This window comes from Agrobacterium sp. NPDC089420 (assembly GCF_044900305.1).
Lineage (GTDB): Bacteria > Pseudomonadota > Alphaproteobacteria > Rhizobiales > Rhizobiaceae > Agrobacterium.
This window is the reverse complement of the sequence record NZ_JBJDMY010000003.1, coordinates 288,358-346,028: the sequence shown is the minus strand read 5'-3', so window position 1 is coordinate 346,028 and position 57,671 is coordinate 288,358. Positions and strand designations below refer to the sequence as shown.

Here is a 57,671-nt window from a genome sequence, read left to right as displayed (position 1 = left end):
ATGAAACGCATCGGCCTGATCGGCGGCATGAGCTGGGAATCCACCGCCACCTATTACCGCATGATCAACGAGGCCGTGCGCGACAGCCGCGGCGGGCTGGTCTCGGCCGATATCGTCATGCATTCGCTCGATTTTTCCGAAGTCGTCGCCCTGCAGAAGGCTGATCGCTGGGATGAGGCCGGTGCGCTTCTGGGTGCCGCCGGTGCGCGCCTTGCCAATGCGGGCGCCGATTGCGTGCTGATCTGCACCAACACCATGCATCTCGTCGCTGACCAAGTGGCGACAATGTCGGGTGTGGCGCTGATCGACATCATCGACGAAACCGCCGCCGCCCTGAAGGCGGACGGACGCCGCAAGCCGCTGCTGCTCGCCACCCGCTACACCATGGAACATGGCTTTTATACCGACCGCATGCGCCGCCACGGTGTCGAGGTGGCCGTGCCGGATGCGGAAGACCGGGCAGCGATCCACGACATCATCTTCGGTGAACTGTGCCAGGGCGAGATCAAGTCCTGCTCGCGCGAGCGTTATCTTGCGGTCATCGAGAAGGCCCGCGCCCTCGGCGTCGATTCCGTCATTCTCGGCTGCACCGAAATTTCCCTGCTGATCGATCCCGACGCCCTGCCCCTGCCGGGATACGATTCGACCGCCATTCACGCGAAGGCCGCCGTCGGCTTCGCGCTCGGAAACAAGGCATTAGACAGAGCCGCATGAATGTGCCGCCTCTTCGCCTATTCTGGTAAACCGGTCTGGCTCGACAGCCTGCTGATCGAGCCGGAAGCGTCACTGGTCAGCCAGTCCATGGCTGCAAGGGAAGCAAAAACCGTCGTCAATGGCGATGGCTGCGGCCTTGGCTGGTATGGAGAGCGGGGAACACCCGGCGTTTTTCGCGATACCAGGCCCGCCTGGTCCGATGCCAATCTGGCGGCGCTTTGCCATCACCTCCGCTCGGGCATGTTCATGGCCCATGTCCGCTCCGCCACATCTGGCGAGGTTTCCCGCGCCAATTGCCACCCCTTTTCCCATCGGCACTATCTGTTCATGCATAACGGCCAGATCGGCGGTTACGAGCAGATCAGGCGCGATATCGATTCCCTCATTCCCGACGAGATTTATGCATCCCGGCGCGGCACCGGCGACAGCGAGGCGATCTTCCTCATCGCCGCCGGCCTCGGCCTCGATACCGATCCGGTGCGCGCCATTTCCACCGCGCTCCGCCTCTGTCAGGAAAAAATGATCGCAGCGGGGGTCTCCTCCGCGCTGCGGTTCAGCGCCGTATTGATGGATGGCGATTGCGTACACGCCTTCCGCTGGTCGAGCGACGACAAGCCGCCGACGCTCTACTGGCGCGGGCTGGACGATGGCATTGCTTTGAGTTCGGAACCTTTTTCCTTCGATTGCACCCCCTGGTGCGCCGTTCCGCCGAATACCAGCGTGACGATCCGCGCCGGGAAAATGACGACGCAGCCTTTTTTCCTGTCGTAAACATCCGCTGTCACCGCCGCATCTTCCCGTTTTCAGGTCGCCGCCGCCCGCGGGCGCCGCAGCCGCCGCGGCGCCCCGTTTATTTTCATTGAATTTTCGCAGCCGCGAAGGCTAGTGTGTGATCCACGGCATCGGATCGAAAATATCCACGATCTTTGTTTCGATGCGGAAAACAGAATATTGGAGCGAAACAGATTTCAGGACCGGTGAACCATTTAAAAGTGTTGCAGCCCCTTTCCCTTTTTTGAACGATGCCCGCCATCGCAACGACCATGCAGACCCGTTCCGGAACGACGCATAAAGGGCCGGCAATGCCTTCGGCGATCCTTGGAACGCGGAAGAAAAAGTCTTATTTTTCATAAACCTACGCTCTTCAACTTTCCGGAAAAATTGCTGTTGCCACGCCTCCATATCGATGCATAAACTGGCATCAGCAAAGGCAACACGGATCGACCTCATCAGACCCTCTCCTCCCACCAAGGTGCTGACCGACCAATGATCAATAATCTCAACGCCGCCGATCTTCCCCGCCCCGCCCCGCGCAGTTCCAACCCGGAAATCATGGCGTCGGAAATCATCGAACGCCTCACCTACCGCATCGGCAAGGACGTCAAGGTTGCAAAACCGCACGACTGGCTGACCGCAACCATCCTCGTCGTGCGTGACCGCATCATCGACAAGTGGATGGAATCCACCCGCAAGGCCTATCAGAACAATTCCAAGCGCGTTTATTACCTGTCGCTGGAATTCCTGATCGGCCGCCTGATGCGCGACGCCATCTCCAATATCGGCCTGATGCATGAAATCCGCGATGCTTTGTCCTCGCTCGGCGTCGATCTCGACGTCATCGCCGGGCTGGAGCCGGATGCCGCACTCGGCAATGGCGGCCTTGGCCGTCTCGCCGCCTGCTTCATGGAATCCATGGCGACCGTCGATATTCCCGCCTATGGCTACGGCATCCGTTACGTGCACGGCCTCTTCCGCCAGCAGATGGCGGACGGATGGCAGGTGGAACTGCCGGAAACCTGGCTGGCGCACGGCAACCCCTGGGAATTCGAGCGTCGCGAAAGCTCCTATGAAATCGGCTTCGGCGGATCGGTGGAAACGATTGGCGGTTACGAAGATCCGCAGCGTTTCGTCTGGAAACCGGCCGAACGCGTCATCGCCATGGCCTACGACACGCCGGTCGTCGGCTGGCGCGGCACCCGCGTCAACACGCTGCGGCTATGGTCGGCGCAGCCGATCGACCCCATTCTTCTGGCCGCCTTCAACGCCGGCGACCATATCGGCGCATTGCGCGAAAGCAACAAGGCGGAAAGCCTGACGCGCGTTCTATACCCCGCGGACGCGACGCCGGCCGGCCAGGAACTGCGCCTCAGACAGGAGTTCTTCTTCTCCTCCGCCTCGCTGCAGGACATTCTGCGCCGCCACCTACAGCAATATCCCGATTTCACCTCGCTGCCGGACAAGGTCTCGATCCAGCTCAACGACACACATCCGGCCATTTCCATCGCCGAAATGATGCGTCTTCTGTGCGATGTGCACGGGCTGGAATTCGAGGAAGCCTGGAAGATCACCCAGGGCACATTCTCCTACACCAACCACACGCTGCTGCCCGAGGCGCTGGAAAGCTGGCCGGTGCCGCTGCTCGAGCGTCTTCTGCCGAGGCATATGCAGATTGTCTACGCCATCAACGCCAATACGCTGGTCTATGCCCGCAAGGAAAAGAAGATGGCGGATCAGCAGATCCGCTCCATCTCGCTGATCGACGAAGGCGGCGAGCGGCGCGTGCGCATGGGCAATCTCGCTTTCATCGGTTCGCATTCCATCAACGGCGTCTCGGCACTTCATACCGACCTGATGAAGGAAACGGTCTTTGCCGACCTGCACAGCCTCTATCCCGAGCGCATCAACAACAAGACCAACGGCATCACCCCGCGGCGCTGGCTGATGCAGTGCAATCCCGGCCTGACAGGGTTGGTGCGCGAGGCAATCGGCGACGATTTCCTCGACGATGCGGAAAAGCTGACAGCGCTCGACCGTTTCGCCGACGACGCCGGTTTCCGCGAAAAATTCGCCGAGGTGAAGCGTCTGAACAAGGTGCGGCTGGCCAATACGGTGGCGCAGCGCATGGGCATCCGCGTCGATCCCTCGGCCATGTTCGACATCCAGATCAAGCGTATTCACGAATATAAGCGCCAGCTTCTGAACCTCGTGGAAACGGTCGCGCTTTACGACCAGATCCGTTCCCACCCGGAACTGGATTGGGTGCCGCGCGTTAAGTTCTTCGCAGGCAAGGCAGCGCCGAGTTATCACAACGCGAAGCTGATCATCAAGCTTGCCAACGATATTGCCCGGGTCATCAACAACGATCCGGCCGTGCGCGGGCTTCTGAAAGTGGTTTTTGTTCCGAACTATAATGTCTCGCTCGCGGAAATCATGGTTCCCGCCGCCGATCTTTCGGAACAGATTTCGACCGCCGGCATGGAAGCTTCCGGCACCGGCAACATGAAATTCGCGCTCAACGGCGCGCTGACCATCGGCACGCTCGATGGCGCCAATGTCGAAATGCTCGAACATGTCGGCGCTGAAAACATCGTCATCTTCGGCATGACGGCGGATGAAGTGGCCAAGGCGCGTGCCGAAGGCCACAATCCCCGCGCGATCATCGAAGGATCGGCCGAGCTGTCGCAGGCGCTGTCTTCCATCGCCTCCGGCGTCTTCTCGCCGGATGACCGCTCCCGTTTTTCGGGCCTGATCGACGGTATTTACAACAGCGATTGGTTCATGGTCGCCGCCGATTTCGACGCCTATGCCAATGCACAGCGCGAAGTGGACGCGATCTGGAGCCATCCGGATAGCTGGTATGCCAAGACAGTGCGCAACACGGCGCGTATGGGCTGGTTCTCATCCGACCGGACGATCCGCCAATATGCCACCGAGATCTGGAGAGCCTGATGAAAAAACCGCTCAATTCGGCCGAAGAGAAAAAGACTGGCGAGATCACGAAGGCTGAAATCGAGGCGATCAAGAGCGGTTTGCATTCCAATCCCTTTGCCCTTCTCGGCGTTCACGAAACGCCGGAAGGGTTTTCCGCGCGCTGTTTCATTCCCGGCGCCGAGGAGGTCTCCGTCCTGACGCTGGACGGAAATTTCGTGGGTGAATTGAAGCGGCTGGACCCCGACGGTTTTTTCGAAGGCGCGATAGATCTTTCAAAGCGCCAGCCGGTGCGTTACCGCGCGGCGCGCGATGATGCCGAATGGGCGGTGACCGACCCCTATAGCTTCGGCCCGGTTCTCGGCCCGATGGACGATTATTTCGTCCGCGAAGGATCGCATCTCAGGCTCTTCGACAGGATGGGTGCGCATCCCCTCAAGCTCGAAGGCGTCGAGGGTTTCCACTTCGCCGTCTGGGCGCCCAACGCCCGGCGTGTTTCCGTCGTCGGCGATTTCAACAATTGGGATGGCCGCCGGCATGTCATGCGGTTCCGCAAGGATACCGGCATCTGGGAAATCTTCGCGCCTGACGTCTATGCCGGCTGCGCTTATAAATTCGAAATCCTCGGTGCGAACGGCGAGCTTCTGCCGCTGAAGGCCGATCCCTATGCCCGCCGCGCCGAGTTGCGGCCGAAGAACGCTTCCGTTACCGCGCCGGAACTGACGCAGAAATGGGAAGACCAGGCCCACCGCGAACATTGGGCACAGGTGGACCAGCGTCGCCAGCCGATCAGCATTTACGAGGTGCATGCCGGTTCCTGGCAGCGCCGCGAGGACGGCACCTTCCTCAGCTGGGATGAACTGGCCGCCCAGCTCATTCCCTATTGTACCGACATGGGCTTCACCCATATCGAGTTCCTGCCGATCACCGAACATCCCTATGATCCCTCCTGGGGTTACCAGACGACCGGCCTTTACGCCCCGAGCGCCCGTTTCGGCGATCCGGAGGGCTTTGCCCGTTTTGTCAACGGCGCCCACAAGGTCGGCATCGGCGTTTTGCTGGACTGGGTTCCGGCGCATTTCCCCACTGACGAACACGGGCTGCGCTGGTTCGACGGCACCGCGCTTTACGAACATGCCGATCCGCGCCAGGGTTTTCATCCCGACTGGAACACGGCCATCTACAATTTCGGCCGCATCGAGGTGATGTCCTATCTCATCAACAATGCGCTTTATTGGGCCGAGAAGTTCCATCTCGACGGCCTGCGCGTCGATGCGGTCGCCTCGATGCTCTATCTCGATTATTCCCGCAAGGAAGGCGAGTGGATTCCCAACGAATATGGCGGGCGCGAAAATCTCGAATCCGTCCGTTTCCTGCAGAAGATGAATTCCCTCGTCTACGGCACCCATCCGGGCGTCATGACGATTGCCGAGGAATCCACCTCCTGGCCGAAAGTATCGCAGCCGGTCCATGAAGGCGGCCTCGGTTTCGGTTTCAAATGGAACATGGGTTTCATGCACGACACGCTGAGTTATTTCTCGCGCGAGCCGGTGCACAGGAAGTTCCACCATCAGGAGCTGACCTTCGGCCTGCTTTACGCCTTCAGCGAAAATTTCGTGCTGCCGCTCTCCCATGACGAGGTGGTGCACGGCAAGGGATCGCTGATCGCCAAGATGGCCGGCGACGACTGGCAGAAATTCGCCAATCTGCGCTCCTATTACGCCTTCATGTGGGGGTATCCCGGCAAGAAGCTGCTGTTCATGGGCCAGGAATTCGCGCAATGGAGCGAATGGAGCGAAAAGGGCGCGCTCGACTGGAACCTGCGACAATATCCGATGCATGAGGGCATGCGCCGCCTCGTGCGCGATCTCAACCTCACCTATCGCTCAAAACCCGCTTTGCACGCCCGTGACTGCGAACCCGAAGGTTTCCGCTGGCTGGTGGTCGATGACCACGACAACTCCGTCTTCGCCTGGCTGCGCATGGCGCCGGGTGAAAAACCGGTGGCGGTCATCTGCAACCTCACCCCGGTTTACAGGGAAAATTATTATGTGCCGCTTCCGCTTGCGGGGCGGTGGAGGGAGATTCTCAACACCGATGCCGAAATTTACGGCGGCAGCGGCAAGGGAAATGGCGGACGCGTTCAGGCAGTCGATGCCGGCGGCGATATCGGGGCGATGCTCGTCCTGCCACCGCTTGCCACGATCATGCTCGAACCGGAAAACTGACAGACAGAGAGGGAGGACACCATGTCGGAAAAAAGAGTTCAGCCTTTGGCACGTGATGCAATGGCTTATGTCCTCGCAGGCGGCAGAGGCAGCCGCCTGAAGGAACTGACGGACCGCCGGGCAAAACCCGCCGTCTATTTCGGCGGCAAGGCGCGCATCATCGATTTTGCGCTCTCCAACGCGCTCAATTCCGGCATCCGCCGCATCGGCGTCGCCACGCAATACAAGGCGCATTCGCTGATCCGCCACCTGCAGCGCGGCTGGGACTTCTTCCGCCCTGAACGTAACGAGAGCTTCGACATTCTGCCGGCCTCGCAGCGCGTGTCGGAAACCCAATGGTATGAGGGCACCGCGGACGCGGTTTACCAGAACATCGACATCATCGAGCCCTATGCGCCCGAATACATGGTCATCCTGGCCGGCGACCATATCTATAAAATGGACTACGAATACATGCTGCAGCAGCATGTCGATTCCGGCGCCGACGTGACGATCGGCTGCCTGGAAGTGCCACGCATGGAAGCGACCGGCTTCGGCGTGATGCATGTGAACGAAAAAGACGAGATCATCGATTTCATCGAAAAGCCGGCCGATCCGCCCGGCATTCCCGGCAATGAAGGTTTTGCGCTCGCCTCCATGGGCATCTATGTCTTCCACACGAAATTCCTGATGGAAGCCCTGCGCCGCGACGCCGCCGACCCGACCTCCAGCCGCGACTTCGGCAAGGACATCATTCCCTATATCGTCGAGCACGGTAAGGCCGTCGCCCACCGCTTCGCTGATAGCTGCGTGCGTTCGGATTTCGAGCATGGCCCCTACTGGCGCGACGTCGGCACCATCGACGCCTATTGGCAGGCCAATATTGACCTCACGGATGTGGTGCCGGACCTCGATATCTACGACAAGTCCTGGCCGATCTGGACCTATGCGGAAATCACCCCGCCGGCGAAATTCGTGCATGATGACGAGAACCGCCGCGGTTCGGCCGTGTCGTCGGTCGTCTCCGGCGACTGCATCATTTCCGGCGCCTCGCTCAATCGCAGCCTCTTGTTCACAGGCGTGCGCGCCAATTCATACTCCCGCCTTGAGAATGCCGTAGTACTGCCGAGTGTGAAGATCGGGCGTCATGCCCAGCTCAGCAATGTCGTCATCGACCATGGCGTGGTCATTCCGGAAGGACTGATTGTAGGAGAAGACCCAGAACTGGATGCCAAACGTTTCCGCCGCACTGAAAACGGCATCTGCCTTATCACCCAATCGATGATCGACAAGCTGGACCTGTAGAGCCCATGAATGTCCTTTCGGTTTCATCCGAAATCTATCCCCTGATCAAGACCGGAGGGCTCGCCGACGTTGTCGGCGCGCTCCCCATCGCGCTGGAAGCCCATGGCGTCACGACGCGCACGCTGATACCCGGATATCCGGCGGTGAAAGCCGCCGTGACGGATCCCGTCAAATGTTTCGAATTTACCGATCTGCTCGGCGAGAAAGCCGATGTGCTGGAAGTACGGCATGAGGGGCTTGACCTCCTCATTCTCGATGCGCCCGCTTATTACGAGCGCTCCGGCGGCCCCTATCTCGACCAGACCGGCAAGGACTATCCGGATAATTGGAAGCGTTTCGCGGCGCTGTCGCTGGCTGCGGCCCGCATCGCCGCCGGCGCGCTTCCCGGCTGGCGGCCGGACATGGTGCATGCCCACGACTGGCAGGCCGCCATGGCGCCGGTCTATATGCGTTATGCCGAGACGCCCGAGATTCCGAGCCTTCTCACCATCCACAACATTGCCTTCCAGGGCCAGTTCGGCGCGAATATTTTTAGCAAGCTTGCCCTGCCCGCCCATGCCTTCGGCATGGAAGGCATTGAATATTACAACGATGTCAGCTTCCTGAAGGGCGGCCTGCAGACGGCGACGGCGCTTAGCACCGTCAGCCCGTCCTATGCCGAGGAAATCCTCACGCCGCAATTCGGCATGGGCCTGCACGGCGTCATCGGCAGCCGCGCCCATGTGCTGCACGGCATCGTCAACGGCATCGACGCCGACGTCTGGAACCCGGCGACGGACCATCTGATCCACGACAATTATTCGGCCGCCAATCTCAGGAACCGCGCGCTGAACAAGAAGGCGGTCGCCGAACATTTCCGCATCGATGATGATGACAGCCCGCTTTTCTGCATCATCTCCCGTCTCACCTGGCAGAAGGGCATCGATCTCATGGCGGAGGCCGTGGACGAGATCGTGTCCCTCGGCGGCCGTCTGGTGGTGCTGGGCGCAGGAGAAGTGGCGCTGGAAGGCGCACTTCTGGCGGCCGCATCCCGCCACCATGGCCGCGTCGGCGTTGCCATTGGTTATAACGAACCGCTGTCGCATCTGATGCAGGCGGGTTGCGACGCGATCATCATCCCCTCGCGCTTCGAACCCTGCGGCCTCACCCAGCTTTACGCGCTGCGTTATGGCTGCATTCCGGTCGTCGCCCGCACCGGCGGCCTTGCCGACACGGTGATCGACGCCAACCATGCCGCCATCGCCAATAAATCGGCGACCGGCGTGCAATTCTCACCCGTCACGCTCGACGGTCTCAAACAGGCGATCCGCCGGACCGTGCGTTATTACCACGACCCGAAACTATGGACACAAATGCAGAAACTCGGGATGAAATCCGATGTTTCCTGGGAAAAGAGCGCCGGTCTTTACGCCGCGCTTTACAGCCAGCTTATTTCGAAAGGCCATTGAAACAATGATCAAGACCGTTCAGACCAAGCCCTATCAGGACCAGAAGCCGGGCACGTCCGGCCTGCGCAAGAAGGTGCCAGTCTTCGCCCAGGAAAATTACGCCGAGAACTTCATCCAGTCGATCTTCGACGCGCTCGAGGGCTTTCAGGGCCAGACGCTGGTGATCGGCGGCGATGGCCGTTATTACAACCGCGAAGTCATCCAGAAGGCGATCAAGATGGCCGCCGCTGCCGGTTTCGGCAAGGTGCTGGTCGGTCAGGGCGGCATTCTCTCCACGCCTGCCGCTTCCAACATCATCCGCAAATACAAGGCCTTCGGCGGCATCGTGCTCTCCGCCAGCCACAATCCCGGCGGCCCGAACGAAGATTTCGGCATCAAATACAATATCGGCAATGGCGGCCCGGCACCGGAAAAGATCACCGATGCGATCTATGCCCGCTCCAAGGTCATCGACAGCTATAAAATCTCCGACGCCGCCGATATCGATCTCGACAAGGTGGGCAGCTTCAAGGTGGATGAGCTGACGGTCGAGGTGATCGACCCGGTTGCCGATTACGCCGCCCTGATGGAAGAGCTGTTCGATTTCGACGCCATTCGTGCCCTCATCGCCGGCGGCTTCAAGGTCGTGGTCGACTCCATGAGCGCCGTCACCGGCCCCTATGCTGTCGAGATCATCGAGAAACGCCTCGGCGCTCCCAAGGGCTCTGTCCGCAACGCAACGCCGCTGCCGGATTTCGGCGGCCACCATCCCGACCCGAACCTTGTCCATGCCAAGGAGCTTTATGACGATGTCATGAGCCCGCAAGGCCCGGATTTCGGCGCGGCTTCCGATGGCGACGGCGACCGCAACATGGTCGTCGGCAAGGGCATGTTCGTCACGCCGTCCGACAGTCTCGCGATCATCGCCGCCAATGCGAAACTGGCACCCGGTTATGCCGCCGGCATTTCCGGCATCGCCCGCTCCATGCCGACAAGTGCGGCAGCAGATCGTGTCGCCGAAAAGCTCGGCCTTGGCATGTATGAAACGCCGACCGGCTGGAAATTCTTCGGCAATCTGCTCGATGCCGGCAAGGTCACGGTCTGCGGCGAAGAGAGCTTCGGCACCGGCTCGAACCACGTGCGCGAAAAGGACGGCCTCTGGGCCGTGCTGTTCTGGCTGAACATCGTCGCCGCGCGCAAGGAAAGCGTGAAAGACATCGTCACGAAGCACTGGGCCGAATATGGCCGCAACTATTATTCCCGCCACGACTACGAAGAGGTGGATTCGGACGCCGCCAACACGCTGGTCGCCACCCTGCGCGAAAAACTGGCCACGCTTCCCGGCACCAGCTACGGCAATCTGAAGGTCGCGAAGGCGGATGATTTTGCCTATCACGATCCGGTCGACCAGTCCGTCAGCAAGAATCAGGGTATCCGCATCCTGTTCGAAGGCGGCTCGCGCATCGTGCTGCGCCTTTCCGGCACGGGCACGGCGGGCGCCACGCTTCGCCTTTATGTCGAGCGTTACGAACCGGATGCGACCCGCCACGGCATCGAGACGCAGACGGCGCTCGCCGACCTGATCTCCGTTGCCGATACGATCGCCGGCATCAAGGCCCATACCGGCCGCAGCGAACCGAGCGTTATTACGTAAGGCGGCCGCACGTTGGTCTCGTTTGGAGAGACGCGACGCGCAACAATCGCTTTTGCAAGGTGCTTGTCGGGGTGACGCCCCCTTGCCACACCTGGCGTCATCCTCGGTCTTGACCCGAGGACGACGGAGGAGAGGTTTCAACCCTTTTTGACGTTTGGGGTGACCGGAACAGCATGCTCCAAGCCTGCCGATGCCTTTGAGAAGAAACAAGACCCTATCGGAGACAGACCATGCAGAACCCATCCATCTTCCCCAAAGGCGCAACCCGGACGGAAAATGGAACGGAATTCACGGTCTATTCCCGGCACGCCTCGCAGATCGATCTCTGCCTTTTCGATGAGACCGGTGAAGAAGAGACGGCGCGTCTGCCGATGGTCCGCGGCGAAGACGATGTTCATCGGCTCACACACGCCGAAGCAGGCCCCGGCACGCGATACGGCTTTCGCGCCCACGGCATTTACGCCCCCGAACACGGCCTCTGGTTCGATCCCGCAAAGCTGCTGCTCGACCCCTATGCCACCGAAATCGACCGCCCCTTCCGGCATGATCCGGCACTATATGTCTTCGGCGAAGAAACGGGGCACATCGTGCCGAAGACGATCCTTTCGCAGCAGGAGCCGGCCAGGCGGCAGCCGCCGCTTTTTGCCGAAGGCGGACTGATTTACGAGCTGGCGGTCAAATCCTTCACCCGGCTGCATCCCGATGTGCCGGAAGAGATCAGGGGCACCGTCGCCGCGCTTGCCCATCCCGCCATCCTCGCCCATCTGAAAAAAATCGGCGTCGACGCCGTGGAGTTGATGCCGATCACCGCCTGGATCGACGAGCGCCATCTGCCGCCGCTCGGCCTTTGCAATGCCTGGGGTTATAACCCCGTCGGCTTCATGGCGCTCGATCCGCGCCTTTGCCCCGGCGGCGTGCGGGAGTTGCGCGACGCGGTTGCGGCGCTGCATGCGCAAGGCATCGGCGTCATTCTCGACCTGGTCTTCAACCATACGGGTGAAAGCGATATCGAAGGATCGGTTTTGTCGCTGCGCGGCCTCGACAATCTTACCGCCTTTCGCCATCCGCCGGGACAGCCGGGCGTGCTGGTCAACGATACCGGCACCGGCAATACCGTCGCCTGCGATCATCCCTATATCCGCCAGCTCATCATCGATTCTCTCCGGCATTTTGTTCTTCATGCCGGCGTGGATGGATTTCGTTTCGATCTGGCCCCCGTGCTGGGCCGAACCGCCCACGGCTTCGACATGGCGAGCGAGACGCTTGCGGCCATGCATTCGGACCCCGCACTTTACGACCGAATCCTGATCGCCGAACCCTGGGATATCGGCCCCGGCGGATATCAGCTCGGCAATTTTCCCGAGAGCTTTCTGGAGTGGAACGACCGCGCCCGCGATGACATGCGCCGGTTCTGGCGCGGCGATGCGGGCACCACCGGGGCGCTGGCCAATGCGCTTTCCGGGTCCTCGCCGATCTTTTCCCGCCATGGCCGCTCGAAAAGCCGCAGCGTCAATTTTCTTGCCGCCCATGACGGCTTCACCCTGTTCGACCTCGTCAGCCACGAAAACAAGCACAATGAAAAAAACGGCGAGAACAATCGCGACGGCCATAATGAAAACCATTCCTGGAACAATGGTTTTGAAGGCCTGACCGACGATCCCGCCATTGTTGCCGCCCGCATCGCGGATGTGAAGGCGCTGCTTTCCACGCTGTTCGTCAGCCGCGGCACCTTGATGCTGACCGCCGGTGACGAGGGCGGCCGCAGCCAGCAGGGCAACAACAATGCCTATTGCCAGGACAATGGGATCAACTGGGTCGACTGGTCATCGCTTTCTGCCGAACTGATCGACCATACGGCGTTTCTTGCAGGGTTGCGCAAGCGTTTCGGCGTATTTTCTGAGAGTGGCTTCTTCTCCGGCAAGGGCGATGTGACATGGCTCGCCCCGGGCGGCGAACCCATGACGGTGGCAGACTGGGAAAGACCGGATGGACAGGCCTTCGCCATGCTGCTCTCCACACCGGACCAAGAGACCGGCAAGGATGCCGAGCTTGCCGGTCTCATCAACCGCAGCGGCGTGATCGTGCCCTTCACCCTGCCCGGCGATGGCTGGCGCGCCATCGGCACGGATTTCGGCAATCCCGCCTTCCTGCCCGCCCGGTCGGTGGTGTTTTATCTGCGCGGTTGATCCTCTTGCGTCGCCAGCCGTATAAGTCGCTGGAAACAATGCGGACGAGGTAACATGACAAAAGAAATTGCGCTGGCGGAAATGAAGGACCGCGTCGGCACGGACATGGGCGTTTCCGACTGGATCACCGTTGACCAGACGATGATCGACGCCTTCGCAAAAGCGACGCTGGATGATCAATTCATCCACACCGATCCGGAACGCGCGAAGGCGGAAAGCCCCTTTGGCGGCACCATCGCCCATGGGTTCCTGACGCTCTCGCTGCTTTCGGCGCTGAATTACGATGCCCTGCCCCGCATTCGCGAGCAGACCATGGGCATCAATTACGGTTTCGATGCCGTCCGCTTTGTCACGCCGGTCAAAAGCGGCGCGCGGGTACGCGGCCGTTTCACGCTGGCGGAAGCACGTTTTCGCGGTGCCGCCATGCTGATGACGACCTATGACGTGACGGTGGAAATCGAAAACGAGAAAAAACCGGCGCTCACCGCCCGCTGGACCACGATCAGCCAGTTCAACCCGGAGGACAGGCCGCCGGACGCCTGATTTCGCAAGCGCATCATGAAAAACGGAGATATTGATGAAATTCGCCTATCTGATTGAGCCTCCGTTTAACTATCGAAGCGAAAGCGGAGCCATAACCGGCTGCGACGTCGAATTGGCGAGGGTCATTCTCACCATGATCGGCATCTCCGACGTGGATTTCGTCGAAACCGAATTTTCGCAGCTTCTGCCCGGTCTGGAAGACAGGCGGTGGGACATGACCACAGGCCTGTTCGATACAGCCGAACGCAGAAAGATAGCGTCATTCAGCTGCCCCATCTGGACTTTGCCGGATGGATTATTGGTTCGGAAAGGCAACCCCAGACATTTAATCGGCTACGCATCAGCAGCCAAGGATCCGGGATGCACAATGGTCGCGGTCCGTAACCAGCTGCAACACCGGGCAATCACGGATAGCGGCGTGCCTGACGCGCAGGTGCTTGTGTGCGAGACTTACGAGGAGGCCGCACAGGCGGTTCTTGACGGCCACGCCGACGCCTATGCCAGCGTCGCAATGGCCCATGCGGGCTTTCTGCGGCAACGGCCGGATCTGGAACTGGAATTCGTCGCCATTTCCCCCGGCGAAAGGGCAGCAGCCGCAGGGGCATTCGCATATCGCAGATCGGATGTTGATTTTGGCAAGGCAATCGATGCCGCACTATCAGCCTATCTCGGATCGGACGAGCATAAAGCCCTGATGCGCCGTTTCGGGTTGGACGATTCCAGCCCCGCCGTCGCCGGAAACCAATCAGCGAAATAACAGGAGAGACCGCATGCATGATGAAGCCGTGAGGAATGCGTTTCTCGTGCAGGCAAGGGCCTGCGACAGTCTCGGTTCGCCCTTTACCGCAAGGCTTTGCCGCGCCGTCGCGGCAAGGCTCGACCGCCAGACGGAAGTGGGCCAGAAAATCCTGTCCTGGCCCGGCGATGTCGGCCCCTCGGGCGATTCCGTGCCGCTGCGGCTGGCCGGGGCGCTGCATGCGCTTGCCATTCAGGAAAGGATCGCGCCGCTTGTCGCGATTGCGCCGGAAGACGAGGACGCGCTGTGGCAGGCCTGCGCCGATGCCCTGCGCTTGCATTCGGCCTTCATCCTCGACCGGTTGAAATCACCGCCGCAGACCAACGAAGTCCGCCGTTCCGCCGTGCTGCTGCCGGGCTTTCTTTCGATTGTGGAGCAGACCGGCAAGCCGCTCGTGCTGTCCGAAGTGGGGGCAAGCGCCGGGCTCAACCTGCAATTCGACCGATACCGGTATCGTCTCGGCGATTTTGCCTGGGGCGAACAATCCGATGTCTTCCAGTCGCCGGAATGGCGCGGCGGCAACCCGCCCGATGGGCGGATCGAGGTCATCGAGCGCGCCGGCTGCGATCTCAACCCGCTCGATCCGTCATCGGCCGAGGACCGGCTGCGGCTGATGTCCTATATCTGGGCAGACCAGACCGACAGGCTGGAACGCACCGCCGCGGCGTTACGCATCGCGGTGGAAAACGGTCTGCGGGTGGAAAGGGCCGATGCCATCGACTGGCTGCGACGCCGGCTTGCCACGCAGCATCCGGGAGCCGCCCATGTCGTTTATCACTCCATCGCCTGGCAATATCTGCCGGATGATCTGAAACAGGCGGGCGAAGAGCTGATCGCCGAGGCCGGCGCCCGCGCCACGCCGCAGGCCCCGCTTGCGCGCCTGCAAATGGAAGCGGATGCGATGCCGGGCGGTGCCGCCATTACCCTGCAGATATGGCCGACCGGCGAAAAACAGGAGATCGGCCGGGCCGATTTCCATGGGCGATGGGTGGAATGGCGGGGATGGCGTCCGGGCCTCGATCACGTCACGGACTAGGAAAGGGCCGCGCGATGCTGGTCGCCTTCTCCCTGGCGGGAGAAGAACGACGCCGCGAAGCTGAGCCCAACAGGCCAGTGGCCAGACGTGATGGCGGCTTAAACCGCCACGTCTTCCGCCGCCTCCTGCAGCAGCCCGCCGACATAATCCGCGAAGGAACGCCAGCATTCCACCCGGAATGTATCGTCTGCCGTGCGCAACAGCACCACTTCCGCCTTGCCGAAAACCGTGCGCGAGCAGGCGCCCACCGGGAACCTCGCCGGAGACAGGTCCTGCGGGCAGCCGGCATTGAGTGCTGCTTCCGCACCGGGGCCGGAAACGATGACGGCCGTGTTGCGGTGGGACACATCGGTTGCGGAAAACAGCCCGGAGACGCCGGCAAGCGCCGCCATCAGGTCGCTTTCGCCCTGGTCGATCACCAGCCATTCATCCGGACCGAGCCACAGAGCCGAGCGCAGGCCCGACGTGACGGAGCTTTTCGGGCTGGTGGGCAAGGCAAGGCCGAGCGCTTCCGACAGCGCCGCGACCGCACTTTCCCGCGCCCGCAACGACAGCCGCGCGGCGGAGGCGGCGGGCTTCAGCGAAACGAAGGGCGAACCGCCGTGGAAATCCTCAAGCACGGATTTGCGTTTTGCGTGCAGCATGTCAGCCATTGAGACGGGCTCCTTCCTTGTCGAGGAAGACCATGTCGGTCACTTCGACGGCAATGGTTTTATCGGCAAGCGGGATATAGAGGGTTTCGCCCATACGTGCCCTGCCATCCGCCACCAGCGCAAAGGCGATGGAGTGGCCGAGATTTTCCGACCAATAGGCCGAGGTGACGTGACCGAGCATGGCCATCGGCTTCGGCTGGTTCGGATCGGCGACGATCTGGCCGCCTTCGTCAGGCACGGTCAGCCTGTCCTTGGTCTTCAGGCCGACGAGCTGCTTGCGGCCGCTACGCGTCAGATCGATGCGTTTCAGGCCGCGAATGCCGACGAAATCCGTCTTCTTCTTGGAAACGGCCCAGGCAAGCCCGGCATCGTCCGGCGTCACCGTGCCGTCCGTATCCTGACCAACGATGATATAGCCCTTTTCCGCACGGAGAATATGCATGGTCTCGGTGCCGTAAAGGCAACCGCCCACCGCTTCCGCCCTGTCGCGGATCGCCGACCAGACGGCGGCGCCGTAATCGGCCGGGACATTGATTTCGAAACCGAGTTCGCCGGTAAAGGACACGCGGAAGAGCCGCGTCGGCACGCCGCAGAACTTGCCCTCGGCCACCGCCATATGCGGGAAGGCTTCCGGCGAAAGATCGATGCCCTCGACAAAAGGCGCGATCACCTCGCGCGCCTTCGGACCCTGCACGGCAATGACCGCCCATTGTTCGGTTGCCGAAGTGAGCCAGACGTTGAGATCGGGGAATTCGGTCTGGAGATAATCTTCCATGTGCTGGAGAACACGCGGCGCACCGCCCGTGGTGGTGGTCACATGGAAACGGTCTTCGGCCAGACGCCCGACAACGCCGTCATCGTAAACGAAGCCGTCTTCGCGGGTCATGATGCCATAACGGCAGCGGCCGGGCTTCAGCGTATCCCACGCATTGGTGTAGATGAGGTTCAGGAACTTCGCCGCATCCGGGCCGACCACTTCGATCTTGCCGAGCGTGGAGGCATCGAACACGCCGACGCTTGTCCGAACCGTCTTGCATTCGCGGTTGATCGCCTCATGCATGTCCTCGCCCGCCCGCGGGAAGAACCAGGCGCGCTTCCAGTTGCCGACATCCTCGAACACCGCTCCGGCCGCCAGTTCCTCCTCATGCATCGGCGTCTTGCGGGCCGGATCGAACAGCGCGCCGCGCGAATGGTTGATGAGCGTACCGAAGGTGACCGGCGTATAAGGCTGGCGGAAGGTGGTGAGGCCGACCTTGGGCAAATCCCGCCCGAGCACTTCTGACGCAATGGCGAGACCGTGCATGTTCGACATCTTGCCCTGATCCGAAGCCATGCCGTTGGTGGTGAAGCGCTTGATATGCTCGACCGAATGCATGCCCTCGCGCACGGCAAGGCGGATATCCTTGGCGCAGACATCGTGCTGGAAATCGATGAAGGCCTTGACGCCGGTGCCCTCGCCAGCACCTTCGGCCGCACCGATCATGCCGCCCGTCCATGCCCGGGCATTTTCGCCGGAAAATTCCACCGAACCGCCGCCGGCAGCAGCCGCTTCGGCAATCACGGCGGCAAGATCGTCCGTGCCGTTGCAGGCGCCGACGGAAACGCAGTTCTGCACATGGACATCAGGAAGGAAACGCTGGTTAGCCGCGTCAAACTTCAGCTTGCCGCGCGATTGCGAGAAGAGATGCACGGATGGCGTCCAACCGGCCGAAACGACCAGCGCATCGATGGTGATCTTGCGCTTGTTGGAGCCGCCGTTGCGGCCAACCGTCATGGAAGAAACGCGCAGGCGACCGGCAGTGTTGTAAACGCTGTGGCCGGCCAGAACTTCGATGCCGAGCGCGCGCGCCTCGTCCAGCAGGCGCTGATCCGGGTTTTCGCGGCAATCGATAATGGCGGCGATCTTCACGCCGGCCTTCTTCAGGTCGAAGGCCGTCTCATAGGCCGAATCATGGGCAGTATAGACCCCGACATTGTGACCGACGGCCACGCCGTACTGGTTGAGATAGGTGCGGGCCGCCGAAGCCAGCATGATGCCAGGCCGGTCATTATTGGCAAAGACCATGTGGCGCTCGATCGCGCCGGCCGCCAGCACCACCTTTTTAGCGCGCACCTGCCACAGCCGCTCGCGCGGCTGGTGTCTGGCCGGTGTGGCGAGATGATCGGTCACGCGCTCCGCCAGAGCGACAAAATTGTGGTTGTAATAACCAAAGGCCGTCGTGCGGGTCAGAACCCGCACATTCGGCATGGACTGCAACTCGGCCAAAACCTTCTGTGCCCATTCATAGCCGGGCAGACCATCGATAACCGCGCCGGTATCGAAGCGCAGCACGCCGCCGACTTCGGCATTTTCATCCGCCAGAATGACGCTGACCCCGGTTTTCGCCGCCGACAGCGCCGCCGTCAGGCCGGCGACGCCGGCACCGGCGACAAGTACGTCGCAATGGGCATAACGGCCGGAATAATGATCCGCATCCGGTTCGCCCGGCGCCTTGCCGAGACCGGCGGCGCGACGGATCAGCGGTTCGTAAATCTTGTGCCAGGCAGCCTTCGGCCACATGAAGGTCTTGTAGTAGAAACCGGCCGCGAACATCGGCGACAGGAGATCGTTGATGGCGCTGAGATCGAAGGACAGCGACGGAAACCGGTTCTGCGAAGCGATAACCGCACCGTCGAAGACTTCCTGCACCGTGGCGCGCACGTTGGGCTGCTTGCGCAGGCTGTCGCGGGAGACGTCGATCAGCGCGTTAGGCTCTTCCGGCCCGGCGGACAGAAAACCGCGTGGCCGGTGATATTTGAACGAGCGGCCGATCAGATGCACGCCATTGGCCAGCAGCGCGGATGCGACGGTATCGCCCTCCAGCGCCGGATAGATCTTGCCGTCGAAGGTAAAACGCGCGGTTCTGGCGGGCGTCAGGCGGCCAGCACCCTTGATACGATAATCGCCGCTCATTGCCCGGCTCCCTTGTCTGCGGAAAGGACCGCCTCAGTATCGGGCTTCGGCTCGCCGGCCTTGTAGGTCATCAGGAATTTATCGCTGACGGAATCACGGGCAGCGTTGAAGAAGCGGCCGCAACCGTGAATGTGACGCCAGCGCTCGAAAACGAGGCCCTTGTCATTGTCGCGAATGAAGAAATACTCCGCGAAGGCCTCGTCCGAAATATCGGCGATATTTTCCGGCCGGGCGATATGGGCCTCGCCTGCCCAGCGGAATTCCAGTTCGGAACGGTCTTCCCCGCAATAGGGGCAATGGATCAGAAGCATCGTCGCTCCACCTAGAGAGAATTTTCCGGAAGAATGGTTCCGGCGGGTTGGTCACACAGCCGCTTCCCCATGGCTACGAAGGGGGAAAGCCGCTTTAAAAGCTGCTCAAAATTATCGAAGGGGCGCAGCGCCGAGGCCCGGCCCATGTTGACGATGGCAACCGCCATCATGTCGGTGTCGATTGCGAAGGGGTAGTCCTGCTCGCCATCCTCCCTCTCGCCGACAAAATAGACCATCTTGTTTGCGAGACTGGGAGCGCACAGAAGCAGGCCTTTTTCCGCCACGAAGGGCCAGTCTTTTTCGCCATGCATCTTCGCAATCTTCTGGCTGCGAAAATCCTTTACCTCCGGAATGATGCTGCCGACGGGCACGGCCACGGCCGCGCCAGAGATTGTGATCGAAAGCATGGCCGCCGCCAGCATCAATGCGCCACCGCGGCAGCGGCAGCCTCATCGATAAGCCGGCCGGTACGGAACCGGTCGAGCGTCAACCCGGCCGCCAGGCGATGCGGTTCGCCGCGGGCGATGAGATGCGCGAAGAGATTGGCCGAACCCGGCGTCGCCTTGAAGCCGCCCGTGCCCCAGCCGCAATTGACGAAGAGGTTTTGCACCGGTGTCACGCTCTGGATGGCCGAGCGGTCTGGTGTGTTGTCGGTGATGCCGCCCCATTGGCGCATCATCTTGACGCGGCGGAAGATCGGGAACAGTTCGCAGATGGCGTCCAGCGTATGGGTGATGATCTGCAACCCGCCGGTCTGGGAATAGGAGTTATATTGATCGGTGCCTGCACCGATGACCAGTTCGCCCTTGTCGGACTGCGAAATATAGGCGTGAACCGTGTTGGACATGACCACGCAGGGGAAGATCGGCTTCAGCGGCTCCGACACCAGCGCCTGCAGCGGGTTGGAATGCAGGGGAACGCGCACATCCGCCATTTTCATGATGACGGAGGAGTGACCGGCTGCGGAAACGCCGATTTTCTTGGCGCCGATGAAACCGCGATTGGTCTCCACACCCGTCACCGCCCCGTCAGCTCCGCGGCGAATGCCCGTGACCTCGCAGTTCTGGATGATGTGCACGCCGCGGTCCGAGGCCGCGCGGGCATAACCCCAGGCCACCGCATCGTGACGCGCCGTGCCGCCGCGGCGCTGAAGGGCGGCACCGTTGATCGGGTAACGCGCATTGCCCGATATATCGAGTGGCGGGCAATAGGCTTTCGCCTGCTCCGGCGTCAGCCATTCATTGTCGATGCCATAAAGACGGTTGGCATTGATATGGCGGCTGAAGGACTGCCGGTCATGAATGTTGTGCGACAGCATCATCACGCCGCGGGCCGAATACATGACGTTGTAATTGAGATCCTGGCTCAGGCCTTCCCACAATTTCAGGGAGTGCTCGTAAATATGCATGCTCTCTTCATAGAGATAGTTGGAGCGGATGATGGTGGTGTTGCGGCCGGTATTGCCGCCGCCGAGCCAGCCCTTTTCCAGCACCGCGACATTGGTGATGCCGTGTTCCTTGGCCAGGTAATAAGCGGCACCCAGCCCATGGCCGCCGCCGCCGATGATGATGACATCATAATCCTTGCGCGGCTCGGGTGAGGCCCATTGCGCATCCCACCCCTTGTGACCCCTGAGCGCCTCACGCGCCACGGCAAAAACGGAATATTTGCGCATTCGCAATCTGCTCCTCGACAACCGGCCAGAAGCCGGAAACATGGTTCCGGCCCGTATCATACACATGGCAAATCGGGATGGGAGGCAATATCCATTTTGCGACGCCGCAATGCTTTTGTTTCGACATCGCAGGCAGAATGCCGGGGAAGCTGCATTTTGCAGGCTGTTTATGCGCTACCGGCTGGACTTGCTGCAAATGATCTGTTATTGCACGTCACCAATCGCCCGGCTCGACAGCCGAACGAACGATTTTTATTTGCGTGCGAATGCCTTATTCACATAGCAAATCAACCAAACCAAAGGAACGGGATTCACGTGCAGGTACTAGTCCGCGACAATAACGTTGATCAGGCGCTCCGCGCCCTGAAGAAAAAGATGCAGCGCGAAGGCATTTTCCGTGAAATGAAAATGCGCGATTATTACGAAAAGCCCTCCCAGAAGCGCGCCCGCGAAAAGGCTGAAGCCGTTCGCCGCGTTCGCAAGCTGGCACGCAAGCGTGCACAGCGCGAAGGTCTGGTTGCAGGCCCCCGCGCAGGCCGTTAATAGGCCGTCTTTTGGACGTTTTTGAATGCTTGTTGGGCGGGGGCGATCAATTCGCCGCCGCTCTTTGTGTTTGTGGCCGGAGAATGTTCTTGAGAACGACCGTGAGACCGGCCTGCGAGGGAACCCACACCGAATGACCGCTGTCGACGCCTGTGTTGTGAAAAACGCCGATGCCTCCACGCCTCGGCCGCCATTGAAAAACAACAGAGGGTTTCGCGCTTCTCTGGTCGTGTGCACCGTTCTGGCCGGCCTTTCCGGCTGCGCGACATCCAACCAGACGGAAGATGTGTTCAGGATCGACCGTGCCCAGGGCTCGCAGGAAAACATCGCCTCGCTCACTTCGGTCATCAACGCCAATCCGCAGGATCCGGAAGGCTACAATGTCCGTGGCTCGGCTTATGGCCGCGCCGGCGATTCGCGCCGCGCCATCGAGGATTTCAACAGGGCGCTGCAGCTGAACCCGCGCTTTTACCAGGCCTATGCCAACCGCGCGCTGGTCTACCGCAACTCCGGACAGCAGCAGCAGGCGCTGCAGGACTATAATGCCGCGCTGCAGATCAATCCGAGCTACGATGTGGCGCTGATCGGCCGCGGCAATCTTTACCGCCAGTCCGGACGCGTGAACGAAGCCTTCAACGATTTCTCCCGCGCCATCGAGCTTGAAACCACCGATGGACGCGCCTGGCACAATCGCGGCCTGATCTACCAGCTGCGCAACCAGCATGCCCAGGCGATCGAGGACTTCTCCAAGGCAATCTCGCTGTCATCGACATCGCCAGAGCCCTATAATGGCCGTGGCCTTTCTTACGTCGCGCTGAATGACGACGAAAACGCCTTTGCGGATTTCAATCACGCCATTTCGCTGGATGACAAGGTGGCGGAATCCTGGGCCAACCAGGCTCTGGTCTATGAGCGGCGCGGCGAGATGGCCAAGGCCGCCAAGTCCTATGCGCATGCCGCGCGGCTCGATCCGAAATACAAGCCGGCGCTTGATGGCGTTGCCCGCACGCGCGGCGCCGGCGCCTCCTGAAGCCAGGGCTGAGCTGACGAAAAAAGCCGGCGGTGCGACACCTGCCGGCTTTTTTATGGAACGTGCCGAGGCCTCAATGGCTGTCGCGGCGCGCCTCAGGCGTGGCGTCACCCGCCCATAATTCCGCCTGCACCGCGTTTTGAAACTCCATGACCTCACGCCGCATGGCGGCATCCTCATAGCCCAATCCCGTCAGATAGGCGGCCAGCTCGCGGCATTCCCGGCGCCAGAAATCATTCGCCTCCGCACCATGCAGACGATCAAGCATGGTTGCACACCGTTTTACATCGGCAATGCGGTTCTTTGCCGGAAAGGCGATTACTTCTGAACTCGTCATCACGCGGGCACCCTGCTCTTCGAGGAATCAATACCGACTTTTTAAAGGCGAGATGGTTAACGAAGTCTGCAGAGAGATGGAGACAGCCGGCAAAGGCCTGCCGGAGAGCGATTCTTCGCCTGTTCGGAGCGCAAAATCATGTTTCAAGGCCGCCCCGACCGGAAGGAATCATCGATTACCAAGGAATTTACCAATCAAGATTACCGAAATTTCATGCCACGGCAGATAGAAGAAGTATATGTGTGTTGAAACAACACCAGTCTCATCGTATATTTCTTGCAAAGAAAAAAAATGCCGCAGCGCAGCCAAAAATGGAGAAATCGTTCTCGGGAGGAGAGCACCATGTATGCACCTCGTGTTTTTTTCAGCATGATCGGTGCATTGCTCGCCTTTGCGGTTGCCACATACGTCATCCACGGATCGTTCTATACGGCATTCGTCCAGACGCTCATCTGCGCCGTCATCCTGCAAGTCGGTTATTTTATTGCGATTCTGGTGCTGGTCGCCCGCGAAAAACGCCGGATGCGCGAAAGCTTTTCCCGTGACCGCAGCGCCGAGACGATATCGGCGGACGCCGCAAAAAGCGCACCGCCCCATGGCGCGAAATTGACGGATATGTAATTCCCGAAGCGTCTTGTTTATTGCGTCGCAAAAAAATCGCTTGCATCCACACGCCTGACACTTTCTGCTGGCCAAATAACCACGGTTTGTCAAAGCAGAAGGACACCATATGGTGAGCGGTTCACAGCCCATTTGCGTCATCATCGCTGCGAAAAATGCGTCCGAAACGATCGATATCGCCATACGCTCCGCGCTTGTGGAGCCGGAGGTTGCGGAAGTCGTGGTGATCGACGACGGTTCCGCCGATACGACCAGCGACGTTGCGCATGCGGCCGATGATGGTACGGGCCGCCTGCGCGTGGTGCGATTCGACGTCAATCGCGGTCCTTCGGCCGCCCGCAACCATGCGATCTCGATTTCCTCTGCGCCGCTCATCAGCATTCTCGATGCGGACGATTTCTTTTTCCGGGGCCGCTTTGCCGCCATGCTGGCCGATGACGACTGGGACCTCGTGGCTGACAATATCGCCTTCATCCAGCAATCGGTTGCCGGCGCCTCCTCCATGCAGCCGGCACGCTTCGAACCGCAGGCGCGGTATCTGTCGCTTGCGGAATTCGTGGAAGGCAATATTTCCCGGCCCGGCGTCGAGCGCGGGGAAACCGGGTTCCTGAAACCGGTGATACGCCGCGCCTTCCTCGACAAACATGCGCTGCGTTACGACGAAGCGCTTCGGCTCGGCGAAGATTACGAACTTTACGTGCGCGCCCTGGCCGCCGGTGCGCGCTACAAGGTCATCCGCCATTGCGGTTACGGCGCGATCGTGCGCGGCAATTCGCTGAGCGGCCGCCACGGCACCGATGACCTGCGCCGCTTATACGAAGCGGACCGGGCCATTCTTGCCGGCTGCCGGCTTTCCGCCGCCGAGACGGCGATCCTGCGCGACCATGAAAAACATATCCGCGCCAAATTCGAGCTTCGCCATTTTCTCGATGCGAAAAAGCAGAAAGGCATGGGCGGCGCACTGGGCCACGCTCTCGCACGCCTGCCCGCCCTGCCCGCCATCACGCGCGGCATCTGGAGCGACAAGACCGCCCGCTTCCGCAAATCGCCGCCGGTGCGGGACGTGCGTTATCTGCTGGATGGCACGCCGGTTTCGTGAGGGCAGATCCGCTGCTGCAAGAACGACGACAAGTCCGCCTTTCGTTCCTCCGTCATGCCTGACTTGATCCGGCATCCAGCCACGGCGCGTCTGCGCCGTGAAAGAGTCTTTCGCGATCAATGACTTGATCGCGAAAGACCCCGGTATCCAAGTCCGGGGTGACGGTCTGCAGATTGTCCGCTTTCGCCAAACACATAGGTGCCGCTACACCTTGCCCCTGGCGCGAAAGGAAGCACCACCGCCGACTATGTTAGATCACCCTCAAAGATAATCCCGCTTCACCGTTTCCAGAACCGCGGCAAAACGGTCCTTGCGCTCCTCCAGCCGGCCATCCGGGCTAAGGCGCGGCTCCGCGCGGCTCGCCTGCCACAGCGCCAGCGTGGACGGCGCGGCCAGCACCTGCTTGGCCAATTTGCGCAATGACCGGGACTGCGTTTCCTGCGGCCGCACCAGCACATCACCCTCATGCGTCGGGCCATCATGCGCCGGAACGGAACCGGCCTCGGCAATGACGGGGCCGGGCGGCGGCGGGAAACTCATGCCCCAGAAACGCGAACCCTTCTTCGCCGCTTCCGCACGGGTCGAAACCGGCACATAACGCGGCTGATAGTCCACACCCACGCTGCCGGCCCAGTCGCTCCATTTGAAGCTGTTGATCGAAGGTGAGGTGCTGACCGCGACCCACGGCACGCGGAAGGCATCGGCAAGAATGGCGCCATGCATGGATTCGGCCACGATGAATTCCGACTGGGCGATGGCGCGGATGACCGCTTTCGCCTCGCCGCGCGGGTCGAGATAGGTCAGCCCCGCCGGTTCGCAGACCGTTTCCCACATGCCGAATTCCGCCGATTCCCAATGAGGAACGAAGGTCTTCTTGTAGAGCTTCGGCAAGCCTTTGAACTCCGGCATTTCGGTGACCATGACGGCCGGGTCGACAATGCCCTTTTCGGGCGAAAGCCCCAGCTTGGCGGCGGTTTTTTCGCCGCGCACGCAGCGTATGTCCCAGAACTCGGTACTGGTATCCGGCACCGCGCCGTAACCATAACCGCTGCCGATCACCAGCTTGCGTTGCCTGGCGGGCAAAAGAACGTCGTTCAGCACGGTGCCGACGCCGACCAGCATGACATCGTCATGCACGTCGCGCAGGCCCGGAAGCAGAAAATCCCACAGCCACAGATTGAGATCGTCACCAAAATTGCCATGATGCGATTCCCAGTGGTAAGGTTTCATGAGGTCACTCCTGGGTGAGAAAACATATAAATTCTTGCGGGCGAGAATTCGCTCATCTGGAGCGGACGATTTTTCCGGCACCCAGCTCGAAAGCGGCGCGCAGCAGTGCCGGATCGCGCATCGCCCATTTCAGAAGCAGCCCGAATTCGGGCGCCTTGCGCCGTTTCAGATTGCCCGCCTGGCTCCACAGCGCCTGTTTGCGCGCCGTATTCTTGTAGGAGGCAATGGAGGCGACATCGGCCGGCCGGCGTGAAAAACGCCCCTCCAGCGTATCGAGCGCGACCCAGGTATTGAACTGCTGGCGCAGGAATTCCGGCGAGGTATTATCGATGCTGTGGAAGATATTGACCCCCATGCCGCGCATGGCGCCGGCATCGTCGCACAGAAGCGTGCGCTTCGACGCCAGGATGGAATCACAGAAAAACAGCACGTCTTCCGCCGCCAGACGAAGCGCCGGATCGAAGCGGATTTTTTCAAACAGCGGCCGGCCGATCACCATGCAGGAGAGATGCAGGAAGCTCCAGTTGCGCAGCATGACGCTTGCAAGATCCGGCAGCTCGATCACCAGCGGCGTCTCGGAAAGCCGTGCCGCGCCCTCATTCTTCTCCAGTTCGGAAATGGCGAAATGATAATAAAATTCGTCACTTGCCTGCATTGATGCCCAGTAGCACTCACCGCCATAGGTCGTAAGCGCGAAGGCCGCATTCTGCAGATGGTCGGGTGTCCAGATATCGTCGGAATCAAGAAAGGCGACATAGTCGGTGCCGTCGGGCACATTGTCGAGACCGGTGTTGCGGGCGCCGCCGGGGCCGGCATTGGCCTGTTTAATGACGATAATCCGGTCTTTCTCAGCCTGCGAAAGTTCCGCAAGTTCGTTGTCGATCGGGTATGGCGATTCGTCATCGACGATGACAAGATCGAAATCCTGGTAAGTCTGCGCAAAAACCGATGCGAGTGCACGTCCCAAGACACCGTGCTGCTTTTGGTAATAGGGAATGACGACAGTAAATCTTGCCATTGTTTCGCCCCTTGCGTTGATCAAGAAGTGTCGGGCCGATCCTAAAAGCGCCCCGATGGTATCGGCAACTCCCAACCGGCATTCCTCCCCGCCGGCCTCCAGAAACAGGATGCTTGTATGCCCCCAGCGCCAAATGTAAAGACCATCACCACGAATGTCGGCTGGAGCGTTTTATCAAAAACAGGGACATTCGGGCTTAAATTTGTCACGGTCCCCATTCTCGCCAGACTGCTTTCCCCGGAGGAATTCGGGGTGGTGGCGGTAGGACTAACGGTTGTACAATTTCTGACCATGATCGCCGGCGCGGGCCTGACCTCAGCGCTGATCGTCGAAAAGGAAGAGGATATGGACACGATCCATACCGTCTTCTGGGCCAATCTGGCGATCTCCTGCACCATGGCCGCCGCGCTCTATATCTGGGCGGAATTTTTCGGTGGGCTGCTGGGTGCGGTGGAGAGCGCCTATCTGCTGCGCATCATGGCCTTCCTCATTCCGTTGCAGCTGGCCGGCGATGTCGCCTATTCGCTGCTGGCCCGGCGCATGAATTTCAGCAAGGACGCGCTGTGGAGCATGGCGTCCGAAAGCATTGCGGCAATCATCGCGGTGGCGCTCGCCTTTCTCGGTTTCGGTGTCTGGGCGCTTATCATCCAGCTTTTTGCCGCCGCCCTCATCCGGCTGGTCGGGCTTTACGCCGTTTCGCGCTACTGCCCGCGCTTCGTCATGAAACCGCGCCGTCTCGTGCCGCTTCTCGGCTTCAGTTCCGGGCTGATGGGCTCGGAAATCGCCAATTTCGTGACCTTCCAGTCGCCGATGGTGGTCATCGCCCGGCATCTCGGCCTGGCGGATGCCGGCGCCTATTCCGCCTCCAACCGCTTTGCCAGCATTCCCAACCAGGTGGTGCTGTCGGCCGTCATGGGCGTTCTGTTTCCCGCCTTCAGCCGCATGATGGACGACCCGCAGCGCCGCCGCGACGCGCTGATGTTCAGCACGCAGGTGCTGACCGTGCTGCTCGCGCCGATGATGTTCGGCCTGTGGGCCGTGGCCGAACCGGCCATGCTGGTGATCTTCGGGCAGAACTGGGCCTATGCCTGGCCGGTTCTCGGGCTTCTTGCCCTGTCGAAGGCGATTCTGACGCCATGCAGCACCTTCATCCCCTATCTGAAGGGTGCCGGTTACGGTCGCGTCCTGTTCTGGTCGGCGACGATCCGCGCCATCGTCACCACGGTCGCGGTGTGGCTCGCCGCGCTCTATGGTACGCTGATCGACGCCATGGTGTGGCTGTGCATCGTCAATGCGGTAACGCTGGTCGCCTATTCCTGGGCGGTGTTCAAGGCAAGCGACACGCCGTTTTTCCGCGGCCTCTATGTCAGCAGCCGGCCGATGATCGCGGCACTGATCATGGCGGTTTCCGTGCGTTATCTGCTTCACAGCGTGGCCGACCATATTCCCAATGCAACCCTTCAGGTTCTCATGGGCGCCGCCGTCGGCGGCCTCATCTATACGGTGCTGATCCTGTTGACCGAACGCGCGCTGCTTGGAAAGATCTTCGGGATGGTCAAATCGCGGCGTATGCGGGACACTGCAACCCAAGGTTAGATAGACTACGGAAAACGCGCCTCATTTCCGCCGTGAACCGGCCCTTTCCGCAAAGGTTTCGTCCCTTGCGGAAAGATCTGAAACCCATTCTTTTTGCAGCGCAATATCACGACAAATGACAATTTCACACGCTTCAGCGATTTTTAACGATGCGTAAATTTACGAAGAAATTAATCTTTTCAATGAATTGACTTTTCGCATCGGCAAGAATGGGCAAAACGCCAGACATTCACCCGCAAAATCTAAGCTTGTGTTTTTCCCGCGTCGCCACATTTTATCCCAAAGTCGAAACCAGACTTTCCAACGCGGGCTTAAGTTCGCTCTGGTTGCAACGCGGCGTGGGTGGACGCCGCCCAATAGGGGTGACTGATGTGACTGTCGATCAGAACCTATCCTCCCGTATCAATTTGATGCGCATATTGCTGATTTCCGGAATCGTGTTCGTCCACGTGCCGCACGATGCCGAAACCAGCCCGTTTCTCGGCCTTTACGGCTTCTTCGACTGGCTGCGGGTTTTCCTCGGCGATGCCCTGTTCCGCATCGGCGTGCCTTGCCTCAGCGCCATTTCCGGTTACCTGCTGTTTCGCCGCGGCATGAGCGGTTTCGATTATCCCGCGACCATACGTTCCAAGTCGAAAACCGTGCTGTTGCCCTTTCTCCTGTGGAATGGCGCGCTGTTTGCCGCCGTGCTGCTGATCCAGCTCTTCGATGTCGGCGTCGGTTATTTCCCGGATCTGTGGAGCGCCAGCCCGCGTGAGATCATCAGCCATGGAACGGCGCTGGAAGAATTGCCGGTGAATGTGCCGCTGTATTTCCTGCGCGATCTTTTTGTCTGCATCCTGCTGTCGCCCGTGCTCGCTTTTCTGATGCGCCGTTTCGCGCTGCCGACGCTTGCCGTCCTGCTCGTCATCACCGCCATGCCCGATCTGACGATCTTCATCGTCCAGAAGAAATCCATCCTCTTCAGCTTTTCGCTCGGCATCGCGCTTGCGCTGCACCGGGTCGATGTCAAGGCGCTCGACCCTTACGCTCTGCCGATCATGCTGCTGACTTTCGCCGCCTCCGCCATATTGGCCACCGGCCTTTATTTCACCGGACCGGAATTCACCTTCTGGCTGAACATGTCGCGCAATCTGCTTGCGGTCTTCGGCGCGCTGGGTTTCTGGGTCTCCTCCTCCATCCTCATCCGCAGCCGACTGGGCCAGCGGCTTGCCGAAACCGGCAGCCTGAGCTTCTGGATTTTCTGCGCCCACTACCCCTTGCTCGTCATCATGTGGATGATTTGGAACAAGGGCGGGCCGGACTTCTATCCAGCCTTCTATATCAGCGCGACGCTTTCCGCCTTCGTCATTCTGGTGATCAGCAACGCCCAGATCCGCAAATACCTGCCGGATCTCTATGCCGTGCTGACTGGAAGCCGCAGCGGCAAGCGCAAGACCAACGCCGAACTCACGGCAAAACGGCCGGCCACGATAGGCCCGCCAAAATCCGAAACGCTTTATTCGCAACGACAGAGGTGAACCAATGACAACATTCGTCACCCGCGTTCAGACACGCATTTTCCTTGCCGCGGCCCTCTCGGCCGCAACTTTCGCAGCGCCGGTCCACGCGCAGGAGGGCAACGGCGCCTCCTTCATCGAGAATTTCGACCAGATGGACCGAAGCTTCTGGTACGTCTCCGACGGCTGGAACAATGGTTCGCATCAGAACTGCACCTGGTCGAAGAAACTGGCGACGGTGGAAAACGGCCAGCTGACGCTCGGTTTCGAAGAAGCCAAGGCCGGCGATCGCAATTTTGCCTGCGGCGAAATCCAGACCAAGGGCCGTTATCGCTATGGCACCTATGAGGCGCGCCTGAAGGCCGCCACCGGCTCAGGGCTGAACTCCGCCTTTTTCACCTATATCGGCCCGACCGACAAGAAGCCGCATGACGAAATCGACTTCGAGGTTCTGGGCAGGAATACGGGCCAGGTGCAGCTCAACCAGTATATTTCCGCCAAGGGCGGCAATGAGAAGCTGGTGCCGGTGGAAGGCGGAGCCGATGCCGGCTTCAACGACTACGCATTCGTCTGGGAACCGCAACGGCTGCGTTATTACGTCAACGGCAAGCTCGTTCACGAGGTGACAGACGAGACCAAGATCCCCCAGAACGCCCAGAAGATTTTCTTCAGCCTGTGGGGCACCGACACGCTGAAGGACTGGATGGGCAAGTTTTCTTATGCCGGACCATCACAGATGATCGTTGACCGGTTTGCCTTCACGGCGCTCGGCGACAAATGCCAGTTCCCGGAAAGCATCGCCTGCGCACTGAACTGACCAGACCTTTGAACCGATCCGATTTTTTGAACCAAAACCTGTGCTGCGGCGTCTTTGACGCGTGACACCAACCGGAACCCCGCATGGCCCATATTCTCTACCTCGCGCATGATCTGTCGGACCCCGCCATTCGCCGGCGGGTGCTGACCTTGCTTGCGGGCGGGGCGCGGGTCACGCTGGCCGGCTTCCGTCGCGGGCAGAACCGGCTGGCGGAGATCGAAGGCGTCGTGCCTGTCGTGCTCGGGGAAACCGCCGACGGGCAGTTTCTGCAGCGCATGACTGCGGTGGCAAAAGCCAGCCTCTCGCTGGGCAACAGCTTGGGCGGCATCCCCGCACCCGATATCATCCTTGCCAGAAACCTGGAAATGCTGGCGCTGGCAAAACGCGCCATGTCGATCTATGCCGGGCAACCGGCGCTGGTCTACGAATGTCTCGACATTCACCGCCTGCTTCTCAACAGGGGCAAGCCCGGGCAATTGCTGAACGCCGCGCAGCGTTATTTCGCCCGCGACGCCAAGCTGCTGGTGACGAGTTCTCCGGCTTTCGTGGAGCATTATTTCAAGCCCGTATCCGGCCTCAACCTTCCCGTCCTGTTACAGGAAAACAAGGTGCTGGCGCTCGACACCAGCATTGCCGCCACGCCGCAACCGCGCGCACCCGCCCCCGGCGAACCATGGAAAATCGGCTGGTTCGGTGCGCTTCGCTGCCGCAAATCGCTCGAAATGCTTGCCGAATTTGCCAGACGCATGGACGGCAAGGTCGAAATCATCCTGCGCGGCCGGCCGGCCTATTCGGAATTTTCGGACTTGGACGGCTTCGTGGCCGCCGCCCCGCATGTGCATTTCCATGGGCCTTACAAGAACCCCGAAGACCTTGCCGCCATCTATAACGAGGTGCAGTTCACCTGGGCGATAGACTTTTTCGAGGAAGGCCAGAATTCCAGCTGGCTGCTGCCCAACCGGCTTTACGAGGGCTGCCTTTATGGCACCCTGCCGATTGCGCTTGCCGGGACGGAAACCGCCCGCTTCATCGACAGGCGCGATATCGGCCTTGTCCTGCAAAATGCAAGCCCGGACGATCTCGTCGCCCTGTTCGGCCGAATGACGCCGCAAATCTATGCGGACGCCTTCGGCGCCCTTTCAGCCCTCGACCGGAAACAATGGCTGACCGACCGCGACGATTGCCGTCTGCTGGTCCAGCAATTGTCATTGCTTGCCAAATCCGCTTCCGGCCATGCCGGTGAAGCGCAGTTTTCACCCGTGTAATGCGTAGGGGGCAAATCATGGAAGGTCGCGGCAATTCCAGCATCAGAACATTGATCGTCATTCCCTGCCTCAACGAGGCAAAAACGATCGAGGGGCTGCTCAACAAGTTCACCGTTGCAATGCACGGTCGGCTTTTCCGCATCGTGGTTGCCGATGGCGGCAGCACCGATGGGACACGCGATATCGTCACCGCCTTTGCGGCGAAGGACGAGCGCGTCACGCTTCTTGCCAATCCGAAGCGCATCCAGAGCGCCGGCATCAACCTTGCCGTCGCCACCTTCGGCGAGGATTTCGACTACCTCATCCGCATCGACGCCCATGGCGATTATCCCGACGACTATTGCCAGCGGCTGATCGAGGATGCCGAGCGCACCGGCGCGGATTCCGTCGTCGTCGCCATGGATACGGTCGGCCACGGCCTGTTCCAGAAGGCAACGGCCATCGCCCAGAATTCCAAACTCGGCAATGGCGGCTCCAAGCACCGCGAAGGCGCCAAGGGCCACTGGATCGACCATGGCCACCACGCGCTGATGCGGATTGCCGCTTTCGACGCCGTCGGCGGTTATGACGAAAGCTTCAGCCACAACGAGGATGCGGAACTGGATTTCCGGCTGCGCAAATCCGGCTTCCGCATCTGGATGACCGACAAGACCCGCATGACCTATTATCCGCGTGACAGCGTCATGCCGCTCTTCCGGCAATATCTCGCTTATGGCCGCGGCCGCGCGAAGAACCTCTTGAAACATCGCTCGATCCCCAAAATCCGCCAGATGATTCCGCTCGCCGTCCTGCCGGTCTTCGTCTTCGCCTTGCTGTCGCTGGTGCATTGGGCCGCACTTATTCCGCTTGGCCTCTGGATCGCCGCATGTGTGGGTTATGGCTTGTGGATGGCAATAGGTCAGAAAAACCCATACGGCCCGCTCGCCGCCTTTTCGGCAATGGTGATGCATCTGGCCTGGTCCACCGGCTTCTGGCTGGAACTCCTGAAATTCCGGGGAAGAAAGGCTGTCTCGTGACCGACAACACCGTCACCCGCCCGCATGATGTAAAAACCGTCGATATCGGCATCTGCACCTACAGACGCCCCGCACTCGTCGCCACACTTCTGTCACTCTTCGAACTGGATGTGCCGGAAGGCGTGACAGTTCGGCTGATTGTCGCCGATAATGACGAGGAGCCGAGCGCCAAGGCCAGTGTGGACCGCCTGCGCGAAACCGCGCCCTTCGAGATCACCTATGTCCATTGCCCGAAATCGAATATTTCGATTGCCCGCAATGCCTGCCTGTCGGAATGCAAGGCGGATTATCTGGCCTTCATCGACGATGACGAAACCGCCCCGCCGCACTGGCTCACCGCCCTTCTGGAAAAGGCCGACGAAACCGGTGCGGAAACCGTTCTCGGCCCGGTGACGGCGGTCTACCGCGACAATGCGCCGGACTGGATGAAACGCGGCGATTTCCACTCCACCGTTCCGGTCTGGGTGAATGGCGAAATCATCACCGGTTATACCTGCAATACGCTTCTGAAAATGGAAGCGCCCTCGGTGAAGGGCCGGCGTTTTGCGTTGGCGCTGGGCCAGAGCGGCGGTGAGGACACCCATTTCTTCTCGCATCTTCACGCCGCCGGCGGCCGCATCGTCTTTGCGCAAGATGCCGTCCTGTCGGAGCCGGTTCCGGAAAACCGCGCAAGCTTCATGTGGCTTGCCAAACGCCGCTTCCGCTCCGGCCAGACCCACGGCCGCGTGCTGGCCGAGAAGAAGCCCGGTGCACGCCGCGTCGTGCAGGTCGTCAAAGCCGGCGCAAAGGCGCTTTATTGCGCCGTCTTCGCCGCACTGAACGGTTTCAACGCCGTGCGCCGCAACCGTTATGCGCTGCGTGGCGCATTGCATATGGGCTCGATGAGCGGCGCCTTCGGCGTGCGCGAAATCCGCCAGTATGGCGCGGTGGAGGCGACCTGATGGAAAATCTCGCCTTGCCGCCCGATATCAGCTTCGTCATCGCTGCCTATAATGCCGCCGACACGATCCAAGCCGCCGTTCAAAGCGCGCTCGACCAGCAGGGGGTGACGCTGGAGGTGATCGTCGTCGACGATCGCTCCGCCGACGACACGATTCCGCTCGTCGAGGCGATCGCTGCCATCGATCCGCGCGTCCGCCTGCGTGCTCTTGCCGAAAACCTCGGTCCGGGAGGTGCGCGCAATGCCGGCATCGAAGCCGCAACCGGGCGCTGGATCGCCGTGCTCGATTCCGACGATGTCATTCGCCCCGAGCGCTCCGCCTGCATGATGTGCCGGGCAGAGGCCGCCAATGCGGTCATAGCGGTCGACAATCTCGATGTCGTCTACACCGACGGCAGGCCCATGGAAACGATGTTTCCGGAAGAGTTTCTCGAGGAACGGCCGGTCCTGACGCTCGAGGATTTCATTTCCTCCAACATCCTGTTCCGCTCCACCTTCAACTTCGGCTACATGAAGCCGATGTTCCGGCGCGATTTCCTCAATGGCGAGGGGCTGCGCTTCCGCGAGGATATCCGCATCGGCGAGGATTATATCCTGCTCGCCTCGGCGCTTGCCGCCGGCGGCCTCTGCGTCATCGAACCGAAGCCGGGTTACATCTACAATATCCGCGAAGGCTCGATTTCGCGCGTGCTAGAGCTTCATCACGTCGAGGCGATGATGCGGGCGGATCAGGAATTCCTGAGCCATTACACATTGCTGCCCGCCGCCATGGACGCACAGCAGGCGAGAAGCCGCAGCCTGCGGCTGGCGCATAATTTTTTGACATTGGTGGAGAACATCAAGCGCCGCTCGATACTCGGCGCCTTGAAGACCACGATCAGAGATCCCGCCGTACTGGGGCATTTGCGAATGCCGATTGCAGTGCGGCTGCGGAGGCTGCGGGACGCGATGTTTGCGCCCGCGGCAAATACTGGGGTGAAAAGACAGATTTCGTGAAATTGACGCGTGGACGAAATCTGCGCGGGGACTGGGGACAGATCAAACCTTGATGAAGGAGAACGCGATGGACCTGAACAAAACTGTCAGAAAAGCCGTCATTCCCGTAGCTGGCAACGGCACACGGTTTTTGCCCGCCACCAAGGCGATGCCGAAGGAAATGCTGACGATCGTCGACCGGCCGGTCGTGCAATATGCTGTCGACGAGGCCATGCAGGCCGGTATCGAGCACATTATTTTCGTGACGAGCCGCAACAAGACCGCCATCGAAGACTATTTCGACAGCGCACCGGAACTCATCAACACGCTGACCCGCTCCGGCAAGACAGTGCAGGTGCTGCAGCTGGAAAAGATGCTGCCGGTTGCCGGCACGGTGAGCTATACGCGCCAGCAGGTCCCGCTCGGTCTCGGCCACGCCGTCTGGTGCGCGCGCGAACTGGTGGGCAAGGAACCCTTCGCCCTGCTTCTGCCTGACATGGTCTCCTACGGCGCGCGCGGCTGCATTGCCGGCCTGATGGAGCTTTATGACGAAGTTGGCGGCAATATTCTCGGCGTCGAGGAATGCCTGCCGGAAGAAGTGTCGTCCTATGGTGTCGTCGGCGTCGGCCAGAAGGTCAATCACGGCTTCGCCGTTACCGAAATGGTCGAAAAGCCGGAACCATCCAGAGCGCCGTCCAATTATTACCTGAATGGCCGTTACATTCTGCAGCCGGAAATCTTCGATATCCTCGCCAAGCAGGAACGCGGCGCGGGCAATGAAATCCAGCTGACCGACGGCATGAAGCGGCTTGCCGAAAAGCAGGCCTTCCATGCGCAGAAATATTCGGGCCGTACGTTCGACTGCGGCAGCAAGCAGGGTTTCATCGCCGCCAACGTGGCCTTTTCGCTGCTGCGCGCCGACATGGAAGCGCAGGTTCTCGCTTCGGTGAAGGAACTGGTGGCAAACCACGAAAGCCGCGTCCAGGCGGCCTGACTTTAATCGCGCCGCCGGGGGAGGCGGCCGGCGCACCAATAACGGGGGGCGGGAAGGCGAGCATTGTTCGGCTTCCCGCGTACCATTTTTAATTCACAAGGTAGGTCCATGCACCACAAGACCTTTAAATCCAATATCGGTTTTCCGGAATCCGGCAAGGATTCCGACACGTTCATCGACCTCGACCGCCTGTGGGCCGCCGTGGTGCGCCGCGCCAATGTCATCGCCGCCGCGGTCATCGCCGCCGTGGTCCTGGCCGGTCTTTATCTGGTGCTTGCGACCCCCGTTTACACCGCGATGACACAGGTGCTCTTGGATGAAAGCCTCTCCCGTTATGCGGAAGAGGAATCGCCGGTGCCCGCCGCACAGATCGTCGACAACCGCATCGCCAGCGCCGTGGAAATCCTGAAATCCAAGGAAATGGCGCTGACGGTGGTCGACAAGGCCAAGCTTGACGAGAACGACACCATCGTCAATCCGCCGATGTCGCCGGTCGAGCTCGTCAAATCCTCCGTGCGCGGTATCCTCGACCTCGTCCTGCCGGGCGATCCGCCGGTTTCCGAAGCCGCAATCCGCGCCGGACGCCGCGAAAAGGCCGCTGCCGTGCTGCAGCAGTCGCTGACGGTGGAACGTGTCGGCCGTAGCTCGGTCATTGCCATTTCCACCCGCTCGACAGACCGCCAGCTTGCCGCGCAGATCGCCAAGACCTATGCGCAGGCCTATCTCACCGAACAGCTGAACGCCAATTTCGACGCCAGCGAGCGCGCCTCCGTGTGGTTGCAGGAGCGCATGACCGACCTCAACCAGCGCGCCCAGGCGGCTGAACTGGCGGTGCAGAAATTCAAGTCGGACAACAACATCGTTTCCTCGCGCGGCGAGCTGATGTCGGAAGGCCAGCTTGCCGATCTGAACGGCCAGCTGATTGCCGCCCAGGCCGATGCCGCGACGGCGTCTGCCCGTTACAACCAGTATAAGTCGATCATCGACCGGGGACCGGATGCGGCGGTCGACAATGCCGTCGTTTCCGCCCGCGACACCGACAATTCGGTCATCCAGGATCTGCGCAAACGCTACATCACCATTTCCGACCGGCAGCAGGGCATCGTCCAGCAATTCGGCGCGGATCACCCGCAGGCGGTGGCGCTGGACGCCGAAAAGAAAGAAGTTTCGCGGCAGATCTATCAGGAACTGCAGCAGCTGACCGGCAGCCTGAAGAACGAATACGACGTCACCAATTCCCGCGTGCAGTCGCTGCGCGACAATATCGACCGGGTGGCGGGCCGCAATTCCGAGGCCAACATCACCATGGTGCAGCTGCGCGAACTCGAACAGCGGGCGACGGCGCTGCGCACCCTCTATCAGTCCTATCTCGGCCGCTTCGAGGAAGCGTCCCAGAAGCAGTCGCTGCCGATCGCCAAGGCCCGCATCATCTCCGAAGCCGGCCTGCCGACATCGCCTTCCAGCCCGAAAAAGACCATGACCATGGCGCTTTCGGTCATCCTCGGCCTGATGCTGGGTGGGGGTATTGCCGCACTTCTCGAATTCCGCGATCGTTTCTTCCACACGGGCAACGATGTGCGTGACAATCTGCGCATGCGTTTTCTGGGCTATCTTCCCTTTATCGGCGAAAGGGGCGTGGAAACGGCCAAACCCGGCACCAGCGCCGCCACCCCCGGCAGCGAAAACGCCACGCTTGACGAAAGCGGGCAGGTCTCGTTCCAGAAGATGCTGCGCCTTGCCGTCGACAGCCCGCGCTCCAGCTTTGCCGAGACGCTTCGCAACGTGAAACTGACGGCGGATGTCGTCATTCAGGAGCGCCAGTGCCGCGTCATCGGTGTCATTTCCTGCCTGCCGAACGAAGGCAAGTCGGTCGTGGCGCTCAATCTCGCCGGGCTGATCGCCTCCACCGGCAAGCGCACGCTGGTGGTGGATGCCGATATCCGCAATCCCGGCCTCAGCCGCATGCTGACGACACGGCAATCCGCCGGCCTGGTGGAAGTGGTGCTCGATGAGGTTCCCTGGACGCAGGCGGTGAAGGTGGATACACGCACCAAGATGGGCATCCTGCCGGTTTCCACCAGCAACCAGTTTGCCCATTCCAGCGAGCTGCTTTCCTCCTCCGGCATGCGCAAATTCATCGAATCCGCCCGTGAGGCCTGCGACTACATCATCGTCGACCTGGCGCCGGTGGTGCCCGTCATCGACGCCAAGGCCTTCGCACCGCAAGTGGACGGTTTCGTCTTCGTCACCGAATGGGGCAAGACGCCGATCCAGATGGTGCAGAACCTGATGGCCAACGAACCGCAGATCGCCAACAAGACGCTGGGCATCGTGCTGAACAAGACCGACATGACGGAACTCCAGCGTTATGCCGGCCCCGGCGGTTCCGAGCATTATCACGAGAGCTTCTCGGCCTATTACGGCGACGCCAAGCCGCCGGTGAAGGAAAACGCCTGATCGTGAAACGGCCCGGTGAAAACCGGGCCGTTTTGTTCCGTTGAAGATTCCAACGACAAACCCATGGTATTGCCCGCCGAAATTGCGCATTGATGGCGTAAAGCTAAAATCGCAAGCAGGACCAGTCCCATGCCATCACCCATCGCCTTTGTTTCGCGGATGAATGCGGAAGCGGAAACCCTCTGGAAACAGACGCTGCGCGCCGCCATGCCGCAGGAGGAAATCCTCTCCTTCTCCGAATTGACGGACGAACAGAGAAAGGCCGTGGATTTCGCCATCGTCGCCAATCCCGATCCGGCCGATATTGCCGCACTGCCGGGCCTCACATGGATCCACAGTCTCTGGGCGGGCGTCGAGCGGCTGGTGCTGGAACTGGGCGGCAAGGCGCCACCCATCGTCCGGCTGAAGGACCCGGAGCTTTCACGCGTCATGGCGGAGGCCGTGCTGGCATGGACCTATTATCTGCAGCGGGACATGCCGGCCTATCGCGAAAACCAGCAAAAGGCGCTCTGGCAGGAACTGGACTACCGCCATCCAAGCGAGATGACCATCGGCCTGCTCGGGCTCGGCGCGCTCGGCACGGCTGCTGCGGAGCGCCTCACCCATGCCGGGTTCAAGGTCGCCGGCTGGAGCCGCTCGGAAAAGACGATCGCGGGCGTGGAAACGCTGACAGGCGATCACGGCCTGCGGGCATTGCTGGAAAAAAGCGACATCCTCGTCTGCCTGGTGCCACTCACCGACGCAACGCGCGGGCTGCTCGATGCCCACCGTCTCGCCTCGATGAAACAGGGAGCAGCTCTCGTCAATTTCGCCCGTGGCGCCGTCATCATTGCCGACGATCTGGTTGCAGCGCTCGATTCCGGCAGGCTTTCGCATGCCGTCCTCGATGTCTTCGAGCAGGAGCCGCTGTCTGCTTCCTCAGCCTTCTGGCGGCACCCCAAGGTCACCGTCCTGCCGCATATTTCCGCGCCGACAAGCCGGGAAAGTTCCGCCCGGATCGTCGCCGGCAATGTCCACGTCTGGCGCGAAACCGGCAAGCTGCCGGAAACGGTCGATATGGCGCGCGGTTACTGAAGCAAAGGCAGGGCGGCGGCCTATTCCACCGCCACCCTGCCCGCATGGGCCAGTTCAACGGCAGCGATGATCTGCTGCTCGTCATAGGGTTTGGTCAGCAGCACCGCGCTTTTCGGCGCGCCTTCCGGCAGATGGCTGTCCCCCGTCGCAAACACGAGGGCAAGCCTCGGCCTGCGGCGCAGCGCCTCCACCGCCAGTTCACCGCCCTTCATGTCGGGAAGACCGATATCGGTAACGAGAACATCGATAGGGTCCGTCTCGATCGCCTTCAGCGCCTGCGCGGCGTTTCCCGCCTCGATGACGGCAAAACCGGAATCGGCGAGCATTTCCGCCGAATTCATCCGGATCAGCTCGTCATCCTCCACCAGAAGGACGCGGATGGTCCTGTTTTGGTTTTCGGCGGTCCGCGCCGTTTCGTTCGGCGTTGAAAGACCCGGCGCAGAGACCGGCCGTGCCCTCGACAGGGAAACCTGCTTGCGATTGGCGATGACATGGCGAATGCGCCGCGCCAGCGCTTCGCGCGTATAAGGCTTGGAGAGAAGCTCCACCCCGGCATCCAGCTTGCCGCCATGCACGATGGAGTTTTCCGTATAACCCGACGTGAAAAGAACCGCGAGATTGGGCAGACGCTCCTGCGCGCGGCGGGCCATTTCCCGGCTCTTCAAGGGTCCCGGCATCACCACGTCCGTGAAGATGACATCGATCGGGATGCCGCTTTCCACCACGGTCAGACCGGCCTGCGCATCGCGGGCGGTGAGCACCCGGTATCCGAGATCGGTCAGCGTCTCCACGACGGTGCCGCGCACCTCCTCATCGTCCTCCACCACGAGGATGGTTTCCGTTCCACCCTCGACGGGACCGGTCGGCATCACCACTTCCCGATCCTCATCGGCAGCGGAGCGCGGCAGATACATCTTCACCGTCGTGCCCTGCCCCACCTCGCTATAGATGTTGACGTGGCCGCTGGACTGTTTTGCGAAACCATAAACCATGGAAAGTCCAAGGCCGGTGCCCTTGCCCTCCGGCTTGGTCGAAAAGAACGGTTCGAAGACCTTTTCCAGAATTTCCGGCGACATGCCGGAGCCGGTGTCGGTGACGGCGAGCATCACATATTGCCCGGCCGAAACCTCCGAATGCTTGCGGGCGTAATCGCGGTCAAGAACCGCATTGCCGACTTCGATGGTCAGCTTGCCGTGCCCTTCCATGGCGTCGCGCGCATTGATGGCAAGATTGAGGAGCGCATTTTCCACCTGGTTGGGATCGGCATAGGTGTTCCACAGGCCACCGGAGGTGATGACCTCCACCTCGATCGCTTCACCCAGCGAACGGCGCAGCAGATCGTCCATGCCGGTGACAAAACGGGCAATGTTGATGACCCGTGGTTCCAGCGCCTGACGGCGGCCGAAGGCCAGCAGCTGGCTGGCAAGCTTTGCACCGCGATGCACGCCGGCAAGGGCGTTTTCCAGCCGCCGCTCGGCCCGCTCGTTGCCGTTCACATCCTTCGACAGCAATTGCAGATTGCCGGCGATCACCTGAAGCAGATTGTTGAAATCATGCGCCACGCCGCCCGTCAGCTGGCCGATGGATTCCATTTTCTGCGCCTGCTGCAAGGCCCTTTCGGTCTGGCGCCGCTCGGCCATTTCCGTCTCGACGCGCGCTTCCAGGCTCTCGTTCAATTGCCGAAGCTGCTCTTCCGCGCGAATGCGGTGGCGTATCTCGCGCTCGAGATTGCTGGCATGGTCCTTGAGGGTGTTTTCCGCCTGCCGCTGTTCGGTGATATCCGTATGAACGCCGACCCATTCCACAATGGCGCCATCGCCGTCGAAAATCGGCACGCCGCGGATGGCAAAGGTGCGGTATACACCGTCATGGCGGCGCACGCGATGTTCCCAAATATATGTCGACTTTTCCGCGACCGCCTTGTTCCAGCTCTCGACAGAACCGTCCCGGTCTTCCGGATGAACCGCATCCGCCCAGCCAAATCCCCGATATTCATCGGGGCTTTGGCCTGTCAGCCCGGCCCAGGCGGGCTGCTCGCCCAGCATCCTGCCGTCGGCGCTGTTGGTCCACAACACGCCATGCACGGCGTCCACGGCCGCGCGGAAACGGTTGTTGCTGATGAGCATTTCCTGTTCCGAACGCTTGCGATCCTCGATATCGATGATCAGCACATAGATGCCGTCGATGGAGCCATCGGCGATATGGCGCGGCACATAACGTATTTCGGCGGCGCGCTGGGTGCCGTCCGGCCTGCGGATCATGGTATCGGAAACGATCTTCTCACCAGCAAACGCGCGATCGAGATAGGCCCGGCGCGCCTCGAAAAACGCCTCGCCGACGATTTCGGGGACGCTGTGGCCGATCACCTCTTCGGCGCTGCGGCCGAACCATTCCAGATAACCGTCATTGGCGAATTTATAGACGTAGTCGCGGTCGACATAACCCACCAGGATCGGCAGGGCGTTGGTAAGCCGGGTCAGCTCCGTGCGGCTTTGCTCCAGCGCCTCCACCGCCTTCACCTTGTCGGTATTTTCAAGAACGGTGCATAAAACGCCGTCCACCGTGCCGCCGTCATTATAGATCGGCGTATAGAACAGGTCGAAGATCACCTCTTCCGGCAGGCCATGGCGCATCAGCGTCATCGGCTGGTCGCGATAGGCCATGACCTCTCCGCGGAAACCGGCCTCCAGAATGCGGCTGTTCCAGTCCCAGATTTCCGGCCAGATGCCGGGCACCGTGCCGCCGAGCGCCTTCGGATGATAATTGCCGGCAATTTCCGCATAGCCGTCATTATAGATCATCACATGGTCGCCGCCCCACATCAGCACCTGCGGAATGGGGGAATTAACGACGGAATTGGCCTTTTGCCTCAGATTTTGCGGCCAGTCGCAGATAGGTCCGAGTGATGTCTGCGACCAGTCGAAGCGGCGCACAAGCTCACCCGTTTCACCGCCGCCGATCGGCCATACCGGGGCAGCACGAAGATTGGTCATTCACATCACCACAGAAACCGAGAGAAAATCTCCCGTAATACAGAAAGAAATAAAAGTCCAAGAAAACAAAAACTTCCTTTTATTGTTCCCGGCTTTTCGCAATTTCGGAAAAGTTCCACTTTCTGTAAAATATGCCCGGGGCATCTCCGCGCCCAAAGAAAAACGGCCCGCCCGCCACGGAGAATTTCACAAGCAAGCCCGTCAAAGCTGACGATTGATTGATAATTGCCATCCTCAAAACGCCAGAAATTGCCGCAAACGGAACGGCCACAAAGGAATTATTAAGCCTCAATACAGACGCTGACGGTCGCGGTGCCGTCCGCGCCCGGGTCTTCGCACACCGCGACCAGAGGGAACAACAATGAAAATACTTTTGGGTGCCACAATTCTTTCCGCCGGTTTCGCCTTTTCAGGCGGCGCTGCCTTTGCCGCCGACTGTGGAAACGTGACGATTGCCAGCATGAACTGGCAATCGGCCGAAGTCGCCGCCAATCTCGACAAGTTCATTCTTGAAAAGGGCTATGGCTGCGCTGCCGAAATCGTTACCGGCGACACCGTGCCGACTTTGACCTCCATGGCCGAAAAAGGCCAGCCGGATATTGCGCCGGAAGCCTGGGTCAGCCTACAGCCCGAAATCGTCAAGCAGGGGCTGGAAGGCGGCAAGGTCGTGGCGGCTGCAAAAATCCTCTCCGACGGCGCCGTTCAGGGCTGGTGGATTCCGAAATATGTCGCCGACGCCAATCCCGACCTCAAGACCATTCCGGACCTCTTCAAACACCCAGAACTCTTCCCCTCGCCGGAAGACAAGGCGAAGGGCGCTGTCTTCAACGGCCCGCAGGGCTGGGGCGGCACCGTCGTCACCGCGCAATTGTTCAAGGCCTTCGGTGGTGAAAAAGCCGGCTTCACCCTCGTCGACACCGGCTCTGCCGCCGGTCTCGACGGCTCCATCGCCAAGGCTTACGAGGCCAAGCAGCCCTGGGTCGGTTATTATTGGGCGCCGACCTCGCTGCTCGGTAAATATGAGATGGTGAAACTCGGTTTCGGCGCCGAATATGATGCGGACGAATGGAAGCGCTGCACCTCCGTCGCCGACTGCGCCGACCCGAAACCCAACGCCTGGCAGGTGGACGACGTGCAGACCCTGGTCAGCAAGACCTTCGCCGACCGTGCAGGCCCGGCCATGGACTATCTGAACAAGCGCGCCTGGACAAACGACACCGTCAACAAGCTGATTGCCTGGATGACCGACAACCAGGCGACCGGCGAAGACGGCGCCAAGCACTTCCTCAAGGAAAACGAGGCGCTGTGGACGGGCTGGGTGTCTCCTGACGTCGCGCAAAAGGTCAAGGCCGCCCTTTAAGGCGGATCCGACATATCTGCCCGGAACCCGGCGGTCGTCACAGGCGCCGCCGGGCGGCATCGCTGCCCGAAAACCACCTGGATTTTCACGAGCACGATGCGCCGGTTCAACAGGATAGAGCGTCCAGCCGGTCCTTTCTGAAGACGCGGCTGCGCTCTGGCGATTGTACTCCCGGAGCGCGAAGAATATCGATCCGCGCCTCCGGTTCGTCATGGAGAACAGGATATGGAATGGCTTTTCAAATTTCCGACCATGAATGACGATGCTCTGCGCGGCTTGAAAAAAGTCATCGACGAAGGTTTCCGGGCATTTACCCGAAGCTATGGCAGCGCGATAGAGGGGCTGTTCACGCCCCTTCAAAGCTTCCTCATCTGGGCGGAAAGGCTTTTGATCGGCGCGCCATGGCCGGTCGTTATTCTTATTGTCGGCGCGCTCGCCTGGTTCGCCAGCCGCAGCGCCACCATCGTTGCCCTCTGTTGCGGCATTCTCTTCGCCATCGGCTGGTTCGGCATGTGGGAAGACACGATGAAGACGATTTCGATGATCTTCGTCTGCGCCGTGCTGTCCATCGTCATCGGCCTGCCGATCGGCATCGCCATGGCCCGCTCCAACCGCCTGCAGAATGTGGTCAATCCCGTTCTCGACGTGATGCAGACGATGCCGAGTTTCGTCTATCTCATTCCCGTCGTCATGCTGCTCGGCATCGGCCGCGTGCCCGGTGTCATCGCCGTCGTCATCTACGCCATTCCGCCGATGATCCGCCTCACCAATCTCGGCATTCGCATGGTCGACCGCGACGTGCTGGAAGCGGCAGACGCCTTCGGGTCCTCCAAGCGCCAGAAGCTTTTCAAGGTGCAGCTGCCGCTCGCACTCCCCACCATCATGGCCGGCATCAACCAGACCATCATGATGGCGCTCGCCATGGTCGTCATCGCCTCGATGATCGGCGTGCAGGGCCTCGGCCAGCCGGTTCTGAAGGCCATCGCCAACCAGTATTTCACGCTCGGCGTCTTCAACGGGCTTGCCATTGTCGGCATCGCCATCATCTTCGACCGCATCAGCCAGGCCTATGGCCTTCGCCTGCAAAAACACCGGGAAGTGGCGCATGGCTAGTCAATCGATCGAAATTCGCAGCCTCTACAAGATTTTCGGTTCCAAGGCGGCAGATTTTGTCGAACCCGTCAGGGCCGGCATGTCAAAGGCGGAACTCAACGCCAGGCACGGCCATGTGCTTGGCCTGCGCGATATCAACATCACCATGCCCGGCGGGCAGATCACCGTCATCATGGGCCTTTCCGGCTCGGGCAAATCGACGCTGATCCGCCACGTCAACCGGCTGATCGACCCGACCGCCGGTGAAATCCTCTATGGCGGAGCCGATGTCTGTCGCCTCAGCGAAGCGGAGCTCCTGGAGTTTCGCCGCCACAAGACGGCGATGGTGTTCCAGAAATTCGGCCTCCTGCCACATCGCAACGTGCTGCAGAATGTCGTCTATGGCCTCGAAGTGCAGGGCATCGACAAGCGCGAGCGCGAAGAGCGGGCCGACGTCTGGATCCGCCGCGTGGGGCTGGAGGGTTTCTCCAGCCACTATCCCAACCAGCTTTCCGGCGGCATGCAGCAACGCGTCGGCCTTGCCCGGGCGCTGACCAACAATGCCGAAATCCTGCTGATGGACGAGGCCTATTCGGCGCTCGATCCGCTTATCCGCGTCGACATGCAGACGGTGCTGCTTGAGTTGCAGAAGGAATTGAAGAAGACCGTCGTCTTCATCACCCATGACCTCGACGAAGCGCTGCGGCTGGGAGACAAGATCGCCATCCTGCGCGACGGCGAGATCATCCAGCAGGGCACGGCAGCCGAAATCGTCATGTCACCGGCCGACAGCTATATCGAGGCCTTCGTCGAAGAGGTCAATCGCGGCCGGGTCATCCGCCTCGGCGCCATCGTCCAGCCGGAATTTTCCGGCCAGTCGCGGCTTCAGCTCGATGCGGATATGACGGTTGAAGAGGGTCTGCGCGCGCTCGTGCGCGAAAATGTCGGCAGCGCGACGGTCGTGAGCGAAAACGGCAAGACGCTTGGCGCCGTCACCACCGACGCCATCATGCGTTGCCTCGTCAGGACACATGGCGAGGACGGCGGCAGAACGGAACGGCTGTCAGGCTGAACCTTCGAGCCATCTGGCCATCCCCTTCGCCGCCGCCTTGCCGGTGGCGAAACAGGCGGTCAGCAGATAACCGCCCGTCGGCGCTTCCCAATCCAGCATTTCCCCGGCAGCGAACAGGCCGGGGAGCTTTTTCAGCATGTAGTTCTCGTCAATACCGCTAAAGGAGAGACCGCCGGCCGATGAAATCGCCTCGGCAATCGGCCTCGGCCGTAAGAGCGGTATTTCCGCATGTTTTATTCTTGCGGCGACGAAATCGTCCGGCATGGCCGCGATGTCAGGAAAGATTTCCCGCAGAAGAACGACTTTGACGGAAGACAGGCCGGCCGCCTTGCGCATGCGGTTTGCAAAACTCTCCTTGCGCCCAAGCTTCGCCATATCCCGGCTGAGCCGTTCCACCGTGCGTCCAGGCGCAAGATCGATGGCGAGCGCGGCCTTGCCCGTCTGTTGCAGCCGGTCGCGCAGCGCGGCGGAATGGGCATAGACCACGCTGCCCTCGATGCCATGCTTCGTGATGACGAACTCGCCCTGAAAGGCTCCCGCCGGCGAAATGGTGACGGTGGATTTCACGGCCTCGCCTGCAAAGCGCTCGCGGAAGACATCGCTCCAGTCGATGTCGAAACCGCAATTGGCGGGACGGAACGGCGCGACCTCTACGCCCTTCTCCGCCAGCACCGGCACCCATGCCGCATCGGAGCCCAGCCGCGGCCAGCTCGCGCCGCCGAGCGCCAGCAGCACGGCATCGGCCTCGATGGCGCGTTCGCCCCCCGGTGTCATAAAAACCAGCCGCTTGCCGGAAAAGCCCGTCCAGCGATGCCGCGTCCTGATCGCAACACCTTGCGCCTCCAGCCTCGCGAGCCAGGCGCGCAGCAGCGGTGAGGCTTTCATGACCTTCGGGAACACCCTGCCCGACGTGCCGACGAAGGTTTCCTGCCCCAGCCCCTGCGCCCAGGCGCGCAGCATGCCCGGCGTGAAATCGTCAAGAGCGGCGCGCAGCCGCGGTTCGGCATCGCCAAACCGGTGGCGGAAACTGTCATAGTCTTCGGCATGGGTAATGTTGAGGCCGGATTTTCCGGCCATCAGCAATTTGCGCGCCACGGTCGGCATCGCCTCAAACACCGTCACTGCATGGCCAGCGGCCGAAAGCAACTCGGCCGCCATCAGCCCCGCCGGCCCGCCGCCGACAATCGCGACCTGCCTCGCCTTTGCCAAAACCTTCTCCATCGCCATCTTTGTCGCTGGGAGCCTTATACCGATTTCCGCATGCGAATATATGCGATATTGAACGCCCATGTTCACGCTCGACCGACCCGTCACCTTTTCGCAGGATATCAAGAAAAGCCGCTTCATCGCCTTTGCCGCACCGGTAACCGGCGAAGAGGATGCGAAGACCTTTCTCGCCGCGCATTCCGATCCCAACGCGAACCATAATTGCTGGGCATGGCGATGCGGCCAGACCTATCGTTTCAGCGATGACGGCGAGCCTTCGGGTACGGCTGGCAAGCCGATCCTTCAGGCCATTGACGGCCAACAGCTGGACAATGTCGCGGCTCTCGTCATCCGCTGGTTAGGCGGCATCCTGCTCGGCAGCGGCGGGCTGATGCGCGCCTATGGCGGCACGGCGGCGGCCTGCCTCCGGCTTGGCGAAACCTCGCCGGTCATCGCCTATGTCAGCGCCGCGCTGAGCTGCCCCTTCTCCGATCTGGCGCTGGTGAAATCGCGCCTTTCCGCCACGCAGAACCTGCGGCTGGAGAAGGAGGATTTTACCGGCACCGGTGCGGATATGCTGCTCTCGGTTCCGGCCGAGGAAGCCGAACGACTCACCCGGCTTTTAAGCGACCTGACCAGCGGCCGCGTCAATCTCCATATTCCCGACTAGCGCCTGTCCGAATGCGCGATTCGTGCTAAGGAAGCGACATGTCACTTAAGCTTTCCAACCCCATATACATTCCGCCGCTCGACCCCTGGCTCACCATCGTGCACCGGGATGACGATCTGCTGGTGCTGGACAAGCCGAGCGGGCTTCTGTCCGTGCCGGGGCGCGATCCGGCGCTTGCCGACAGCCTGATGACGCGGGTGCAGAAACAGTTTCCGAAAGCGCTGATGATCAACCGGCTGGACAAGGACACATCGGGCATCGTGCTGATGTCCCTGAACCGCAAGGCGCATGCGGCCATCGCCGCCCAGTTCGAGAACCGTGAGACGCGCAAATCCTATGTAGCCGTCGTCTGGGGCACGGTCGCGGGTGAAGAAGGCGAGGTGGATCTGCGGTTGGCGATCGATCCCGACAACAAGCCGCGCCACCGGGTGGACCATGAAAACGGCAAGTCGGCGCAAAGCCGGTGGCGCGTCTTGGAGCGGCTGCCGCTGCCGGCAACGCGGCTGGCACTCACGCCGCTTACCGGCCGCACCCACCAGTTGCGGGTGCATATGAAAGCGCTCGGCCATCCGATCCTCGGCGATGAATTTTATGCCGAAGGCGCGGCGCTTACCGCCGCCCCGCGGCTGATGTTGCATGCGCAAGAGGTGGGCTTCCGCCATCCCGATGGCCGCGACGTCACCTATACCGTGCCCTGCCCGTTCTGAGGTCCAAGATGAAGGAAGAAAGCGAAAGCTTCGTGGTGGATTTTGTCGGCGGCGCGGTCGGGCACCGTTTCCGCTCCGGCGAAGGACGCGGACAGGCCCTGCCCAAAGCCGCCGGTTTTACGAAGGGCCGCACGCCGAAAATCGTCGATGCCACGGCTGGGCTGGGGCGGGATGCCTTCCTGCTTGCATCGCTCGGAGCGGAGGTCACCCTCATCGAACGGTCGCCGGACATGCATGCGCATCTTGCCGACGGCATTCGCCGCGCCGTGGAAGCGGGCGGCGCCTATGCCGAAGCGGCGGCGCGCATGACGCTGCTGCACGGCGATTCACGCCAGTTGCTGAAAGAGCTTTCACCCGAGGTGGTGGTTGTCGACCCCATGCATCCGCCGCGCCATAACACGGCGCTGGTGAAAAAGGAGATGCGGGTGCTGCGGGAACTGGTGGGCTCCGATCCCGACCAGATGGAACTGATGGAGGCGGCGCTTGAGCATGCAACGAAGCGGGTGGTTCTGAAATGGCCGTTGCGCGCCGAGCCGATGCCGGGCATACGCAAGCCCTCGCATCAGATAATAGGCAAGAATACCCGTTACGATGTCTTCATGATCTTCGGAAAATCTCCCGATCCGGAAGAATGATCAGCGAAAGCTCGGTTTGCGCTGCGCATTCATCAGCAGCTCGTGCCGCGAGGCGAACTCGCCGAACAGCTTTCTGAGCCGGGTCTCTTCGGCCTTGTCCAACCGGTAACGGCGGCAGAACTCCGCGACGTTCAGGATCGGCCTGGTTCTGTTGCCGTCTATTGTCTTGTTGTCGATGATCTGCATGGCGCCCTCCGTATAACAGAGGACAAACGTGGCTGCGGCCATGCGGTTCCTTATGAATTCGCATGGATGAGAAAAAGGGCACACGGCCTTATCAAGTTTTCTTGAAACTATCGCAAGAAACGAAATCCTTCCCAAATGGTTCTCTGCCTGACGTAAACGATGGAAGGGAGACCCATGTTCCATAACAACCGATTTCTGAGTTCGACGATCCTGTGCGCGCTGCTTGCCGTGCCGCTTGCCGGCGCCGCCCACGCACAGACCGCCCCGGCCGCCGAAACGAAACGGCCCAATGCGCCGGACCAGAAGCCGGCTTTCGAGGGCCAGACACGTGCGCCGCAGGCCGCCGCCCAGCCGAACGTCGAAAAAACCGTCGTCGCCGACGGCCTGCCGCACCTTTGGTCGATGGAATTCCTGCCGGATGGGCGCATGATCGTCGCCGCCAAGGAAGGCGCCATGCATATCGTCGCCGACGGCAAGGCCGGCCCCGCAATAGAGGGCGTACCGGCCGTCGCCTCCGCAGGACAGGGCGGCCTTCTCGACATAGCGCTGGCTCCGGATTTCGAGACATCGCGCAAAATCTTCTTTTCCTTCTCCGAACCGCGCGATGGCGGCAACGGCACCTCCGTTGCCTCGGCCAGGCTGGCCGAAGAGGGCGGTGCGGCAAAACTGGAAGATGTCTCGGTGATTTTCCGCCAGATGCCGACCTATGACGGCGACAAACATTTCGGCTCCCGCCTCGTCTTCGGCCCGGACAACGAGCTTTACGTCACCGTCGGCGAACGTTCGGATGCGACGCCGCGCGTGCAGGCGCAGTATCTGTCGAGCGGCCTCGGAAAGGTCTTCCGCATCGATGCCGACGGCAAGGCTTTTGAGGGCAACCCCTTCGCCGGCCAGCAGGATGCGCTGCCCGAAATCTGGAGCTATGGCCACCGCAACCTGCAGGCGGCAGCGCTGGATGGAGAGGGCAGGCTGTGGACGGTGGAACATGGCCCCAAGGGCGGCGATGAGCTGAACCTGCCGAAAGCCGGTCTGAATTACGGCTGGCCGGTCATCACCTATGGCGTCGAATATAGCGGCCGGTCTGTAGGTGAGGGCGCAACCGCCAGGGAAGGCATGGAACAGCCTGTCTATTATTGGGACCCGGTCATCGGCCCTTCCGGCATGGCCTATTATGACGGCGACCAGATTCCCGAATGGAAGGGTGCCTTCATTGTCGGCAGCCTGGTGAGCCAGGGGCTCGTGATCCTGCATATCGATGGCGACAGGGTCGCAACCGAAAGCCGCCTGCCGCTCGAGGCACGCATCCGTGATGTCAAGATCGGACCGGACGGTGCGGTTTATGCCGTGACCGAACAGCGCGGCGGCGGCAACTCGCAGATTCTACGGATCGCCAGGACCGGCTGAAAAAACCGTTGATCACAACAACAGGCCGCCGGAACGAAGGCGGCCTGTTGTTCGTTTGCCGCAGCGTAAAACCTGTCGGAAGAAACCATGCCACAACCGCCCACCCGCCTTCTTGCCAAAATCGGACTTGCCTATGTCAACGATCAGGAGCCGGGTATAGCCCGTGAGAAACGCGGACGGGGTTTCTGTTACCGCCTGCCGGGCGGAGAACTCCTATCCGACGGCATCGAGCTGAAACGCATCAAATCGCTCGGCGTGCCGCCGGCCTATAAAGACGTCTGGATCTGCATCGATCCCGCCGGCCATTTGCAGGCGACCGGCTTTGATGCGCGCGGGCGAAAACAATATCGCTATCATCCCGACTGGCACGCTCTCAGAGGCGAGACGAAATTCTTCCAGCTCAAGAGCTTCGGCAAGGCGCTGCCCACCATTCGCCGCCGCGCCATCGCCGACATCGAAAAGCAGGATCACGGGCAGGAAATGACGCTTGCCGCCCTCACCCTGCTGCTCGACGCCGCCTATCTGCGCGTCGGCAACCGCTCCTATCTCGAAACCAACGGCACCTACGGCGCGACGACCCTGCTCAAGCGTCATGTTTCCTTTGGGGAAACGATCGAATTGCGTTTCGCCGCCAAAGGCGGCCAGAAGGTGAAACGGCAATTGCGCCACCCACGCCTTCAGAAAATCCTCGAGGAGATCGCCGATCTGCCCGGCAAGGAACTCTTCGTCTGGCAGGACAGTGAAAACCGGGTGCATTCGGTCGATTCCAGCGATCTCAACGCCTATCTCTCGCGAATTGGCGGCCAGGGCATTTCGGCCAAGACATTCCGCACCTGGGGCGGCACGCTCGCGGCCTTCTGCAATGCGATGGAACACGTGGCGGCCGGGGAAAAACCCAGCATCAAGGGCATGTGCCAGGCAGCGGCCGCAGAGCTTTCCAACACGCCCGCCATCTGCCGCAAGAGCTATGTGCACCCGGCCGTCCTCGATATCGCCACGGAGGAAAAAGCGCACAAGAAGCTTGGCCGTATTTTGAAAGTCGGCACAAAACCCGTTTCCGGCCTCAGGGCCGATGAAAGACGGCTGCTTGCCTTCTTGCCGTAAGGTTCAGCGGCTTGCCGCCCATTCCGCCAGGTCCCGCTCGGCCCTTTCGAGAGCGCTGTAATTCAAAAGCTTGCGCAGGAAGGCTACGGTGACGGCACGGGTTCTGAGATTATATCGGCCTTCCGTATCGTCATCGCCCGGCGCCTGATGCACGTTCAGCTTTTCATAAAGGCTTTGCAGCCGGTTCTGCACGCTGCGCAGCGACAGGTTGCGCCGGCGCGCAATCGCCTTGTCGGTGAGGCCGAGCGCGACATCGACCAGAATTTCATATTCGGAATCGGTAAAACCATGCGCCTTGCCGAGGCTCTTTTCCTGTAGCCCCCGCACTTCGCGGTCGATCACGCATTGCGCCTCGATGAAGATGCTGCGCAGCGCCAGCCGCAGACGGTCATCGGAGGCAGATTTCAGCACGTAACCATAGGCGGCCCCCTCCGGCACGATGCGGGAGACGCCGCGCACATAGGCCTCGTCGGAATAGTTGGACCAGAACAGGATGCGGGTATCCGGCCTCTCCTTCCAGATGGTGCGCGCCGCCTCGATGCCGTTGCGCTCGTTCATCTGCAAATCCATGACGATATGGGCGGCCCGGTTTTCCCGCGCGAGCTTTTCACCGGTCCTGCCGTTGGCCGCCTCCAGCACCTTGTCGCATTCCGGCAGGGCGGCGCGCACGGCCTCATTCAGATAGGCGCGGTGCAGCGCATCGTCCTCGACGATCAGCACGTCCATGTCACACATCCTCCCGCCGGTCGAAAGCGCTGTCCGGCAGCGTCACCGTCATGCGGGTTCCGGCACCCGCATCGTTGCCGCCAATATCGAATCTCGCCGAAATCAGCCGCGCCCGCGTCTTCATGTTGCCGATGCCGAGGCCGCCCGAGGCGCCGTCTCCACCGCCGCTGCCGTCATCGCTCACCGTCACGCGCAAACCGCCATCCACCGAAGAAAGCGTCACCATTATGGTGTCCGGCTGGGCATGGCGAATGGCATTGTTGACCGCCTCCTGCACGATGCGGAACAGCGAGATGGCCACCGTCTTGTCGAGCCTCTCCACCCGCCCTTCCGTCTCATCGGTCACCGACCATTCGATCGCATATCCGCTGTCGCGCACGGAACGGTCCACATAGGTCTCGATCGCCTGCACCACACCGAACAATTGCAGGATGGAGGGTTTTGCCTCCTCGATGATTTCACGCAGGTCCTGCATGCAATGCTGCAGGCTGCGCACCACCGGCTCCAGCATTTCGCCGGAAACGTCGGAGACATGGCTCATGCGCTCGATGCGCCGCGCCAGCCGCGTCAGGTCCGCCAGCGTCTGATCGTGCAGATCCATGCCGATGCGCTGCCGCTCGGCCTCCAGCGCCTCCGTCAGTTGCAGCGCGCCCAACCGCAGGCCCTCCTCGCGGGCATTGGCGCGCGCCTCCTCGATGGCGGAACGCTTGGCCTGTTCGGCGGCGCGGATGGCGTAGAAATAGGGAGCCAGCAAATCCGCCACCGCGCGGGCATTGGCGACATCCTCCATCGTATAGGCATCCGACTGATGTGACGAACAGCTGAGCGCGCCGATGATGTCGCCATGCACCTTCATCGGCACATGCAGGCGGCTATGCAGGCCAAGTTCGATGATCGGGCTCGAAAACGACCCTTCGAAATGAAAGCGCGGATCGGCGCAGGCATCGCCGCTCAGAAGATATTCGACCGCGCCGGAAAGCAGGGAGCGGATCGGGCTGCCGGTCAGAAGCGCCGGCGGCTGCCGGCTCCAGGCGCTGACGAGACCGCTTTCATAGGCGATATGATATTTGTCATCCAGCTGCTTGATGCAGACATCCATATGGTCGTGCGGGATGATATGGCTGATCTCGGTGGCGACCGCCTGAATGATGGCGTTGAATTCGAGCTGCCCGGCCAGCAGCCGCGAAATGCCCATATAGTGATGAAAGAGCGCGCTTTTCGGCGTATCCAGCATGTGCGGACGCCCTCCCAAGCGCCTGCCTTCGACCATTGCGGCCGGTGTGATCCATCAGAACGCCGCATGTCCATTCTGCGCCCGGCAAGGCCGTTTCGTCCTGCGGGTTCCCGCATGCTTTCTGCGGAAACCCGCAGTAAGATTGCCGTGAACCGCCTGTACAAGCCAATTCTTCTTGGTCATTCTCCCTTGTACTGGGGAACGGAGCTCCAGTGCAACGGGATTTCGTCCGCCGCCGAGGAGATTTGCGGCGGGTGAAGGTTCCGCGCCCGCAAGGGCAAGCCACAGGGAGGAAAATCAATGGCTTTCAGGAAGATGCTTCTGGCGTCGGCCGCTGTCGCATGCGCAGCTTTGCCGATCACCGCTCATGCCGATACGTCGGCCAAAAAAATCGCGCTTTCTAACAATTATGCCGGCAATTCCTGGCGTCAGGCGATGCTGACCAGCTGGGAAAAGATCACCAAGCAGGCGGTTGCAGACAAGCAGGTCGCCGCCGCTGACGCCTTCACCACCGCCGAAAACCAGGCGACCGAACAGGCCGCGCAAATCCAGAACCTCATTCTGCAGGGTTATGACGCCATCGTCATCAACGCCGCCTCACCCACTGCGCTGAACGGCGCGGTGAAGGAAGCCTGCGACGCCGGCATCACCGTTGTGTCCTTCGACGGCATCGTCACCGAGCCCTGCGCCTGGCGCATCGCGGTCGATTTCAAGGCGATGGGCGAAAGCCAGATCGATTATCTCGCCAAGGTAATGCCGAAGGGCGGCAACCTGCTTGAAATCCGTGGCCTTGCCGGCGTTTCGGTGGATGACGAAATTCACGCCGGCATCGCTGCGGGCGTCGCCAAGAACCCGCAGTTCAAGATCGTCGGTTCGGTCAATGGCGACTGGGCGCAGGACGTCGCCCAGCGCGCCGTCGCCGGCATCCTGCCGAGCCTTCCAGAAGTCGCGGCTGTCGTGACGCAGGGCGGCGACGGTTATGGCGCGGCACAGGCTTTCGCCGCCGCCAAGCGCCCGACGCCGACCATCGTCATGGGCAACCGCGAAGACGAGTTGCAATGGTGGAAACAGCAGAAGGATGCGAGCGGTTACGAGACCATGTCGGTCTCCATCGCTCCCGGCGTTTCGACGCTGGCCTTCTGGGTGGCGCAGCAGATCCTCGACGGCAAGGATGTGAAGAAGGACCTGACCGTTCCCTTCCTGCGCATCGACCAGGCCAATCTTGAGGAAAACCTGAAGACGACCCAGAAGGGCGGCGTGGCGAATGTGGAATATTCGCTGGAAGACGCCCAGAAGGCCATCGCCGCCAAATAGGCGGGCCGGCTCACGACCGATATCTGCGGCGCCCCGCAAACGGACGCCGCAGCAGCCAACGATAGTATCCGATTTCCAGATCACTGGCGTAATTGCTCATGAATGACATCATCGAGGCGGAAGAGGTCGTCGCCGCGCGCGGCGTAAAGGTCGTGTTCGGCGCGGTGCGCGCGCTGGACGGCGCCGACCTCATCATCCGTGCCGGGGAATGCCTCGGGCTCGTCGGCCATAACGGCGCGGGAAAATCCACCATCGTCAACGTCATCAATGGCGGGCTGACGCCGCATGAAGGTTCCGTTTCATATGGCGGTAACGAAAGCCGCCACGGAATTGCCGTCGCGCGCGCGAACGGCGTTCGCTGCGTGTTTCAGGAACTGTCGCTCTGCCCGAACCTGACGATCGGCGAAAATCTCCGCATCATGCATGCCGCAATCGGCGGCCGGAAATGGCGGGGCCGCGCGCTTGCGACGATCCGGCAGACCCTGGACGAGATTTTTCCCGGTCACGGCATCGATTGCGAGCTGACGGTTGCCGAACTGTCCATCGCCGAACGGCAGATGGTGGAAATAGCCATCAATTTCTGCCGCATTCCGGACGCACCGCGGCTGGTGATCCTTGATGAACCCACCTCTTCGCTCGATGCCGGCCTTGCCGCGCAACTGATGGATTATGTCCGCCGTTTCGTGCGCGAGGGCGGCTCCGTGCTGCTGATCTCGCATATTCTCGGGGAGATTCTCTCCACAGCCACCCGCATCGTGGTGATGAAGGATGGCCGGGTGGTAGCCGACCGGAAGGCTGCGGAATTCACTACACGCTCGCTGGTCGAAGCCATGGGCAGCGTCGTCAAGCAACAGGACAGGCGGCGGGGAGAAAGCCGCAAGGCAGGCGAAAAAGTGCTCTCCATGCCGGCGCGGCGTGGCGAAGGCCTCGCCTTTGAGGCCTTTCGCGGCGAGATCATCGGCCTTGCCGGCCTTGGCGGCCACGGCCAGACCGAAGCATTGCTCGATCTTTACCTTGCGCAGAACAGCAGCTGGCTGCCGTCGCGAAAGACCGATATCGCCTTTGTGGCGGGCGATCGCAGCCTGAACGGCACCTTTCCGCTGTGGAGCATTCTCAAAAACCTGTCCATCGCCTCGCTCAGGGATATTGCAGCCGCAGGCATGGTGGACCGGGGCAAGGAAAACGAACTTGGCGCGCAATGGAAAAAGCGCATCGAAATCCGCACGCCGGACATGGGCAACAAGATCCTCTCCCTCTCCGGCGGCAACCAGCAGAAGGTGCTTTTTGCCCGCGCGCTCGCCACAACGGCCAGCACCGTTTTGATGGATGATCCGATGCGCGGCGTCGATATCGGCACCAAACAGGAGGTCTATGACATCTTGAGAACCGAAGCCTCCCACGGCCGCACCTTCATCTGGTACTCCACCGAAATGGATGAAATCCGCCTTTGCGACCGCGTCTATGTGTTCCGCGACGGCGCCATCCAGGCCGAACTCGTCGGCGACGACATTACCGAACAGAATGTGCTGGCCGCTTCCTTTGCCGGAGAAGACCACGCATGAAACTCTCGGCAAACGCGCTCCGCCTCATCATTCCCGCCGCCTCGCTCGCCTTCCTGCTCGCCGCCGTCTTCTACATGCAGCCGCGCGCCATGAGCTATACCGGCATGAACCTGCTGTTCAATCTGGCGGTGCCGATTGCGCTCGCCACCATTGCGCAGATGCTGATCATGTCGGTCAACGATCTCGACCTGTCGATGGGCACCTTCGTCAGTTTCTGCGCCTGTGTCACCGCCACCTTCCTGCAGACGACGCCGCTTCTCGGCATTGCCATCTTCGCCGGCGCAATTGCCACCTATGCCGCGCTTGGGGCCATCATCCACATCCGCGCCCTGCCCTCCATCGTCGTCACCCTCGGCATGAGCTTCGTCTGGGGCGGTCTTGCCGTGCTTATCCTGCCTTCGCCCGGCGGCCAGGCCCCTGCCTTCATCCGGGCATTGATGACGGCGAAGCCGCCCTTCGTGCCGATCGCCATCATCGCCAGCATCCTCATCGCGCTCGTCGCCCATTACATTGTCATGCGCTCCTCCTTCGGGGTTTTGATGCGCGGTGTCGGCGGCAATCTCCGCTCGGTCGAGCGGTCCGGCTGGTCGGTGGTCGGCATTCGCGCCGCCACCTTTGCGCTTGCCGGCTTCTTCGCGGTGCTGTCGGGCATCGCCCTTGTCGGGCTGACGACATCGGCCGACGCCAATATCGCGCTGCGCTACACATTGCTGTCGATTGCCGGCGT

Annotated in this window: 50 protein-coding genes (1 of these 50 running past the window's edge); 36 read left to right on the top strand and 14 right to left on the bottom strand. The window is 61.0% G+C overall.

The genetic code is table 11. The features are described from left to right. Complete coding sequence (locus ACI2KA_RS06295) at positions 1-714, top strand: aspartate/glutamate racemase family protein (protein WP_404500249.1); 714 nt, start codon at positions 1-3, stop codon at positions 712-714. After that, positions 715-1,485 (top strand): class II glutamine amidotransferase, encoded by a 771-nt coding sequence (locus tag ACI2KA_RS06290; RefSeq protein ID WP_404500247.1) that lies wholly within the window; start codon positions 715-717, stop codon positions 1,483-1,485. A 111-nt stretch (positions 1,486-1,596) separates the two neighbouring features. Here ACI2KA_RS06290 and ACI2KA_RS06285 read toward each other — a convergent pair whose 3' ends face one another. Beyond that, a complete protein-coding gene (locus tag ACI2KA_RS06285) occupies positions 1,597-1,944 on the bottom strand; it encodes a hypothetical protein (RefSeq protein WP_404500245.1) in 348 nt (115 codons plus the stop codon). A gap of 36 nt (positions 1,945-1,980) precedes the next feature. Here ACI2KA_RS06285 and ACI2KA_RS06280 point away from each other — a divergent pair, with 36 nt between their 5' ends. The 9 genes from ACI2KA_RS06280 to ACI2KA_RS06240 all read left to right on the top strand — a co-directional run bounded on the left by ACI2KA_RS06280 (position 1,981) and on the right by ACI2KA_RS06240 (position 15,576). Further along, positions 1,981-4,443, top strand: coding sequence for a glycogen/starch/alpha-glucan phosphorylase (locus tag ACI2KA_RS06280; RefSeq protein WP_404500243.1), 2,463 nt, complete (start codon positions 1,981-1,983; stop codon positions 4,441-4,443). After that, on the top strand, positions 4,443-6,650 hold the full coding sequence (gene glgB, locus ACI2KA_RS06275) for a 1,4-alpha-glucan branching protein GlgB (protein ID WP_404500241.1): 2,208 nt from the start codon (positions 4,443-4,445) through the stop codon (positions 6,648-6,650). Before ACI2KA_RS06280 ends, glgB begins: the two co-directional genes overlap by 1 nt. Positions 6,651-6,671: 21 nt before the next feature. Beyond that, entirely contained in the window at positions 6,672-7,934 is a 1,263-nt protein-coding gene (gene glgC, locus ACI2KA_RS06270; RefSeq protein WP_400819300.1) for a glucose-1-phosphate adenylyltransferase, read from the top strand. 5 nt (positions 7,935-7,939) lie between these two features. Continuing rightward, on the top strand, positions 7,940-9,382 hold the full coding sequence (gene glgA, locus ACI2KA_RS06265; RefSeq protein WP_404500239.1) for a glycogen synthase GlgA: 1,443 nt from the start codon (positions 7,940-7,942) through the stop codon (positions 9,380-9,382). 4 nt (positions 9,383-9,386) lie between these two features. After that, positions 9,387-11,015 carry an alpha-D-glucose phosphate-specific phosphoglucomutase gene (locus ACI2KA_RS06260; RefSeq protein WP_404500237.1) on the top strand — a complete coding sequence of 543 codons (1,629 nt, stop codon included), beginning with the start codon at positions 9,387-9,389 and terminating at the stop codon, positions 11,013-11,015. A gap of 230 nt (positions 11,016-11,245) precedes the next feature. Then, complete coding sequence (gene glgX / locus ACI2KA_RS06255) at positions 11,246-13,201, top strand: glycogen debranching protein GlgX (RefSeq protein WP_404500235.1); 1,956 nt, start codon at positions 11,246-11,248, stop codon at positions 13,199-13,201. Between the two features lie 54 nt (positions 13,202-13,255). Further along, positions 13,256-13,744, top strand: coding sequence for a MaoC family dehydratase (locus tag ACI2KA_RS06250; protein ID WP_404500233.1), 489 nt, complete (start codon positions 13,256-13,258; stop codon positions 13,742-13,744). A gap of 34 nt (positions 13,745-13,778) precedes the next feature. Continuing rightward, a complete protein-coding gene (locus ACI2KA_RS06245) occupies positions 13,779-14,501 on the top strand; it encodes a transporter substrate-binding domain-containing protein (RefSeq protein ID WP_404500232.1) in 723 nt (240 codons plus the stop codon). 13 nt (positions 14,502-14,514) lie between these two features. Then, complete coding sequence (locus ACI2KA_RS06240; RefSeq protein ID WP_404500230.1) at positions 14,515-15,576, top strand: DUF2332 domain-containing protein; 1,062 nt, start codon at positions 14,515-14,517, stop codon at positions 15,574-15,576. A 98-nt stretch (positions 15,577-15,674) separates the two neighbouring features. On the opposite strand, the gene ACI2KA_RS06235 is transcribed toward ACI2KA_RS06240, so the two are convergent. The 5 genes from ACI2KA_RS06235 to ACI2KA_RS06215 are packed head-to-tail and all read right to left on the bottom strand — an operon-like array spanning position 15,675 to position 21,168. After that, positions 15,675-16,229 (bottom strand): sarcosine oxidase subunit gamma, encoded by a 555-nt coding sequence (locus ACI2KA_RS06235; RefSeq protein ID WP_404500228.1) that lies wholly within the window; start codon positions 16,227-16,229, stop codon positions 15,675-15,677. Then, complete coding sequence (locus ACI2KA_RS06230) at positions 16,222-19,182, bottom strand: sarcosine oxidase subunit alpha (RefSeq protein ID WP_404500226.1); 2,961 nt, start codon at positions 19,180-19,182, stop codon at positions 16,222-16,224. The genes ACI2KA_RS06235 and ACI2KA_RS06230 overlap by 8 nt, the downstream gene beginning before the upstream one ends. After that, positions 19,179-19,493 carry a sarcosine oxidase subunit delta gene (locus ACI2KA_RS06225; RefSeq protein WP_404500224.1) on the bottom strand — a complete coding sequence of 105 codons (315 nt, stop codon included), beginning with the start codon at positions 19,491-19,493 and terminating at the stop codon, positions 19,179-19,181. The genes ACI2KA_RS06230 and ACI2KA_RS06225 overlap by 4 nt, the downstream gene beginning before the upstream one ends. 11 nt (positions 19,494-19,504) lie before the next feature. Then, positions 19,505-19,915: a hypothetical protein gene (locus tag ACI2KA_RS06220; protein ID WP_404500222.1), complete on the bottom strand. Its 411-nt coding sequence runs from the start codon at positions 19,913-19,915 to the stop codon at positions 19,505-19,507. Beyond that, positions 19,915-21,168 carry a sarcosine oxidase subunit beta family protein gene (locus ACI2KA_RS06215; protein WP_404500220.1) on the bottom strand — a complete coding sequence of 418 codons (1,254 nt, stop codon included), beginning with the start codon at positions 21,166-21,168 and terminating at the stop codon, positions 19,915-19,917. Before ACI2KA_RS06215 ends, ACI2KA_RS06220 begins: the two co-directional genes overlap by 1 nt. Positions 21,169-21,483: 315 nt before the next feature. Between ACI2KA_RS06215 and rpsU the strand changes: the two genes are divergently transcribed. Beyond that, positions 21,484-21,711 (top strand): 30S ribosomal protein S21, encoded by a 228-nt coding sequence (gene rpsU / locus ACI2KA_RS06210; protein ID WP_003508541.1) that lies wholly within the window; start codon positions 21,484-21,486, stop codon positions 21,709-21,711. A gap of 133 nt (positions 21,712-21,844) precedes the next feature. Then, positions 21,845-22,741: a tetratricopeptide repeat protein gene (locus ACI2KA_RS06205; protein ID WP_404500218.1), complete on the top strand. Its 897-nt coding sequence runs from the start codon at positions 21,845-21,847 to the stop codon at positions 22,739-22,741. A gap of 73 nt (positions 22,742-22,814) precedes the next feature. Here the strand turns inward: ACI2KA_RS06205 and ACI2KA_RS06200 are convergent, their stop codons facing one another. Beyond that, entirely contained in the window at positions 22,815-23,078 is a 264-nt protein-coding gene (locus ACI2KA_RS06200) for a DUF6074 family protein (protein WP_404500216.1), read from the bottom strand. A gap of 342 nt (positions 23,079-23,420) precedes the next feature. On the opposite strand from ACI2KA_RS06200, the gene ACI2KA_RS06195 reads away from it, so the two are divergent. Beyond that, complete coding sequence (locus ACI2KA_RS06195) at positions 23,421-23,699, top strand: exopolysaccharide production repressor protein (RefSeq protein ID WP_404500437.1); 279 nt, start codon at positions 23,421-23,423, stop codon at positions 23,697-23,699. A 109-nt stretch (positions 23,700-23,808) separates the two neighbouring features. Beyond that, entirely contained in the window at positions 23,809-24,798 is a 990-nt protein-coding gene (locus ACI2KA_RS06190) for a glycosyltransferase family 2 protein (RefSeq protein WP_404500214.1), read from the top strand. A gap of 261 nt (positions 24,799-25,059) precedes the next feature. Here the strand turns inward: ACI2KA_RS06190 and ACI2KA_RS06185 are convergent, their stop codons facing one another. Together ACI2KA_RS06185 and ACI2KA_RS06180 are read right to left on the bottom strand one after the other, a co-directional pair. Further along, a complete protein-coding gene (locus tag ACI2KA_RS06185) occupies positions 25,060-26,028 on the bottom strand; it encodes a polysaccharide pyruvyl transferase family protein (protein WP_404500212.1) in 969 nt (322 codons plus the stop codon). 52 nt (positions 26,029-26,080) lie between these two features. Next, on the bottom strand, positions 26,081-27,046 hold the full coding sequence (locus tag ACI2KA_RS06180; RefSeq protein ID WP_404500210.1) for a glycosyltransferase family 2 protein: 966 nt from the start codon (positions 27,044-27,046) through the stop codon (positions 26,081-26,083). 117 nt (positions 27,047-27,163) lie between these two features. Here ACI2KA_RS06180 and ACI2KA_RS06175 point away from each other — a divergent pair, with 117 nt between their 5' ends. From ACI2KA_RS06175 to ACI2KA_RS06130, 10 genes are all read left to right on the top strand, one after another. Then, complete coding sequence (locus tag ACI2KA_RS06175; RefSeq protein ID WP_404500208.1) at positions 27,164-28,642, top strand: lipopolysaccharide biosynthesis protein; 1,479 nt, start codon at positions 27,164-27,166, stop codon at positions 28,640-28,642. 371 nt (positions 28,643-29,013) lie between these two features. Then, positions 29,014-30,162, top strand: a complete 1,149-nt coding sequence (locus ACI2KA_RS06170; RefSeq protein ID WP_404500206.1) for an acyltransferase — start codon at positions 29,014-29,016, stop codon at positions 30,160-30,162. A 4-nt stretch (positions 30,163-30,166) separates the two neighbouring features. Next, entirely contained in the window at positions 30,167-30,958 is a 792-nt protein-coding gene (locus tag ACI2KA_RS06165) for a family 16 glycosylhydrolase (RefSeq protein ID WP_404500204.1), read from the top strand. A gap of 83 nt (positions 30,959-31,041) precedes the next feature. Then, positions 31,042-32,223, top strand: a complete 1,182-nt coding sequence (locus ACI2KA_RS06160; protein WP_404500203.1) for a glycosyl transferase family 1 — start codon at positions 31,042-31,044, stop codon at positions 32,221-32,223. 17 nt (positions 32,224-32,240) lie between these two features. Further along, complete coding sequence (locus ACI2KA_RS06155; RefSeq protein WP_404500201.1) at positions 32,241-33,239, top strand: glycosyltransferase family 2 protein; 999 nt, start codon at positions 32,241-32,243, stop codon at positions 33,237-33,239. Continuing rightward, positions 33,236-34,180 carry a glycosyltransferase gene (locus ACI2KA_RS06150; protein ID WP_404500199.1) on the top strand — a complete coding sequence of 315 codons (945 nt, stop codon included), beginning with the start codon at positions 33,236-33,238 and terminating at the stop codon, positions 34,178-34,180. The genes ACI2KA_RS06155 and ACI2KA_RS06150 overlap by 4 nt, the downstream gene beginning before the upstream one ends. Continuing rightward, a complete protein-coding gene (locus ACI2KA_RS06145) occupies positions 34,180-35,175 on the top strand; it encodes a glycosyltransferase family 2 protein (RefSeq protein WP_404500197.1) in 996 nt (331 codons plus the stop codon). The genes ACI2KA_RS06150 and ACI2KA_RS06145 overlap by 1 nt, the downstream gene beginning before the upstream one ends. Before the next feature lie 67 nt (positions 35,176-35,242). Next, positions 35,243-36,148, top strand: a complete 906-nt coding sequence (locus tag ACI2KA_RS06140; protein ID WP_404500195.1) for a UTP--glucose-1-phosphate uridylyltransferase — start codon at positions 35,243-35,245, stop codon at positions 36,146-36,148. 108 nt (positions 36,149-36,256) lie between these two features. Next, positions 36,257-38,605, top strand: a complete 2,349-nt coding sequence (locus tag ACI2KA_RS06135) for a polysaccharide biosynthesis tyrosine autokinase (protein WP_404500193.1) — start codon at positions 36,257-36,259, stop codon at positions 38,603-38,605. Between the two features lie 129 nt (positions 38,606-38,734). Beyond that, positions 38,735-39,679, top strand: a complete 945-nt coding sequence (locus ACI2KA_RS06130) for a 2-hydroxyacid dehydrogenase (protein WP_404500191.1) — start codon at positions 38,735-38,737, stop codon at positions 39,677-39,679. 20 nt (positions 39,680-39,699) lie between these two features. On the opposite strand, the gene ACI2KA_RS06125 is transcribed toward ACI2KA_RS06130, so the two are convergent. Next, on the bottom strand, positions 39,700-42,672 hold the full coding sequence (locus ACI2KA_RS06125) for a PAS domain-containing protein (protein WP_404500189.1): 2,973 nt from the start codon (positions 42,670-42,672) through the stop codon (positions 39,700-39,702). Positions 42,673-43,033: 361 nt separating this feature from the next. On the opposite strand from ACI2KA_RS06125, the gene ACI2KA_RS06120 reads away from it, so the two are divergent. The 3 genes from ACI2KA_RS06120 (at position 43,034) to ACI2KA_RS06110 (ending at position 46,196) form a co-directional block, all read left to right on the top strand. After that, positions 43,034-44,032: an ABC transporter substrate-binding protein gene (locus tag ACI2KA_RS06120; RefSeq protein ID WP_404500187.1), complete on the top strand. Its 999-nt coding sequence runs from the start codon at positions 43,034-43,036 to the stop codon at positions 44,030-44,032. A 225-nt stretch (positions 44,033-44,257) separates the two neighbouring features. Continuing rightward, a complete protein-coding gene (locus ACI2KA_RS06115) occupies positions 44,258-45,145 on the top strand; it encodes an ABC transporter permease (RefSeq protein ID WP_404500185.1) in 888 nt (295 codons plus the stop codon). Next, complete coding sequence (locus tag ACI2KA_RS06110; RefSeq protein ID WP_404500183.1) at positions 45,138-46,196, top strand: glycine betaine/L-proline ABC transporter ATP-binding protein; 1,059 nt, start codon at positions 45,138-45,140, stop codon at positions 46,194-46,196. The genes ACI2KA_RS06115 and ACI2KA_RS06110 overlap by 8 nt, the downstream gene beginning before the upstream one ends. On the opposite strand, the gene ACI2KA_RS06105 is transcribed toward ACI2KA_RS06110, so the two are convergent. Further along, on the bottom strand, positions 46,188-47,417 hold the full coding sequence (locus tag ACI2KA_RS06105) for a TIGR03862 family flavoprotein (protein WP_404500181.1): 1,230 nt from the start codon (positions 47,415-47,417) through the stop codon (positions 46,188-46,190). The two genes, ACI2KA_RS06110 and ACI2KA_RS06105, sit on opposite strands and share 9 nt — an antisense overlap. A 67-nt stretch (positions 47,418-47,484) precedes the next feature. On the opposite strand from ACI2KA_RS06105, the gene ACI2KA_RS06100 reads away from it, so the two are divergent. From ACI2KA_RS06100 to ACI2KA_RS06090, 3 genes are read left to right on the top strand one after another with little or no spacing between them, the layout of a single operon-like run. Continuing rightward, positions 47,485-48,072 carry an IMPACT family protein gene (locus ACI2KA_RS06100; RefSeq protein WP_404500179.1) on the top strand — a complete coding sequence of 196 codons (588 nt, stop codon included), beginning with the start codon at positions 47,485-47,487 and terminating at the stop codon, positions 48,070-48,072. Between the two features lie 38 nt (positions 48,073-48,110). Then, positions 48,111-48,779, top strand: a complete 669-nt coding sequence (locus ACI2KA_RS06095) for a pseudouridine synthase (protein WP_404500177.1) — start codon at positions 48,111-48,113, stop codon at positions 48,777-48,779. An 8-nt stretch (positions 48,780-48,787) separates the two neighbouring features. Then, positions 48,788-49,414 carry a class I SAM-dependent methyltransferase gene (locus ACI2KA_RS06090; protein WP_404500175.1) on the top strand — a complete coding sequence of 209 codons (627 nt, stop codon included), beginning with the start codon at positions 48,788-48,790 and terminating at the stop codon, positions 49,412-49,414. On the opposite strand, the gene ACI2KA_RS06085 is transcribed toward ACI2KA_RS06090, so the two are convergent. Next, positions 49,415-49,600 (bottom strand): hypothetical protein, encoded by a 186-nt coding sequence (locus ACI2KA_RS06085; RefSeq protein WP_020812967.1) that lies wholly within the window; start codon positions 49,598-49,600, stop codon positions 49,415-49,417. Positions 49,601-49,774: 174 nt separating this feature from the next. Here ACI2KA_RS06085 and ACI2KA_RS06080 point away from each other — a divergent pair, with 174 nt between their 5' ends. Beyond that, a complete protein-coding gene (locus ACI2KA_RS06080; RefSeq protein ID WP_404500172.1) occupies positions 49,775-51,004 on the top strand; it encodes a PQQ-dependent sugar dehydrogenase in 1,230 nt (409 codons plus the stop codon). Positions 51,005-51,091: 87 nt separating this feature from the next. Continuing rightward, positions 51,092-52,108, top strand: coding sequence for a DNA topoisomerase IB (locus tag ACI2KA_RS06075; protein ID WP_404500170.1), 1,017 nt, complete (start codon positions 51,092-51,094; stop codon positions 52,106-52,108). A gap of 3 nt (positions 52,109-52,111) precedes the next feature. Here the strand turns inward: ACI2KA_RS06075 and ACI2KA_RS06070 are convergent, their stop codons facing one another. Together ACI2KA_RS06070 and ACI2KA_RS06065 are read right to left on the bottom strand one after the other, a co-directional pair. Continuing rightward, entirely contained in the window at positions 52,112-52,834 is a 723-nt protein-coding gene (locus ACI2KA_RS06070) for a response regulator (protein WP_404500168.1), read from the bottom strand. Between the two features lies 1 nt (position 52,835). Then, entirely contained in the window at positions 52,836-54,068 is a 1,233-nt protein-coding gene (locus tag ACI2KA_RS06065; RefSeq protein WP_404500166.1) for an ATP-binding protein, read from the bottom strand. Between the two features lie 300 nt (positions 54,069-54,368). Between ACI2KA_RS06065 and ACI2KA_RS06060 the strand changes: the two genes are divergently transcribed. From ACI2KA_RS06060 to ACI2KA_RS06050, 3 genes are all read left to right on the top strand, one after another. Next, entirely contained in the window at positions 54,369-55,382 is a 1,014-nt protein-coding gene (locus ACI2KA_RS06060; RefSeq protein WP_404500164.1) for an ABC transporter substrate-binding protein, read from the top strand. 98 nt (positions 55,383-55,480) lie between these two features. Continuing rightward, a complete protein-coding gene (locus ACI2KA_RS06055) occupies positions 55,481-56,944 on the top strand; it encodes an ATP-binding cassette domain-containing protein (RefSeq protein ID WP_404500162.1) in 1,464 nt (487 codons plus the stop codon). Beyond that, positions 56,941-57,671: the 5' portion of an ABC transporter permease gene (locus tag ACI2KA_RS06050; protein WP_404500160.1), read on the top strand. 211 nt of this gene lie beyond the right edge of the window; the window shows 731 of its 942 coding nt (coding positions 1-731); the start codon lies at positions 56,941-56,943; its stop codon lies beyond the right edge, outside the window. The genes ACI2KA_RS06055 and ACI2KA_RS06050 overlap by 4 nt, the downstream gene beginning before the upstream one ends.

Coding starts and splice junctions, on each gene's coding strand:
- ACI2KA_RS06075 (WP_404500170.1), top strand. CDS start 51,092: ATGCCACAACCGCCCACCCGCCTTCTTGCCAAAATCGGACTTGCCTAT.
- ACI2KA_RS06155 (WP_404500201.1), top strand. CDS start 32,241: ATGGAAGGTCGCGGCAATTCCAGCATCAGAACATTGATCGTCATTCCC.
- ACI2KA_RS06290 (WP_404500247.1), top strand. CDS start 715: ATGTGCCGCCTCTTCGCCTATTCTGGTAAACCGGTCTGGCTCGACAGC.
- ACI2KA_RS06105 (WP_404500181.1), bottom strand. CDS start 47,417: ATGGAGAAGGTTTTGGCAAAGGCGAGGCAGGTCGCGATTGTCGGCGGC.
- glgB (WP_404500241.1), top strand. CDS start 4,443: ATGAAAAAACCGCTCAATTCGGCCGAAGAGAAAAAGACTGGCGAGATC.
- ACI2KA_RS06130 (WP_404500191.1), top strand. CDS start 38,735: ATGCCATCACCCATCGCCTTTGTTTCGCGGATGAATGCGGAAGCGGAA.
- ACI2KA_RS06135 (WP_404500193.1), top strand. CDS start 36,257: ATGCACCACAAGACCTTTAAATCCAATATCGGTTTTCCGGAATCCGGC.
- ACI2KA_RS06220 (WP_404500222.1), bottom strand. CDS start 19,915: ATGCTGGCGGCGGCCATGCTTTCGATCACAATCTCTGGCGCGGCCGTG.
- ACI2KA_RS06140 (WP_404500195.1), top strand. CDS start 35,243: ATGGACCTGAACAAAACTGTCAGAAAAGCCGTCATTCCCGTAGCTGGC.
- ACI2KA_RS06240 (WP_404500230.1), top strand. CDS start 14,515: ATGCATGATGAAGCCGTGAGGAATGCGTTTCTCGTGCAGGCAAGGGCC.
- glgX (WP_404500235.1), top strand. CDS start 11,246: ATGCAGAACCCATCCATCTTCCCCAAAGGCGCAACCCGGACGGAAAAT.
- ACI2KA_RS06125 (WP_404500189.1), bottom strand. CDS start 42,672: ATGACCAATCTTCGTGCTGCCCCGGTATGGCCGATCGGCGGCGGTGAA.
- ACI2KA_RS06200 (WP_404500216.1), bottom strand. CDS start 23,078: ATGACGAGTTCAGAAGTAATCGCCTTTCCGGCAAAGAACCGCATTGCC.
- ACI2KA_RS06245 (WP_404500232.1), top strand. CDS start 13,779: ATGAAATTCGCCTATCTGATTGAGCCTCCGTTTAACTATCGAAGCGAA.
- ACI2KA_RS06055 (WP_404500162.1), top strand. CDS start 55,481: ATGAATGACATCATCGAGGCGGAAGAGGTCGTCGCCGCGCGCGGCGTA.
- ACI2KA_RS06230 (WP_404500226.1), bottom strand. CDS start 19,182: ATGAGCGGCGATTATCGTATCAAGGGTGCTGGCCGCCTGACGCCCGCC.
- ACI2KA_RS06190 (WP_404500214.1), top strand. CDS start 23,809: ATGGTGAGCGGTTCACAGCCCATTTGCGTCATCATCGCTGCGAAAAAT.
- ACI2KA_RS06180 (WP_404500210.1), bottom strand. CDS start 27,046: ATGGCAAGATTTACTGTCGTCATTCCCTATTACCAAAAGCAGCACGGT.
- ACI2KA_RS06100 (WP_404500179.1), top strand. CDS start 47,485: ATGTTCACGCTCGACCGACCCGTCACCTTTTCGCAGGATATCAAGAAA.
- ACI2KA_RS06060 (WP_404500164.1), top strand. CDS start 54,369: ATGGCTTTCAGGAAGATGCTTCTGGCGTCGGCCGCTGTCGCATGCGCA.
- ACI2KA_RS06065 (WP_404500166.1), bottom strand. CDS start 54,068: ATGCTGGATACGCCGAAAAGCGCGCTCTTTCATCACTATATGGGCATT.
- ACI2KA_RS06160 (WP_404500203.1), top strand. CDS start 31,042: ATGGCCCATATTCTCTACCTCGCGCATGATCTGTCGGACCCCGCCATT.
- ACI2KA_RS06090 (WP_404500175.1), top strand. CDS start 48,788: ATGAAGGAAGAAAGCGAAAGCTTCGTGGTGGATTTTGTCGGCGGCGCG.
- ACI2KA_RS06095 (WP_404500177.1), top strand. CDS start 48,111: ATGTCACTTAAGCTTTCCAACCCCATATACATTCCGCCGCTCGACCCC.
- ACI2KA_RS06085 (WP_020812967.1), bottom strand. CDS start 49,600: ATGCAGATCATCGACAACAAGACAATAGACGGCAACAGAACCAGGCCG.
- ACI2KA_RS06110 (WP_404500183.1), top strand. CDS start 45,138: ATGGCTAGTCAATCGATCGAAATTCGCAGCCTCTACAAGATTTTCGGT.
- ACI2KA_RS06205 (WP_404500218.1), top strand. CDS start 21,845: ATGACCGCTGTCGACGCCTGTGTTGTGAAAAACGCCGATGCCTCCACG.
- ACI2KA_RS06080 (WP_404500172.1), top strand. CDS start 49,775: ATGTTCCATAACAACCGATTTCTGAGTTCGACGATCCTGTGCGCGCTG.
- glgA (WP_404500239.1), top strand. CDS start 7,940: ATGAATGTCCTTTCGGTTTCATCCGAAATCTATCCCCTGATCAAGACC.
- ACI2KA_RS06295 (WP_404500249.1), top strand. CDS start 1: ATGAAACGCATCGGCCTGATCGGCGGCATGAGCTGGGAATCCACCGCC.
- ACI2KA_RS06195 (WP_404500437.1), top strand. CDS start 23,421: ATGTATGCACCTCGTGTTTTTTTCAGCATGATCGGTGCATTGCTCGCC.
- ACI2KA_RS06280 (WP_404500243.1), top strand. CDS start 1,981: ATGATCAATAATCTCAACGCCGCCGATCTTCCCCGCCCCGCCCCGCGC.
- ACI2KA_RS06225 (WP_404500224.1), bottom strand. CDS start 19,493: ATGCTTCTGATCCATTGCCCCTATTGCGGGGAAGACCGTTCCGAACTG.
- ACI2KA_RS06175 (WP_404500208.1), top strand. CDS start 27,164: ATGCCCCCAGCGCCAAATGTAAAGACCATCACCACGAATGTCGGCTGG.
- ACI2KA_RS06145 (WP_404500197.1), top strand. CDS start 34,180: ATGGAAAATCTCGCCTTGCCGCCCGATATCAGCTTCGTCATCGCTGCC.
- ACI2KA_RS06250 (WP_404500233.1), top strand. CDS start 13,256: ATGACAAAAGAAATTGCGCTGGCGGAAATGAAGGACCGCGTCGGCACG.
- ACI2KA_RS06215 (WP_404500220.1), bottom strand. CDS start 21,168: ATGCGCAAATATTCCGTTTTTGCCGTGGCGCGTGAGGCGCTCAGGGGT.
- ACI2KA_RS06115 (WP_404500185.1), top strand. CDS start 44,258: ATGGAATGGCTTTTCAAATTTCCGACCATGAATGACGATGCTCTGCGC.
- glgC (WP_400819300.1), top strand. CDS start 6,672: ATGTCGGAAAAAAGAGTTCAGCCTTTGGCACGTGATGCAATGGCTTAT.
- ACI2KA_RS06185 (WP_404500212.1), bottom strand. CDS start 26,028: ATGAAACCTTACCACTGGGAATCGCATCATGGCAATTTTGGTGACGAT.
- ACI2KA_RS06235 (WP_404500228.1), bottom strand. CDS start 16,229: ATGGCTGACATGCTGCACGCAAAACGCAAATCCGTGCTTGAGGATTTC.
- ACI2KA_RS06285 (WP_404500245.1), bottom strand. CDS start 1,944: ATGAGGTCGATCCGTGTTGCCTTTGCTGATGCCAGTTTATGCATCGAT.
- ACI2KA_RS06120 (WP_404500187.1), top strand. CDS start 43,034: ATGAAAATACTTTTGGGTGCCACAATTCTTTCCGCCGGTTTCGCCTTT.
- ACI2KA_RS06165 (WP_404500204.1), top strand. CDS start 30,167: ATGACAACATTCGTCACCCGCGTTCAGACACGCATTTTCCTTGCCGCG.
- ACI2KA_RS06070 (WP_404500168.1), bottom strand. CDS start 52,834: ATGGACGTGCTGATCGTCGAGGACGATGCGCTGCACCGCGCCTATCTG.
- ACI2KA_RS06260 (WP_404500237.1), top strand. CDS start 9,387: ATGATCAAGACCGTTCAGACCAAGCCCTATCAGGACCAGAAGCCGGGC.